The 56,956-nt window shown below is 44.0% G+C and carries 60 protein-coding genes and 3 pseudogenes (1 of these 63 cut by a window edge); 44 read left to right on the forward strand and 19 right to left on the reverse strand.

Translation table 11 applies throughout. The annotated features are described in order from the left end of the window. Positions 1-889: Rpn family recombination-promoting nuclease/putative transposase (locus OCV62_RS02190; RefSeq protein WP_262584902.1), on the forward strand; the 889-nt coding region annotated here is incomplete at its 5' end. A gap of 30 nt (positions 890-919) precedes the next feature. Next, positions 920-1,858 carry an Rpn family recombination-promoting nuclease/putative transposase gene (locus OCV62_RS02195; RefSeq protein ID WP_262584903.1) on the forward strand — a complete coding sequence of 313 codons (939 nt, stop codon included), beginning with the start codon at positions 920-922 and terminating at the stop codon, positions 1,856-1,858. Between the two features lie 153 nt (positions 1,859-2,011). Here OCV62_RS02195 and OCV62_RS02200 read toward each other — a convergent pair whose 3' ends face one another. Beyond that, positions 2,012-2,338 carry a helix-turn-helix domain-containing protein gene (locus OCV62_RS02200; protein ID WP_021913980.1) on the reverse strand — a complete coding sequence of 109 codons (327 nt, stop codon included), beginning with the start codon at positions 2,336-2,338 and terminating at the stop codon, positions 2,012-2,014. 371 nt (positions 2,339-2,709) lie between these two features. On the opposite strand from OCV62_RS02200, the gene OCV62_RS02205 reads away from it, so the two are divergent. From OCV62_RS02205 to OCV62_RS02265, 13 genes are all read left to right on the forward strand, one after another. Next, on the forward strand, positions 2,710-3,093 hold the full coding sequence (locus tag OCV62_RS02205) for a hypothetical protein (RefSeq protein WP_117961504.1): 384 nt from the start codon (positions 2,710-2,712) through the stop codon (positions 3,091-3,093). Continuing rightward, complete coding sequence (locus OCV62_RS02210) at positions 3,090-3,662, forward strand: hypothetical protein (RefSeq protein ID WP_262584904.1); 573 nt, start codon at positions 3,090-3,092, stop codon at positions 3,660-3,662. Before OCV62_RS02205 ends, OCV62_RS02210 begins: the two co-directional genes overlap by 4 nt. A gap of 14 nt (positions 3,663-3,676) precedes the next feature. Further along, complete coding sequence (locus OCV62_RS02215) at positions 3,677-5,161, forward strand: tetratricopeptide repeat protein (RefSeq protein WP_262584905.1); 1,485 nt, start codon at positions 3,677-3,679, stop codon at positions 5,159-5,161. A gap of 6 nt (positions 5,162-5,167) precedes the next feature. Further along, a complete protein-coding gene (locus OCV62_RS02220; protein WP_262584906.1) occupies positions 5,168-6,172 on the forward strand; it encodes a transglutaminase domain-containing protein in 1,005 nt (334 codons plus the stop codon). A 41-nt stretch (positions 6,173-6,213) separates the two neighbouring features. Next, positions 6,214-7,473 carry a hypothetical protein gene (locus OCV62_RS02225; protein WP_262584907.1) on the forward strand — a complete coding sequence of 420 codons (1,260 nt, stop codon included), beginning with the start codon at positions 6,214-6,216 and terminating at the stop codon, positions 7,471-7,473. A gap of 11 nt (positions 7,474-7,484) precedes the next feature. Beyond that, positions 7,485-8,777, forward strand: a complete 1,293-nt coding sequence (locus OCV62_RS02230) for a serine/threonine protein kinase (RefSeq protein ID WP_262584908.1) — start codon at positions 7,485-7,487, stop codon at positions 8,775-8,777. Between the two features lie 13 nt (positions 8,778-8,790). Then, on the forward strand, positions 8,791-9,555 hold the full coding sequence (locus OCV62_RS02235) for a vWA domain-containing protein (protein ID WP_262584909.1): 765 nt from the start codon (positions 8,791-8,793) through the stop codon (positions 9,553-9,555). A gap of 20 nt (positions 9,556-9,575) precedes the next feature. Further along, entirely contained in the window at positions 9,576-10,496 is a 921-nt protein-coding gene (locus OCV62_RS02240) for a PP2C family serine/threonine-protein phosphatase (RefSeq protein WP_262584910.1), read from the forward strand. Continuing rightward, entirely contained in the window at positions 10,486-10,869 is a 384-nt protein-coding gene (locus OCV62_RS02245) for a hypothetical protein (protein WP_262584911.1), read from the forward strand. The genes OCV62_RS02240 and OCV62_RS02245 overlap by 11 nt, the downstream gene beginning before the upstream one ends. Continuing rightward, positions 10,853-11,656 (forward strand): hypothetical protein, encoded by an 804-nt coding sequence (locus tag OCV62_RS02250; protein ID WP_262584912.1) that lies wholly within the window; start codon positions 10,853-10,855, stop codon positions 11,654-11,656. Before OCV62_RS02245 ends, OCV62_RS02250 begins: the two co-directional genes overlap by 17 nt. Before the next feature lie 18 nt (positions 11,657-11,674). After that, complete coding sequence (locus tag OCV62_RS02255; protein ID WP_262584913.1) at positions 11,675-12,991, forward strand: type IV secretory system conjugative DNA transfer family protein; 1,317 nt, start codon at positions 11,675-11,677, stop codon at positions 12,989-12,991. A 5-nt stretch (positions 12,992-12,996) separates the two neighbouring features. Beyond that, on the forward strand, positions 12,997-15,009 hold the full coding sequence (locus OCV62_RS02260; RefSeq protein ID WP_262584915.1) for a tetratricopeptide repeat protein: 2,013 nt from the start codon (positions 12,997-12,999) through the stop codon (positions 15,007-15,009). 224 nt (positions 15,010-15,233) lie between these two features. Beyond that, the gene (locus OCV62_RS02265) at positions 15,234-16,142 is read left to right on the forward strand and encodes a tetratricopeptide repeat protein (protein ID WP_262584916.1); all 909 of its coding nucleotides are present in this window, start codon (positions 15,234-15,236) and stop codon (positions 16,140-16,142) included. A 341-nt stretch (positions 16,143-16,483) separates the two neighbouring features. Here the strand turns inward: OCV62_RS02265 and OCV62_RS02275 are convergent, their stop codons facing one another. Further along, positions 16,484-17,428 (reverse strand): Gfo/Idh/MocA family protein, encoded by a 945-nt coding sequence (locus tag OCV62_RS02275; protein WP_262584917.1) that lies wholly within the window; start codon positions 17,426-17,428, stop codon positions 16,484-16,486. Then, positions 17,422-18,270 carry a sugar phosphate isomerase/epimerase family protein gene (locus tag OCV62_RS02280; protein ID WP_262584918.1) on the reverse strand — a complete coding sequence of 283 codons (849 nt, stop codon included), beginning with the start codon at positions 18,268-18,270 and terminating at the stop codon, positions 17,422-17,424. Before OCV62_RS02280 ends, OCV62_RS02275 begins: the two co-directional genes overlap by 7 nt. A 160-nt stretch (positions 18,271-18,430) precedes the next feature. On the opposite strand from OCV62_RS02280, the gene OCV62_RS02285 reads away from it, so the two are divergent. The 7 genes from OCV62_RS02285 to OCV62_RS02315 all read left to right on the forward strand — a co-directional run bounded on the left by OCV62_RS02285 (position 18,431) and on the right by OCV62_RS02315 (position 26,422). After that, positions 18,431-19,285, forward strand: coding sequence for an AraC family transcriptional regulator (locus OCV62_RS02285; protein WP_262584919.1), 855 nt, complete (start codon positions 18,431-18,433; stop codon positions 19,283-19,285). Positions 19,286-19,360: 75 nt separating this feature from the next. Further along, positions 19,361-20,935 (forward strand): alanine/glycine:cation symporter family protein, encoded by a 1,575-nt coding sequence (locus OCV62_RS02290; RefSeq protein WP_262584920.1) that lies wholly within the window; start codon positions 19,361-19,363, stop codon positions 20,933-20,935. Positions 20,936-21,008: 73 nt separating this feature from the next. Further along, positions 21,009-22,718, forward strand: a complete 1,710-nt coding sequence (ade, locus tag OCV62_RS02295) for an adenine deaminase (RefSeq protein WP_117962956.1) — start codon at positions 21,009-21,011, stop codon at positions 22,716-22,718. A gap of 47 nt (positions 22,719-22,765) precedes the next feature. Further along, complete coding sequence (locus OCV62_RS02300) at positions 22,766-24,124, forward strand: M20 family metallopeptidase (RefSeq protein ID WP_262585074.1); 1,359 nt, start codon at positions 22,766-22,768, stop codon at positions 24,122-24,124. Between the two features lie 169 nt (positions 24,125-24,293). Continuing rightward, positions 24,294-25,679 carry an argininosuccinate lyase gene (gene argH, locus OCV62_RS02305; RefSeq protein WP_262584921.1) on the forward strand — a complete coding sequence of 462 codons (1,386 nt, stop codon included), beginning with the start codon at positions 24,294-24,296 and terminating at the stop codon, positions 25,677-25,679. Positions 25,680-25,847: 168 nt separating this feature from the next. Next, on the forward strand, positions 25,848-26,066 hold the full coding sequence (locus tag OCV62_RS02310) for an aspartate dehydrogenase (protein ID WP_262584922.1): 219 nt from the start codon (positions 25,848-25,850) through the stop codon (positions 26,064-26,066). A 23-nt stretch (positions 26,067-26,089) separates the two neighbouring features. Beyond that, a complete protein-coding gene (locus tag OCV62_RS02315; protein WP_262584924.1) occupies positions 26,090-26,422 on the forward strand; it encodes an 8-oxo-dGTP diphosphatase in 333 nt (110 codons plus the stop codon). 377 nt (positions 26,423-26,799) lie between these two features. Here the strand turns inward: OCV62_RS02315 and OCV62_RS02320 are convergent, their stop codons facing one another. Continuing rightward, on the reverse strand, positions 26,800-27,183 hold the full coding sequence (locus OCV62_RS02320; RefSeq protein ID WP_262584925.1) for a LysR family transcriptional regulator substrate-binding protein: 384 nt from the start codon (positions 27,181-27,183) through the stop codon (positions 26,800-26,802). A 169-nt stretch (positions 27,184-27,352) separates the two neighbouring features. On the opposite strand from OCV62_RS02320, the gene tnpA reads away from it, so the two are divergent. From tnpA to OCV62_RS02345, 5 genes are all read left to right on the forward strand, one after another. Then, entirely contained in the window at positions 27,353-27,763 is a 411-nt protein-coding gene (gene tnpA / locus OCV62_RS02325) for an IS200/IS605 family transposase (RefSeq protein ID WP_262584926.1), read from the forward strand. Positions 27,764-27,781: 18 nt separating this feature from the next. Then, entirely contained in the window at positions 27,782-29,038 is a 1,257-nt protein-coding gene (locus OCV62_RS02330; protein ID WP_262584927.1) for an RNA-guided endonuclease InsQ/TnpB family protein, read from the forward strand. 105 nt (positions 29,039-29,143) lie between these two features. Next, positions 29,144-29,275: a hypothetical protein gene (locus tag OCV62_RS02335; RefSeq protein WP_262584929.1), complete on the forward strand. Its 132-nt coding sequence runs from the start codon at positions 29,144-29,146 to the stop codon at positions 29,273-29,275. Next, positions 29,272-29,634 carry a flavoprotein gene (locus OCV62_RS02340; RefSeq protein ID WP_262584930.1) on the forward strand — a complete coding sequence of 121 codons (363 nt, stop codon included), beginning with the start codon at positions 29,272-29,274 and terminating at the stop codon, positions 29,632-29,634. Before OCV62_RS02335 ends, OCV62_RS02340 begins: the two co-directional genes overlap by 4 nt. A 54-nt stretch (positions 29,635-29,688) precedes the next feature. Then, positions 29,689-30,444 (forward strand): alpha/beta hydrolase, encoded by a 756-nt coding sequence (locus tag OCV62_RS02345; protein ID WP_262584931.1) that lies wholly within the window; start codon positions 29,689-29,691, stop codon positions 30,442-30,444. A 138-nt stretch (positions 30,445-30,582) separates the two neighbouring features. On the opposite strand, the gene OCV62_RS02350 is transcribed toward OCV62_RS02345, so the two are convergent. The 4 genes from OCV62_RS02350 to OCV62_RS02365 all read right to left on the reverse strand — a co-directional run bounded on the left by OCV62_RS02350 (position 30,583) and on the right by OCV62_RS02365 (position 31,977). After that, positions 30,583-30,729: a hypothetical protein gene (locus OCV62_RS02350; protein WP_262584933.1), complete on the reverse strand. Its 147-nt coding sequence runs from the start codon at positions 30,727-30,729 to the stop codon at positions 30,583-30,585. A 228-nt stretch (positions 30,730-30,957) separates the two neighbouring features. Continuing rightward, positions 30,958-31,425 carry a hypothetical protein gene (locus OCV62_RS02355; protein WP_262584934.1) on the reverse strand — a complete coding sequence of 156 codons (468 nt, stop codon included), beginning with the start codon at positions 31,423-31,425 and terminating at the stop codon, positions 30,958-30,960. 113 nt (positions 31,426-31,538) lie between these two features. Next, positions 31,539-31,766, reverse strand: a complete 228-nt coding sequence (locus OCV62_RS02360) for a DUF3847 domain-containing protein (protein ID WP_262584935.1) — start codon at positions 31,764-31,766, stop codon at positions 31,539-31,541. Between the two features lie 16 nt (positions 31,767-31,782). Continuing rightward, complete coding sequence (locus OCV62_RS02365) at positions 31,783-31,977, reverse strand: transposon-encoded TnpW family protein (protein ID WP_262584936.1); 195 nt, start codon at positions 31,975-31,977, stop codon at positions 31,783-31,785. Between the two features lie 240 nt (positions 31,978-32,217). On the opposite strand from OCV62_RS02365, the gene OCV62_RS02370 reads away from it, so the two are divergent. From OCV62_RS02370 to OCV62_RS02385, 5 genes are all read left to right on the forward strand, one after another. Further along, the gene (locus OCV62_RS02370) at positions 32,218-32,490 is read left to right on the forward strand and encodes a hypothetical protein (RefSeq protein WP_262584937.1); all 273 of its coding nucleotides are present in this window, start codon (positions 32,218-32,220) and stop codon (positions 32,488-32,490) included. A gap of 261 nt (positions 32,491-32,751) precedes the next feature. Further along, entirely contained in the window at positions 32,752-32,964 is a 213-nt protein-coding gene (locus tag OCV62_RS18780) for a hypothetical protein (RefSeq protein WP_330667193.1), read from the forward strand. Next, positions 32,952-33,656: a hypothetical protein gene (locus tag OCV62_RS02375; protein WP_330667194.1), complete on the forward strand. Its 705-nt coding sequence runs from the start codon at positions 32,952-32,954 to the stop codon at positions 33,654-33,656. Before OCV62_RS18780 ends, OCV62_RS02375 begins: the two co-directional genes overlap by 13 nt. Beyond that, on the forward strand, positions 33,653-34,582 hold the full coding sequence (rhuM, locus tag OCV62_RS02380) for a RhuM family protein (protein ID WP_262584938.1): 930 nt from the start codon (positions 33,653-33,655) through the stop codon (positions 34,580-34,582). The genes OCV62_RS02375 and rhuM overlap by 4 nt, the downstream gene beginning before the upstream one ends. A 140-nt stretch (positions 34,583-34,722) precedes the next feature. Then, positions 34,723-35,565 carry a carbon-nitrogen hydrolase family protein gene (locus tag OCV62_RS02385; protein ID WP_262584939.1) on the forward strand — a complete coding sequence of 281 codons (843 nt, stop codon included), beginning with the start codon at positions 34,723-34,725 and terminating at the stop codon, positions 35,563-35,565. 177 nt (positions 35,566-35,742) lie between these two features. Here the strand turns inward: OCV62_RS02385 and OCV62_RS02390 are convergent, their stop codons facing one another. From OCV62_RS02390 to OCV62_RS02400, 3 genes are all read right to left on the reverse strand, one after another. Further along, positions 35,743-35,952, reverse strand: a complete 210-nt coding sequence (locus tag OCV62_RS02390; protein ID WP_112779153.1) for a helix-turn-helix transcriptional regulator — start codon at positions 35,950-35,952, stop codon at positions 35,743-35,745. A 1-nt stretch (position 35,953) separates the two neighbouring features. Beyond that, positions 35,954-36,370 (reverse strand): hypothetical protein, encoded by a 417-nt coding sequence (locus OCV62_RS02395; protein ID WP_262584940.1) that lies wholly within the window; start codon positions 36,368-36,370, stop codon positions 35,954-35,956. Between the two features lie 151 nt (positions 36,371-36,521). Further along, positions 36,522-36,899, reverse strand: coding sequence for a TnpV protein (locus OCV62_RS02400; protein ID WP_262584941.1), 378 nt, complete (start codon positions 36,897-36,899; stop codon positions 36,522-36,524). Positions 36,900-37,085: 186 nt separating this feature from the next. Here OCV62_RS02400 and OCV62_RS02405 point away from each other — a divergent pair, with 186 nt between their 5' ends. Then, positions 37,086-38,492, forward strand: coding sequence for a hypothetical protein (locus OCV62_RS02405; protein WP_262584942.1), 1,407 nt, complete (start codon positions 37,086-37,088; stop codon positions 38,490-38,492). Beyond that, positions 38,420-39,349: pseudogene (locus OCV62_RS02410) on the forward strand (IS5 family transposase). The gene OCV62_RS02405 and the pseudogene OCV62_RS02410 overlap by 73 nt, the downstream one beginning before the upstream one ends. A 482-nt stretch (positions 39,350-39,831) precedes the next feature. Here OCV62_RS02410 and OCV62_RS02415 read toward each other — a convergent pair. Further along, the gene (locus OCV62_RS02415; RefSeq protein ID WP_262584944.1) at positions 39,832-41,739 is read right to left on the reverse strand and encodes an alpha/beta hydrolase family protein; all 1,908 of its coding nucleotides are present in this window, start codon (positions 41,737-41,739) and stop codon (positions 39,832-39,834) included. A gap of 414 nt (positions 41,740-42,153) precedes the next feature. Here OCV62_RS02415 and OCV62_RS02420 point away from each other — a divergent pair, with 414 nt between their 5' ends. Continuing rightward, positions 42,154-42,417 (forward strand): transposase, encoded by a 264-nt coding sequence (locus OCV62_RS02420; RefSeq protein ID WP_262584946.1) that lies wholly within the window; start codon positions 42,154-42,156, stop codon positions 42,415-42,417. Positions 42,418-42,434: 17 nt separating this feature from the next. On the opposite strand, the gene OCV62_RS02425 is transcribed toward OCV62_RS02420, so the two are convergent. Next, positions 42,435-42,752: a hypothetical protein gene (locus OCV62_RS02425; protein WP_262584947.1), complete on the reverse strand. Its 318-nt coding sequence runs from the start codon at positions 42,750-42,752 to the stop codon at positions 42,435-42,437. 105 nt (positions 42,753-42,857) lie between these two features. On the opposite strand from OCV62_RS02425, the gene OCV62_RS02430 reads away from it, so the two are divergent. Together OCV62_RS02430 and OCV62_RS02435 are read left to right on the forward strand one after the other, a co-directional pair. Continuing rightward, positions 42,858-43,841, forward strand: coding sequence for a LacI family DNA-binding transcriptional regulator (locus OCV62_RS02430; protein ID WP_262584948.1), 984 nt, complete (start codon positions 42,858-42,860; stop codon positions 43,839-43,841). A 216-nt stretch (positions 43,842-44,057) separates the two neighbouring features. After that, a pseudogene (locus OCV62_RS02435) lies at positions 44,058-44,297 on the forward strand (recombinase family protein); the annotation flags it as partial. Between the two features lie 88 nt (positions 44,298-44,385). Here OCV62_RS02435 and OCV62_RS02440 read toward each other — a convergent pair. Both OCV62_RS02440 and OCV62_RS02445 read right to left on the reverse strand, forming a co-directional pair. Next, positions 44,386-44,490 (reverse strand): annotated as a pseudogene (locus OCV62_RS02440) (DUF6061 family protein); the annotation flags it as partial. A gap of 11 nt (positions 44,491-44,501) precedes the next feature. Continuing rightward, the gene (locus tag OCV62_RS02445) at positions 44,502-45,902 is read right to left on the reverse strand and encodes an alanine/glycine:cation symporter family protein (protein WP_262584949.1); all 1,401 of its coding nucleotides are present in this window, start codon (positions 45,900-45,902) and stop codon (positions 44,502-44,504) included. A 349-nt stretch (positions 45,903-46,251) separates the two neighbouring features. On the opposite strand from OCV62_RS02445, the gene rsmH reads away from it, so the two are divergent. From rsmH to OCV62_RS02460, 3 genes are all read left to right on the forward strand, one after another. Further along, positions 46,252-47,310 carry a 16S rRNA (cytosine(1402)-N(4))-methyltransferase RsmH gene (gene rsmH, locus OCV62_RS02450; protein WP_118495838.1) on the forward strand — a complete coding sequence of 353 codons (1,059 nt, stop codon included), beginning with the start codon at positions 46,252-46,254 and terminating at the stop codon, positions 47,308-47,310. A gap of 16 nt (positions 47,311-47,326) precedes the next feature. Next, positions 47,327-47,758 (forward strand): SseB family protein, encoded by a 432-nt coding sequence (locus tag OCV62_RS02455; protein WP_330667196.1) that lies wholly within the window; start codon positions 47,327-47,329, stop codon positions 47,756-47,758. A 112-nt stretch (positions 47,759-47,870) separates the two neighbouring features. After that, positions 47,871-48,260, forward strand: coding sequence for a VOC family protein (locus OCV62_RS02460; RefSeq protein WP_262584952.1), 390 nt, complete (start codon positions 47,871-47,873; stop codon positions 48,258-48,260). A 62-nt stretch (positions 48,261-48,322) separates the two neighbouring features. Here OCV62_RS02460 and fliB read toward each other — a convergent pair whose 3' ends face one another. Beyond that, positions 48,323-49,537 carry a flagellin lysine-N-methylase gene (gene fliB, locus OCV62_RS02465; RefSeq protein ID WP_262584953.1) on the reverse strand — a complete coding sequence of 405 codons (1,215 nt, stop codon included), beginning with the start codon at positions 49,535-49,537 and terminating at the stop codon, positions 48,323-48,325. A 142-nt stretch (positions 49,538-49,679) separates the two neighbouring features. On the opposite strand from fliB, the gene OCV62_RS02470 reads away from it, so the two are divergent. Continuing rightward, entirely contained in the window at positions 49,680-51,170 is a 1,491-nt protein-coding gene (locus OCV62_RS02470; RefSeq protein WP_262584954.1) for a class I SAM-dependent methyltransferase, read from the forward strand. A 29-nt stretch (positions 51,171-51,199) separates the two neighbouring features. Next, on the forward strand, positions 51,200-52,234 hold the full coding sequence (locus tag OCV62_RS02475; RefSeq protein ID WP_262584956.1) for a glycosyltransferase family 2 protein: 1,035 nt from the start codon (positions 51,200-51,202) through the stop codon (positions 52,232-52,234). A gap of 174 nt (positions 52,235-52,408) precedes the next feature. Here OCV62_RS02475 and pseG read toward each other — a convergent pair whose 3' ends face one another. From pseG to pseF, 3 genes are read right to left on the reverse strand one after another with little or no spacing between them, the layout of a single operon-like run. Beyond that, positions 52,409-53,458: a UDP-2,4-diacetamido-2,4,6-trideoxy-beta-L-altropyranose hydrolase gene (pseG, locus tag OCV62_RS02480; protein WP_262584957.1), complete on the reverse strand. Its 1,050-nt coding sequence runs from the start codon at positions 53,456-53,458 to the stop codon at positions 52,409-52,411. Further along, positions 53,440-54,489, reverse strand: a complete 1,050-nt coding sequence (gene pseI, locus OCV62_RS02485; protein ID WP_262584958.1) for a pseudaminic acid synthase — start codon at positions 54,487-54,489, stop codon at positions 53,440-53,442. Before pseI ends, pseG begins: the two co-directional genes overlap by 19 nt. A 4-nt stretch (positions 54,490-54,493) precedes the next feature. Beyond that, positions 54,494-55,183, reverse strand: a complete 690-nt coding sequence (pseF, locus tag OCV62_RS02490) for a pseudaminic acid cytidylyltransferase (protein ID WP_021916118.1) — start codon at positions 55,181-55,183, stop codon at positions 54,494-54,496. A 444-nt stretch (positions 55,184-55,627) separates the two neighbouring features. Between pseF and OCV62_RS02495 the strand changes: the two genes are divergently transcribed. Next, positions 55,628-56,713, forward strand: coding sequence for a glycosyltransferase family 52 protein (locus tag OCV62_RS02495; protein ID WP_262584959.1), 1,086 nt, complete (start codon positions 55,628-55,630; stop codon positions 56,711-56,713). A gap of 45 nt (positions 56,714-56,758) precedes the next feature. After that, a protein-coding gene (locus OCV62_RS02500; RefSeq protein WP_262584960.1) for an ABC transporter ATP-binding protein crosses the window boundary here: on the forward strand, positions 56,759-56,956 show its beginning. The gene runs 1,554 nt beyond the window's last position; only the first 198 of its 1,752 coding nucleotides appear in the window; the start codon lies at positions 56,759-56,761; the stop codon falls past the right edge of the window.

Raw genomic sequence — 56,956 nt, forward strand, 5'->3', positions numbered from 1 at the left:
TGTGCAGGCAGGCAACCTGTGCGAGGTACAGCAGTTTTATCAACAAGGATTGTCAGAGCGCGTGAAAAGACCAACTGCCAGAAGGCGGGAGAGAGATGCGATTCGGGCATTTTGGAACGAAAAAAATTATGTTTTGCTGGCAGCAGAAGCGCAGAATCAGCCGCATTTGACGATGCCATTTCGCTGTATGGAATATGATCTGGCAGAATATGCCAGACAGCTTCGCTATATCCGGCTGAAAAGTGAGGGAAAATTAAAAACCGGTGTAGAGTATTTAAGCAAGATGGGCAGAAAAGATCATCTGACGCCGATCGTAACGATCGTGCTGTATCATGGTATGGAACCGTGGGATGCTCCAAAGAAGCTCAGTGAAATGATGGAGTTGGAAGAAATTGACCCGATTTTAAAACAGATGGTGCAGGAATATCAGATTTATGTGTTTTCGTTGGAAGAGTTGCAGGAGGAATATTTCCAGACAAATCTGCGTGAACTGATTGGATTGATGAAACGGCGCAGCAGCAAGACAAAAATTCAGGAATACTGCAGAAAACATGCAGATCGGATCAGCAGAATGGACGTGGCGACTTACGATATGATCTGCGTGATGTTAAATCTGAAAGAACTGCAGGATAAGAAAGAAAAATATCTGGAAAACGGAAAGGAGAGTATAGATATGTGTAAAGCGATGGAAGAATGGGCAGAGGAACTGAGAGAAGAGGGGAAAAGTGCTGGAATAAAAGAGGGCGAACTGCGTGGAATGCAAAAGGCGAAAGAAAGTACGCTGAAGCTGGTTGCCAAAATGTCAGAGAATGGGGACACAGAGTATATTGCAAGGTTGATGGAGCCGGAAGTCTATCGGAGGATGATGGATAAATACGGAATGGAGTAATTGAGAAAGTACATTATAAGGAAATAACGCTTGCAAAAGAAAATAAAATTGTCGGAAAAGCTGATGGAGAAGCATGGAAAAATCAGATATCGTTTTATGAATGCGTATCTGTTTGCAACTGTGTTTCAGAAAAATCAGGAAGCATTGAAAGATTTGATAGCGGCACTGCTTCGGATTGAGCTGAAAGAGATCGTGTCGCTGGAAATCCTGAATCCAATCCTGCCGGGGCAGGATATTGACCACAAAAGCTGTATTATGGATATTCTGGTTCTTTTGAACGGAAATATCCGTGTAAATCTGGAGATGCAGGTTTTGGATGAGGGAAATTGGAATGAGCGTGGAGTGTATTATCTGGCAGAGAATCTGCTGGATCTGAAAAAGGGAGAAGATTATAAAAACCTGAAAACAACGGTACAGATTGGAATTCTTGATTTCGATTTGTGGAAATTCGGAAAGAATCCGTTTTATCAGGTATACGAGCTGTGGGACACGGAGCATGACCGCGTTTTTACAAATAAAATGAAGCTTTGTGTACTGTCTTTACGGCAGGCAGAAAAAGCGGAAGAAAGAGAGCGACAGTCGGGCTTGTACGACTGGGCAAAAACGCTGACTGCAGAAACCTGGGAAGAACTACAGGAATTGTCAGAGAAAAATGAAAAAATAAAGGAGGCAGTGGAGACGATGATTACATTGACAGAGGACGAAAGAGTCAGAATTGAGTGTATGAGGCAGGAGAAGGCAGAGAGGGACTGGATCAACGCGATGAATTATGCTACGGAACAGGGAGAAGAGCGTGGTGAAGCTCGTGGAATGAAAATGGGAATTCAAAAAGGAATGAAACAGGAACGGGAAAATACGCTGAAGCTGGTTGCCAAAATGTCGCAGAATGGGGACACAGAGTATATCGCAAGGTTGATGGAGCCGGAAGTATTTGAGCAAATGGCGGCAAAGTACGGGATGAAAGCGTAAGAATATAAGGTGCAAAAGGAAACCTGAAAAGAAAAGCTGGCGGAAGAATGATGCAGCTTACGATTCTCTGAAAGAAAGCAATAAAAAATAAGAAGTGGAGTTGAATGAGGCAGTGATCCCATGAAAAGTGGGTATCACTGCTTTTGTTGTAAATTATGGTTTGGTAAGCGCTTTTACTTCTTTTAAGACGATATTCTGTACTTCAGGACTGAGTTGTTCAAAGTAGGAAAGCAAAAGAATGGATTGATTGTTATGGGCAGAGGTGGGAAGAGACGGAATATCGGAATTTCCAAGCAGATAGTCTGTTGTTACATGAAAGATAGAAGCAATTTCCAAAAGGGATTTGAAGTCTGGTTCTCTGTAGCTGTTGACATATCCACTGACAGTTGACTTGGAAATGTTCAGGGCAGCAGCCAGATCACGCTGGGAAATAGACTGATCTTCCATGAGTTGTTTCAGGCGTTCTCCAAATGATGTCATGCATGATCCTCGATATGGTGTTGTAAAGTTAATATATAGTCGGGTTTCAAAATGATTGTAACAAAACGGCTATAAATAGAAACAAATGGACGCGAAATGAGTTGACAAGACGCGAAAAGAGAACTAAAATCAATATAAAGATAAATGATTTAAAGAAAATGTAATTAAGATAAGTTGGAGCGTTTACACCCGAAAGGAAATCTGTAAACAAAATTTGACGGAAAGGTAGAAGAGTTTTGGGAAAATGCGGATATTGTTGATGTAGACTATTACAGGAAATAGGAGTTTGGACATGACACACGATACGTGTGTGATGATATTATTACAATAATGTTGAGGGTACATGACTTGTACCAGAACAGGAGGAAAAAATGTTTAGGAAACTTTTCGGCGAGACAGAACAGGATCAGATTCAGTTCTTACACCCAAGAGCGATTGCCACGCTTGTGATTCTGGCTTTGATGGTTGTTGCATTGATACTCCATGCAGTTGGTTTGAGTGGTGGGGCAGATGCTATTGCTGGTATAGCTGAAATGGGGGTTGCTATTGTATTACTGTTCGTTTGGGGATGGCCAGTTGTTAAGGGACTGTTTGGAATAACGGCAATAGGCGCTATTTTTTCGGGAAATGTGGTTATTGGAGTTGTGCTGTTTGTAGTATATTTGACGCTTGCATATTTTCTTGGCATTATTTTTGCTTTCATAGGAACTATAAGATACATTTATCTGCGGATTAAGTATGGGAAAAATCAATGAGCGCATTTGAAAATCCATGGGGAGATATAGATAAAACAAAAGAGGGTGCACCATATGTAGTCAGTGATGATGGCTGGGGCTGGCTTGGGTTGGCGATTTTAGCACTTGTTCCAGTTGTTTTTATGGGGTTTGCACTTCAAGGTATGGCAAATTTTATATCTTCCCATCCGATTTGGATAATAGTTGGATATATTTTATTGACGTTGGGAATAGGCGCAATTTCGTATAAAAAGAAAACGGGATTGTGGAATGTGCTGGGAATGGTTGCTACATCTATTTCTTTTTTACCCATATTACTGACAGAAATGCTTGTTGAAATTCCGAGTATAGTGCGGGCTGGCGATTCAGTAGGCGGTATGATTGAACTGCTTATTGAATGGATTTTTATCACATTGATGGTTGTGGGAATTGCGGTTTTTGTTCATGCAGTTAATATGCTTACTATTTCGCCAGTACGTCATTTGATAATGGGGTTGGTTTATTGTGTTGTTACGGGTTTAATATTGGCAAAACAATTAAATGTTGAGAGAATTATAGAGCTGAAAACGGTGTATGGAATTATATTTTGATTGAGAGGACTATTATGGAGTTGATATGTGCTGAATGCAAGAACAAGTGGATGCCTTCAAACAGGATCAACGAAGTAATATGTCCGTACTGTGGAAATATTATAGGTGAATTATCAAGAGATTTCTCCTCGTTCGAAGATGGCATTGCTTACATTAGAAATATGTTCGGTGATGATATATTTGAACAAAGGAGATTTTTCTTTATATGCACGGAATATTGTCTTGACTATTATGAAAAGGAAATATCAGCTTTTAAGATTCTGTATGATTCTGGATTGAGTAAGAGAATACTTAATTTACGTGGAAGTGATGAGAAAATAATTGTTCGCTCAAAGAAACAATTTGTGTACCAGCTACGTATGAAAAATGGTATGAACACATCGTGGGCTGAGTATGTGATAGATTTATTTTGTTTTGCAACCGGAATTAGCACAGAGAATGAGTTCAGTAGCAATATTCTGTCAAAAGTGAGAAAGGCAGAGAACGGCGATCCTGAAGCTCAATACCAGGTGGGTATTTGTTATAAAGACGGAAAAGGGGTTGAACGTTCGCTGGATGATGCCATAAAGTGGTTAAGCCTATCTGCTGGCCAAAAATATACTGAAGCAATGGTAGCGTTATATCATATTTATGCTAAGGAGAATAATAAAAACATAGCGAAGAAGTATTTAGAAGAAGCTGTAAATTATGGAAATGTTAATGCCATAAATACTTTAGCATATTGCTTGTATCATGGTGACGATGGATATAAGCAGAACATCGAAAAAGCCGTTGCACTATTAGATAGTGGGGTGTCTCAGAAGAGCATTATTTCAATGAGAAGGCGTGCTGATATCTATCTTAAGGACGGAGATGTTGAACGAGCTACAGAATTACTTAAAGATGCTGGAAACATGGGTGATATTGACTCTATGGTAAAATATGCTTGGATAGGTTTTCGGGATGTAAAAGATTTTGGCAAAGGTGTTGAACTTAAAAACTTATTGGAAAAAGGTGCTGCAAACGGAAACATAGAGGCAGTTTATTATTTGGCATGTATTTACGAGGGTGGTTACACAATCCCGAGAAATATTGATTTATCAGTAAGACTATACAAGAAAGCAGCAGAGAATGGTGATGTTAAATCAAAAAAAAGATTGGGTGAATTGTTTCTTCATGGGTGCGATGACTTTGAAATCGACATAGAGCAAGCAAGAGTTTGGTATATGAGTGCTGCGGCTAGTGGAGATGAAGAATCGTTAAGTATTATTTCTCTGAAAAATCCAAATTCTCCTTTTAAAGAGCATGTTGATATAGAATTTGATGATGGTGAAATGGGAAAACTTAATATTATTGGAATGCGTATGTATGACGGAAATTATTATTTAAAGGTACCGATAGATAATAATGATTATGTTTACATAAAATATATAGAACACGCTGATGGAAGTATGGAATTCGAATCCATTGATGAAAAAATGCATTCTGTGATAGATAAGCAAGGTGAAGCCATATATTGAGAAAAAATGATGGATTATTATTATGAACAATTGAATTTTACGGAAAGACGTATTTATAAGTCAATATATGTCAGTATTGTAAATAAAGAATCTTATGTTTATATTGCACATATAAAAAAAGAGAACCTTGAAAAGATTTATATTGGGATTTCCTATGATCATCCGGAGATTTATTATATAGATTTTTCAACAGTAAACTATGAAATAGACAGTTGTAGGATCAGACTTATTTTTGAGTATCTTTTTAGCAGAGGTATTCTTGCCACAATAGAGAATAAAACAAATCAAGAAATTGAACGGATTGTTTCTGTGATGAGTTCTAATAGTGGAAAAGGGATCATCCAGATTGAGAAATCAATCCATGATTATATGGTTAATTCAATATCATATGATTATGAAGCACTCAGAAACAAGAGTATGAATAGGTGTTCCTTTAACATATATGGCGTTATTAATAACCGGTTAGCAGTATGTGAAGGGATAGCAAAATTTGTAAAATTGACACTAAATAAGCTTGGAATTGAATGCTTCATATGTGGAGGAAAATGCATTCTTGAAAATGAAAAAATAGAGGATCATGCATGGAATGTTATAAAAATAGAAGAGGATTATTATCACATTGATGTAACATGGGACATAAGAAGAGATGATGCGCAGAATAAAAGAATAGTGCCATATGATTATTTTAATCTGGATGATGCAAATATAAGTCGTGATCATTTTGACTTTAATATGAGTTTTGAGTGTACAAGTATGCTTTATAATTATCATGCTATCATGGGGCGGTTTATTTCTGGAAAGAAACAGTTGATACAATTGCTTTCGGATGGATTAGCACTAGGAAAGGATTTCTCTTTCAGAATTAAGAGGACCATAAATACTCCAGATAACATAGATGATATTGTTGTAGAGACGTTTAACGAATCAGTTAAATATAATGGGACTAATGGGAAACAGTATTATCTTTCTGCAAATAAAAGTCAACTAACCTATTATGTTACTGTGGGATAGTGTTTTCTGAATTAGAAAGATTGGAGGGATACTATCAAATAATGGGATTTTTGAATGGTGTTAAAGAAGTTTTTTCAATAGGTTCTACATTGGACAGGATGAATCAAGGTATAGATGGGGTTGTTAATTATAAGTCGTGTTCTGTTGAAAATTTTTTTGAAAGCCAATATGGAACGATTAATACGATAGTATCTGGTGGGTCGGATGACATTCGGTTTAAGGTCTTAAGAGCTCATATTGCCATTGCCATAAATGATGGATTTCCGGTGATTGTACTTCATCAAGGAAATCCATATATTGGCAGTCGCCTAAGAAATGAATTTGGAGGGGTAGTAGAGACAAATATAGTGGATATTGGCAGTGCTTGTTATGATCCGTTTTACGATCTTGACGGTGGCGCTATTAGTGAATTGGTGATGGGGGCTGCACCCAAGAGCTTTGATATTAAGCATAATGCCAAGTATTACATTGAAGGCGTTGTTGAACTGTTGAAGAAGAGTAAAAAGAAACCATATTTTAATCTCTTAGCAACATGTCCACATACAACGTTGTTTGATAAGATTGATGATCTTGTTGGGAAAAATCAGATAAGCGATTCAGATGGACAAGAAATAAAATCCAAACTAATGATCGGTCAATCTGAGAGTGTAAAAATCGAAAGTTATTTCTATACGTTACAGACTCAGATACAACCTTTCTTGTATCGGACAAAATCAAGGGAAAAGCCTGTTAATGTGAGAAAGAATATAAGCAACAAAGAATTGCTGGTAATAAACATAGGAAATATTGCTAATGAATTGTATGTCAATGTACTAATTGAAGAATTGAAAAGAGCTATAGCATATGGGAGTAGTGCCGCCGTGGTATTGGATTCCATATCAATTGTAGGAAATGATAAATTAAAAGAACTAATTATGGGCTTATCTGGACAGGTCAGATTTACAGTTATCGGAGATGATGTGGTAGCTCTTTCGGGAAGTGATGAACAGCTATTTACAACACTGGTCGGTAGAGCAAAAAAGATTGTGGTTTTATCGCATAACGCTGGTACATCGGCAGTGAAATGGTCACAGGTATTTGGTGAACATGACAAACAAGAACAATCTTACTCGGTTTCAAAAGGAGGATCCTATAACTCTCCAATACCGTTTATGGCTTCACCTAACTATAATAAACAGGTTAACTATAATTGGAAAAGGGAATATATAGTAAAGCCAGAAAAAATAATGAATTTAGGATATGGAGAGGCATTTGTTTATAGTGGCGATATAAATGAACTGGCACATGTTACTTTCAGATAAGGAGAACAAAAATGAGCGAATTGAAAATGGGTGATCGTGTAAGAATACTAAATGGAGGTGAATGTAAGGTTCTTGCCAAGTTAGGGGAAGGTGGGCAAGGCATAGTTTACAAGGTTTCTTATGAAGGAAAGGAAATGGCTTTAAAATGGTACTTTATTGAGAAAATGAAAAATCCAAAGCAATTCTACAGCAATTTGCAAAGAAATATTGAACAAGGAGCTCCAACAGATTCTTTTCTTTGGCCACAAGAACTGAGCGAATATAGTCAAGGGGAATCTTTTGGATATCTTATGGAATTGCGTCCACAGCAATATGAGGATTTTTCAAGGTTTCTGCTTGCAAGGGTTCGTTTTTCAAGCGTTGCCGCTCTTATCAATGCTGGACTTAATATGGTGGAGGGCTTTAGGGCTCTTCATAACAGGGGGTATAGTTACCAGGATCTTAATGATGGTAACTTTTTTATCAATCCACAAAGCGGTGATGTTCTGATATGTGATAATGACAACGTTGCTCCTTATGGAGAAAATTTAGGAATAGCTGGTAAAAGCGGTTTTATGGCTCCAGAAATTGTTTTAAAGAAAAAGAATCCGGATGTAAATACTGATAAATTTTCTCTGGCTGTTATGTTGTATCTTTTGCTCTTTATGAACAGACCGCTTGAAGGAAAAAGAACTATGGTTCCATGTATGACTGAAGAACTGGAACATAAGTTTTATGGTTCAGAGCCAGTTTTTATGTATGATCCTACAGATGATTCAAATCGTCCTGTAAAGGGGGTACATACAAATGCAATACGTAGGTGGCCAATATATCCTGAATATATACGGGAAGCGTTCGTAAAAGCATTTTCAAAAAACTCTATGAATGGGACTGCTCCTAGAATTATTGAAAAAGAATGGCAGGAACTTCTTACTAGAATGAGAGATGACTTGGCAATTTGTGAGCATTGTGGTAACGAAACGTTTGTTCATTATGATCGAGAAATGATATGTATTAACTGCGGCAAGCCTGTAAAAGTGTCTTATTCATTAAAGACATCACGCTATAATGTACCGTTGCTGAAAGGTAAGTATTTGTATAAATGTCACACAGATGCTTCGAGTGAAGATTTTAAGACAATCACGGTTGAAATCAAGACTAAGAAGACAGATCCTTCTGTTATTGGTCTGAAGAATGTTTCCGGATTAAACTGGATTGTAAATAATGCTGATGGAACCATTCTCAATGTTAAAAATGGGGATATGCTTACTGTTCAGAAAGGTATGGAGATAATGATGGGTTCAACCAAAACAGTTGTTCAATAACAGTAGAAATAACATGGAGGATATTAAAATGGCTAATTTTTTGGACGAACAGATCGAAGTACCGAGAAGGACAATGGTTGTGTTTTTCATTGTGGATACGTCAGGGAGTATGCAGGGAGCTAAAATTGGTGCAGTGAATAGTGCCATAGAAGAAGTTTTGCCGGAGATAGCAAAGATTTCGGATGAAAATGCTGATGCTGAGATAAAGATTGCTGTGCTTGATTTTTCAACGGATGCGAAGTGGTTAACCCCTAAACCTATTGATGCCTCCAATTACGCATTTAATTATCTTGAGGCAGGTGGATTGACTGCTTTGGGAGATGCATGCATAAAGCTGAATGAGAAGCTTTCACGAAAGCAGTTTATGGCTGAAGCAGTTGGGTCGTTTGCTCCGGCTCTGTTTTTGCTGAGCGATGGAGAACCAACCGATAATTGGGAAAGAGGATTGGCAAAGTTAAAAGAGAATAAATGGTATCAAAAAGCAATAAAGGCGGCTGTTGCAATTGGAAATGATGCAGATATAAACGTTTTGGAAGCTTTCACAGGAAACATAGAGTCTGTGCTTACTGTACATACTCCTGCAGCTTTGGCGAAGATGATTACGTTTATTACCGTGACAGCATCTGAGATAGGGAGTAAGAGTAGTAGCGTTGGTTTGGGTGTCGGAAATTCTAGCACTGATGCTATTCAGACTAAACAGGATGATTTTAACGATGCATTGGCAGCAATGGCTCCTGCAATAGTAAGTAATGACAGTGATGATGATGAATGGGATTAAGCCTTCAATGGAGTATGTGTATGAATCATATTGTATTTCAATCTAAGTGCCAAGGGTATTCCCATATAAAATCCGATTTAGAATGCCAGGATAGTACCTTGGTAAAGAAAACAGAGAAATATGCAATAGCTGTTGTCGCTGATGGGCATGGAAGCGCAAGTTATTTCCGGAGTAGTCGAGGTTCATTATTTGCGACGGAAGCCGCGATAACAGCAATCGAAGAGTTGTTGGAAACCATTTTGTCTGACAAAAGCAACATGGATGATTTTTGCGCATCTATAGATAAACACCTTATTCAACTTGAAAGAAGTGTCATTGCTAGATGGCACGAGCGAGTTGAAGATGATTATAGTAAAAATCCTTTTCTGGATTCCGAAATATTAAAGGTAGATGAAAAGCACAAAGAAAAATACTTAAAAGGTGAACGTATAGAGGCTGCTTATGGATCAACATTAATTGCTGTTGCATGTACGGATGCGTTTTGGTTTGGCATACATATAGGTGATGGTAAATGTATAACGTGTGATTATAGCGGGAATTTTGCGGAGCCTATTCCATGGGATGAAAAATGCTTTCTGAATGTGACTACTTCGATTAGCGATTCTAACGCTATAGATAATTTTCGTCATATATATTCCGAAAGTGTGCCGGGAGCATTATTTGTAGCTAGTGATGGTATCGATGACTGTTTTTCAAATACCGATGATAATGCGCAATTGTTTAACTTTTATAGGAAAATAACTGAAATGTATTGCACGCATGAGGTGGTAGATGCTTCAAATCAGTTAGGAGAATATCTTCCTATGTTAAGTGAGAAGGGAAGCAAGGATGATATGTCGATTGCATTGATTCTTGATATTGATGGGATGAAGGGGGTGTTTAATCCCATAAAAGTCAGGATTTCGGAAACAAAGGGAGACATTGATTTGAATGTATCATGATGTTAATCAGGTAAAAGTACTATTTGAGGATGTGCGTGATATGTACGATGAGGATACATATCAAGCAATATCAGTTTTAATAGATAAGTATTTGACGACTGGGTATCTGTCAAAAGATGAGCAAAAGGAATTATTTCAGTACTTGAGAAGGACTAATCAAGTTAATAAATCAGAGTCAAAAATAGAAAATGATTCTCATGAAGTGGAGAAGGGGATTGAAGACTGGGAAGATGATCTTGAAGACCAGACTAATAATGTCCCAAATCGTAAATCCACGTTGATTCTTCCTCAATCAGTACTCATATTGATAATGTTGATGAGAAAACTGATTAAAAATAATGAGAAGAGTAATCAAAATGGCATTACGCGGTAAAATAATGAAAAATGAGTTTAAGAAGCTGAGTAATCGTCAAAAAATTGCATACTATAAATCTGTTGGGAATGATTCTCTTGCAGATAACAGGAGAGCTATTGATAAAAACAATGAGGGACAGGGCTTAACATGGAGACAGGTGAAAATAAATTCTAAAAATCTTCAAAAGCTGATGAAAAAACGCGGATTGAGCCAGTTTGATACCACGCAGTTGAAAAAGTCGTTTGCAAAATGGGATGGTCAGAATAATCACAAGGGCGGTAATGTTACGGCAAGACATGCAAAAGCAAACGAAAAATATGTAATCACTCAAACAAAAGGAGAATCTGCCAGCGGAGTATTTGTATCAAAAAAATCTCTTGGAAATAGTCCGCAGGAGCGTATAGATAAGGGGGCATTGCCTCCGTCAAATAAAGCAAATCAGGAAAAAAGGGTTGCATTAGGTAAGGATCAAAATGTTATTAGCGGAAAAATAGCTCAGCAGCCTTCTTTTAAGGAACAGGATCCTGCTCATGGCGAAAGAAGAGGCGGAGGGAAACAAGTGGTTACGGCAGGTGGTTTTTCAACAGGTGCCGTGAAGAATATCAACAAAAATGGAGGTAAAAAAATGGCTAGTTCAGAAAAAGACAGGGGTAATGCGTTTAAGCAGTCACTAAAAGTGAACGTTCCACAGGGACAAGCAAAATCTTCAGGTAAGAAAAATGCGTTCAATAATTCACCCTCAAAAGGACAACGAGAAAGGACAAGATCTCAAAGCCAAACAAAAAGCAAGGGTATGAGTAGATAAGATGGAGAGGACTTTATTATGGGTGTTTCATCTACCATATTGTATGGGAATTGTATAGAGAAGAATCAGCCCGTATCTGGAACCGGACACCATAAGGTTGTTTTGAAGGGCAAATATAAAGGGCAAAAATCATCATTTACTTTGGATGAGGATATCTTAAGTAAGCATATGATGTTAGTGGGGGGTACAGGGTGTGGTAAATCTACGTTGTTTTATCATTTGTTTAAGCAGATTAGACAAAACCTTTCCTCTGAGGACGTGCTTATTGTATTCGATACAAAGGGAGACTTTTATAAGAGGTTTCGTAAACCTGAGGATTATGTTATAGGAAATTCTAAGCAATATAGAGATGAATCGAAATGTTGGAATATATTTAGAGAAATTTTGGCAGATGGATGGGATGAAAAAGATTATACTATAAATACGCAAGAAATATGCAAGGAATTGTTTGAAGAGCGTACAAAGGGTAATAGTAGCAATCCTTTTTTTCCCAATGCTGCGCGAGATTTGCTTGCCGCCCTTATTATTTCGATAATAAAGACTGGTGAGAATGATAAAGAGTATCGAAATGATAATTTCTACAATGATTCATTAAAGAGTTCCTTGGATTCATCATCTGTTGATGATTTCATAGCTGCGTTGGAGCGATTTGACGAATTAAGATCTGTTCTTAGCTACATAGAGGGAGATGGCGAACAGTCTCAAGGTGTGTTGTCAGAAATGTATTCAGTCATAAGAGATATTTTGATAGGGGTATTTGCGGAACGCGGAGGATTCTCTATTAGGAATTTTGTTAGAGCAAAAGGAGGCAAGGTTCTATTTATCGAATATGATCTGGCAATTGGAAGTGTGTTAACACCAATATACAGGCTCTTTTTCGATTTAGCAATCAAGGAGGCTTTAGGGAGAACATCTAGTCAAGGAAATGTTTATTTGTTTTGTGATGAATTCAAGCTTTTGCCAAACTTGCAACATATAGATGATGGAGTAAATTTTGGAAGAAGTTTGGGCTTGAAGGTTTTTGCTGGTTTACAAAGCATTGAACAGTTATTTGAAACTTATGGGGAAATAAAGGGTAGAAATCTGGTTGCTGGATTTTCTTCGATTTTTGCTTTTAAGGCAAATGATGTGTCAACTAGAGATTATATAAGGTCTTTATATGGGAGTAACATTATTTTAGAACAATATCAGGGAATGAATAAAACGTTGATTGAGGATAAGCGTGAAGGAAATACCGTCGAGGATTGGGATCTTAATTCGTTAAAAGTTGGAGAAGCTGTTGTCGGGCTTCCTTTTGAAAAACCGTTTAAATTTTATTTTGATAATTTCGGGTGATTTATATGATATGTCCTAAATGCAATAATTCTATTGGCGATTCAGAATGTATTTGTGGCAACTGCGGATATAATGTACGGGATGATGTGGATGTTGCCCTTATGCAGTGTATTTCTATTTCTGGAAAAGATATTTATAATAATTCGAATAAGTTTAATGCACTAATTGCCGATTTATTGCCTAAGAATGAAAAGGAAAGAAACGCTCTTTCAAATGCACTTAAGGCAAATGTTTCTATTTATATTTTTAATCATAACAATGCCAGTGTTGATGAAATCATTTCAAATACTTTGGGTGAGGTGTGTGAACTTACATTTACAGAGCCTGCTTGGGCTAGATATGCAATTATTAAGCTTTCCAAGGCGATGGGGATATTTATTCCGGAGGAATATGACTCGACTTTAGATCCTTTTTCTATCCAAGATGAGGGATCAAAATCGTTACAATGGGATTATAAAAAAGAAGAGTATTCAGAATTTGAAAAGTACTCCACATCAGAACTGGAATCTATGCTAGATAAGCAAGAGAATGCTTATATTGAATATGAACTTGGTGGGAGATACAAATCGGGAATTGGATGTAAGGAAAATGCGGCGAAAGCTTTTACATATTTTGAGTCTTCTGCTGTAAAAGGATTTGCTTTATCGCAGTTTGTGTTAGGTACGTATTTTGATGTTGGATATGGGTGTGAGCCAGATAAAGATATGGCTATATGGTGGTATGAACAGGCTGCGGAACAGGACTTGCCTGAGGCTCTGTGCGCATTGGCAGGCGAATATTTTGAGGGAGAAAATGTTGGAAGAGATGAAAATAAGGCTATAGACTTATATGAGAGGGCGGCTGACTTAGGGAATGAGGATGCAAAATTATGTTTAAGTTCTATTTACCTGGAGAAATGTAATAATGAAGATGACATAAAAAGAGCCATAGAATATCTTAAAGAAGCTGCAGAGTCTGGCAATGGAGAGGCCTGCAATAATTTGGGTATTGTATTTGAGATGGGAAAGGGAGTTCCTAAGGATGACAGGGAGGCAATAAAGTGGTATGAAAAAGCCGCAGAATCTGGCGTAGAAATTGCCTATGTTAATTTAGCGGCACATTATCAAATGGGAATAGGCGTTCTTAAGGATGAGAGTAAGGCGGTTTCAATTTATCTGAAAGGAGCTAACAGCGGATTTCCCGTGGCTCAGAACGCATTAGGAATGTGCTATAAAAACGGTACAGGAGTTGAGATTGATTTAAAAACCGCATTGTACTGGTTTGAACAAGCAGGAAATCAAGGATTAGGACCTGCTCAGTTCAATGCTGGCTTATGTTATGAGATGGGAGAAGGCACAGCACAGAACTTTAGAATGGCACGAAGTTGGTATTTAAAAGCAATAGAACAAGAGTATTATAAGGCTTATTTTAATTTGGCTTATTATTATGAAAACGACATTGGCGGTGGCGGGCGGAATGTGAAGCTTGCAAAAGAGTATTATCTTATTTCTGCTGAGAAGGGATATGAATATGCACAATATGTTGTAGGAAATTATTATTTGCATGGAGTTTTAGGATTTGAACAAAACGGTGAAAAAGCGATAGAGTGGCTACAGAGAGCCGCAGACAATGGTCATCCTATGGCAAAGAATGATTTGGCTGTTGCATTATTTCAAGGAGAAGAGTGCAAGAAAGATATTGCTTTAGCCCTAAAATTGTTTGAAGAAGCCGCACAAGAAAAGGTTCCGAATTCATTATTTAGTTTGGGTTATATTTACTATAATGGACAAGAAGTACAGAAAGATAAAATAAAAGCAGCGCATTATTTCTTGGAATCAGCGAATTTGGGGTATGCACCGGCTATGATGAATTATGGATATATGTGTGCCTCGGGAGATGGGATAAGAAAGAATCTTGATGATGGTCTGTTTTGGCTTTTATCAGCTATTGAAAATGGAGAAGATGGAGCCATGGAGTATTTAACTAAGTACTATAAGCAAAATCGCAGAGGGGAATGGGTAAAAAAATTGTTTTCATAGTATTTTAAGGGATACACTATGTTTACTCAAAATAATAAAGGGAGGACTCTGTAGTATAGGAAATCTCGTATGACATGGAAGGGTGGGTTACCGTAAGGAGTAGGGGAAAGAAAGGCCGATCATAGCAGAATAAGACGACGTCTTGTTTTGTATACTCTAAACATCCGTATATCCATGATTTATGACCAAGGGGAATGACATAGACTAAGAAAATATCTCTATGAATGAAAAATGAAAACGTAAGAAAAAGAAAGTTAACAAGAGAAAAACAAAGATTATTATTATGGGAGAAAAACATGGGATTCTTAAGTAGATTATTTGGGGGAAATCAATCAAATGCAGTAGAACAGGTTAGAAGTCAGCCAGAAGGGTTCTACATAGTTAAATACGAATATGGAGAGGGACAAGCTCGCTCTCTTTTTCAGAAGGCGGAAGCCGGTGATGTTAACGCTCAACTAACGATAGCTAAATGCTTTATGGATGTAGCCGAACAACCATATGCGCTTCCGTGGTATGAAAGGGCTGCACAGGCAGGAAGTTCACAGGCTCTTCATGAACTTACATATTTTTATGAGGGAAGGTACGTTGGAGTCGAAGCAGATCCTGAGAAAGCGGAACAAGTTCGCAGAGAGGCTCTTGAAATGAATAACCCTGAGGCCATATTAAAACTTGCATCGCAGTATTATTCAGGGGATGGTGTTGAGAAAGATAAAGAAATGGCTTTCAAGTATTACATGAAAGCCGCTGAGCTTGGAAATGATGAAGCAATGGCAGAGGTAGGAATGTGCTATCTAAATGGCGAGGGTGTCAATCAAAGTGATTCGCAAGCATTTGCATGGCTTTCTAAGTCAAATGATACCTGTTATGGTTATTATAATTTGGCACAGTGCTATATAAAAGGCATTGGAACATCAAAAAATTTAGAAAGAGGCGTATCATATTTGGAAAGAGCGGTAGAAGGAAAATGTTTGCATTTATCTGAGGCAAGAAGGCAACTTGTTGATTTATATTCTAAGGGTTATGGTGGACCTGATGCAAAAAGAAAAATGGGCGAAATTCAAGAAGAAATTAATCAGAGCGACAAATTAATGGATGAGTTAGCAGCTTTGATATTGTCTGACAGTAATAATTAAAATACAATCATTGTAAAGTAAACGCAGGTGCACTTACATCTAAAGACTCCCGGCATCGTGCCATTTGGCGCGATGCCGGGATTTCGTATTCAGTTCCATTCCTCAGCCAAGAGGAAGTCGCGGATATTCCGGTGTTTGATCCCGTTTCGGCTCATATCGAACTCATCGAGGAAAACAACGTACTTCGGAAAGTTATCGCAGATTTTCATGCGAGCATGGAATCTGCCACAAGAACCCACGAGTGAACTGTAATGATAAAACACAAAATTCAACAAACAATTTCAGATAAGATTTAAATACTTAAGCGAAAACCTCGGGCGGAACAATCACTGCCTTTTTCCTCAAAATTCATTCAACAGCCCTACAACTGTCCGTAACTCTTCCGCCTTCACCTTATCCGGGAACTGGCCGGAGAGAACGCAGTTTTTGAAGTACTTAATCTCTTCTGCGTAGGCGTCGCTCTTGGGCAGGTTGATGGAGCCGGTATCGCCGGTGGCCTGCTCAGTCGGGGAATAGATGCTGCCGTTGTTTTCATAGATTTTGCACTCGCCATTTTCGTAGGTAACGAGAGCGCCCTCGAACTGGAAGCGGTAGGAAGCGCCGAAGGGGTAAGCGGATGCATACCAGGAAGCTTCGGTGGTAACGAAGAAGCCGGGAAATTCATATACAGCGGTCAGATAGTCCTGATTAGGCTGCTTTGCGCGGTGCTTCAGGGAAGCTTCCGGTTTGCCGAAGGCGTATACGAGGAAGTCAAGATCATGGATGTGCAGGTCGTAAGGAACAAGTCCGCTTCTCTTTTCATCCATCATCCAGTTGTCCCAGCTCCAGGCGGGATAGCTGCCGAGGCGTCCCATGTAGCCGGACAGGAGCTTTCCGTATTTGCCGGAATCGTAAAGCTCCTTGATCAGCTCATATTCGGGCCAGAAGCGCAGAACCTGTGCGATCATGAAGCAGACATTGTTTTCCTTTGCGGTGGAATATGCCAGCTCGATGTCCTCTTCTTTTAAGGAAATGGGTTTTTCACTGAGGACGTGGATGCCTTTTTTCATTGCCTTGACTGCAGTGGGAACGTGCAGATAGGTGGGCAGGCAGATGTCCAGGATGTCCAGCTCTTCTTTTTCAAGCATTTCATCGATGGAGGTGTAGTGATGCGGCTCCGGATAAGGCTCCATCCGCTCCGGACGGATATCGCAGATTGCTGTGAGTGTGGTGTCCTCCATAGCGTTCCATGCAGGAATGTGTGCGCCGCTGATGCCGCCGACGCCGACTAAACCGATTTTTAACATGATGCTTCCTCCCCGTAAATTTTATCAATAATGTTTTGCAGATAAGTTCTGGATTCCAGAATGTCGGTCAGCTGCTGTGGACCGTCGATTTCCCGTTCGATGGTGACATAGGAGTTGTAGCCAAGTTCATGCAGCTTTGTAAAAACTGCACGGAAGTCTACTTTTCCCTGTCCAATGGGTGTTTCGGCACCGAGCTCATGTCCGTTTGTCGGATAGCAGCCGTCCTTTGCATGCAGGTTGCGGACGTATTTGCCGAAAACGTCAAGTGCGTCTGCCGGGTTTGCTTTTCCGTAAAGAATCAGATTTGCAGTGTCCAGATTCACATAAAGATTATCCGTGCCGACGGCTTCAAAGCAGCGCAGCATGGTAACGGGGGTTTCCTGGCCGGTTTCAAACAGCAGGCACTGCCCGTTTTTCTTCAGATGCTCTGCAACAGTGCGCACAGCGATGCAGAAGCTGCTGAAATTGGGATCATAAGGATTTTCCGGAATAAATCCCATATGGGTTACGACATCAGTGATGCCGAGCTTGTGGGCAAAATCTGCACCGTCGCAAAGGTTTTCGATCCGCATCTGTCGGTATTCCACAGGGACAAGTCCAAGGGTGAGTGGTCCGTCGTAAAAGTTCCATGCCGCAGGTCCGGTCCAGCCGCACCAGAATGCGGAAACGGTGATCTGGTATTGTTCCAGAAGTGTTTTTAAGGTGTTTGCATTTTCGCCCGTCCAGGCGGCAGGATTCCAGGAAACCAGCTGACAGGAATCGAAGTTATGTTCCCGAAGCTGGGCGAATTTTTTTTCCATACCGTCGATCTCGGAGAAATTGACGCAGGTTCCGATTTTCATAGAGAGCTCCTTTTTAGGCAAAGAAAAATGGATTTCATTGCCCTGAAATGATGATTTTTTGTTGTCTGGGAACTGTTTTTACAGTATCATGAAAAGCAGGAGAAGCCCATTATTTTTTTGACTCATTTTAGGATAATTTTTACCTTTTGCGGAGGACAGTATGATCGACGCATACAAGGAGCTGACGCCGGTAATCTATGGAGAAAATGCGATAAAATATCTGTATACCGAGCAGAAAAAGGCAGAGGGGGAAATCTGTTTTCTGCTGCACTGGCACGACCGGATGGAGCTGACCTATGTGACGGAGGGGACGCTGCGGTTTGTGACGGAAGGAGAGGAGTTTTTGGTTTCTGCAGGAGAGCTTGCCGTAGCGGGACCGGGGCAGATGCATGGCGGTTTTGCAGTGTCGGAAAAGGTCTGCTATCATACGGTCATGTTTGATGTGGAGCGGTTTTATAATGGAACGGCAGCGTCTGAAAAATATTTACGTTCCCTGGGAAATGGAGAACTGACTTTTGTGGAAAAAATTGCAGAGAAAGAGGTTTCCGGGCTGCTGGAGCGTCTGGTGGGGCTGCTGGCCGGAAGGGACAGCGGAAAAGACAGCAAAAGCTCGCTGGCAGCCATCGGAACGCTGTATGAAATTCTCGGATGTCTGATAGAATACGGCAGGTCAAAAAGCAGTGCAAAGGTCAGTCCGGACAGCGGGTTTGGTCAGATTTTAATCTATGTGAATCATCATTATACGGAAAAACTCAGCCCGGCAGCGCTGAGTGCGCAGTTTGGATATCATGAGGCGTATTTCTGCAGACGCTTTCGGGAGCTGACAGGCATTACCTTTTCGGAATATGTCCGTGCGCTCCGGATGGAGTATGCACAGAAGCTTTTGAAGGAATCAGAGGATGAGGTGGGGACGGTGGCCTGGAAATGCGGCTACCCGGACGGAAGCTATTTTACACGGGAGTTTCGGAAGATGTACGGGTTTACACCATCGCAGTTCCGGCGGATGACGCGGTGAACTGTAGCGTTTCGGCAGATGTGAGGAAACACAGCAGTGAAAAAAAGCTGTACAACAAAAACACCGCAGTCTATAATGGAAAAAACGGATCGGGAGGGAGAAAATGTTATGCAGGCATTATTTGATGCCGTAAACGCGATTTGCGGCAAAATTCAGGTTGTATCAGATCTGTTCTGGGAGTTTCCGACCAACTTCGGATGGTATGCGGCGATCCCGATTCTTGGAAATTTCAGTCTGGCGATCATTTTGCTGGTCGGTACTGGAATTTTTCTGACATTTCGGTTCCGGTTTGTACAGGTGCGGAAATTTAAGTACGGCCTAAAAGTGCTCCTTCACAGCAAAGCAGCGACGAAGACCGGTATTTCAGCGCTGGCGGCATTTTTGCTGTCTACGGCGATGCGGGTAGGACCGGGAAATATTCTCGGCGTGACGGGTGCGATTTCGATCGGTGGTCCGGGCGCGCTGTTCTGGATGTGGCTGTCGGCGTTTTTCGGGATGTCCACAGCCTTTGCAGAATCCACGCTGTCCCAGATTTTTAAAGAAAAAAGAGATGGGCAGTATGTCGGCGGACTTCCTTTTTATGGAAGAAGACTGTTAAACAATGCGGCGTGGGCCGGTGTTGCGCTGAGCGTGCTCTACATTGTCTATGCCTTTTTGTGCTTCCCGGCGCAGGGCTTTAATACCATCTCCGCAGTCGGTGCCATTGCAAATGAGATCACCGGGACGACGATTGCGACCAATTCGACGCTGTATTGGATTTCCTTCGTGGTACTGATCCTGATTGCTGCACTGATCAGCTTCGGGGGAATCAAAAAAGTGACAAAGGTAACAGATCTGCTGGTTCCTGTGATGGCGGTGATCTATGTGCTGACCGTAGTTGTGCTGGTTGTCTGCAACTTTACGCGGATTCCGTGGTTTTTTCAGGCGGTATTTGGACAGGCATTTTCGCCGGATGCTGTATTTGGCGGAGCCTTCGGCACAGTCCTTAGCCAGGGCATTAAACGCGGTCTGATGTCCAACGAGGCAGGTCAGGGTACCATCACGATGCCGGCGGCGGCTGCGGATGCAAATCATCCCTGTGATCAGGGCTGCGTTCAGGCCATTGGCGTTTTTCTGGATACGATTGTGATCTGTACGCTGACCGGATTTGTGGTGATTATGGGAAGGATGTGGACGACAGACCGTGCGGCAGAGTGGTTTGAGATGGGCAAGCTGGACAAATTCCTGGCATCCTGCGGAGAGCTGACCGGACAGAGCGGCGCTTATCAGATCGTAACGTTTTTAGTGAGCATCTGCTTTGGCCTGTTTGCATTTACCTGTCTGATCGGCTTTATGTCCTTTACGGAAATGTGCGCGGTGCGGATTTCTTCGCGCAAGGGTTTTATTGTTCTGATCCGGCTGCTGTGCCTGTTCGTCATTTCCTTTGGCGTCATTACCAATATCGCGGGAATGGATCTGGGCGCGCTCTGGGATTTAAGCGATTTTGCCAATATTCTGATGGTTTACTGCAACCTGCCGCTGCAGTATCTTGGTCTGAAGTATGTAACCCGGGCGTGGAAGCACTTCGAAAAACAGGACGGCACGCCCTTTACGTCTGAAATAGCAGGAATCGATGTGCCGGTCTGGGAGGAAAAAGCCGGAAAAGCATAACGGGTATTTTCACAGAAAGAAAGGCTGACGCGGTCAGAAAAACAGCCGCCGGGGCGGCAGAATGGGAGGGTATATGGATTACGCACTGTATCAGAAAATTTCAAAGGTCACGCTTGGAAAGCAGCCGGCGGACCTGGTTTTAAAAAATCTGAAGCTGGTGGATGTATTTACAGGGGAGATCGTGGAGTCAAACGTTGCAGTCAAGGACGGTCTGATCGCGGGGGTGTCGAGACGTTACCGCGGAAAAAAGGAGATCGACCTCGGTGGAAAATATCTTGCGCCGGGCTTTATCGACGCACATCTGCATCTGGAATCCACCATGGTTACGCCCAACGAGCTGGTCAGCACGGCGGCACGTTTCGGGACGACGACATTTATCGTAGATCCCCATGAGGCGGCGAATGTCAGCGGTGCGGCCGGGATTGACTATATTCTTGATCAGACGGAAAAATCTCCGGCGAACGTCTATGTCATGATGCCGTCCTGTGTACCGGCGACGCATGTGGACGATAACGGCGGTATTTTTTCCGCAAACGATATGTATCCGTACGTCCGCAATCCGCGGGTTCTGGGACTGGGGGAAGTGATGGATGATCCGGGGGTTATCAACGGCGACGAGAGCATGTTTTCCAAACTGCTGCTGTTTGAAAACCGGACGATTGACGGACATGCCCCCTATCTGCCGAACCGGGAGCTGAGCGCTTACAAGATGGCGGGGGTGGATACCGACCATGAAGCGACCAGCTTTGAATACGCGCTGGAAGAGGTGCGCCGCGGCATTCATGTCCATATCCGCGAGGGCAGCGCAGCCCACAACCTGAAGGATATCGTAGAGGGCATTGTCCGCACCGGAATCGATACGGAATATTTTTCCTTCTGTACGGACGACAAGCATATCGAGGATATTTTACGGGACGGCCATATCAGCTACAACGTAAAGCTTGCGGTTTCCCTCGGCATGAATCCGGTTCAGGCGATCAAAATGGCGACGATCAACACTGCAAAATGCTACGGATTAAAGCATCTGGGTGCGATTTCTCCGGGCTTCCAGGCGGACTTTGTTGTGCTGGATAATCTGCAGGATCTGAATGTGACAGATGTATTCTATAAAGGAAAGCTTGTAGACCGGAATGCGCCGATCCGTGTAAAAACGTGCGGCAGAGCGTTGAAACATACGGTACACCTCGACAAGGTGAAGGCAGAGCAGTTTGTGCTTCCGATTGGAAAAAAGAAAACCCATGTAATCGGCATCAATCCGTCCCAGATTACCACAGAGGATCTGGCGGTTTCTCTGCAGCCTGCGGCAAATTATGTTCCGACGGACGGCTATTCCAAGGTTGCGGCTGTGGAGCGGCATCATAATACCGGAAAAATCGGCGTTGCAGTGGCAAAGGGCTACGGCATCCGAAACGGCGCAGTGGCATCTTCTGTATCCCACGATTCCCACAACATCATCGTCATCGGGGACAATGACCGCGACATGGCATTGGCAGTGGACGAAATCATCCGAACGCAGGGCGGTTATACCGTTGTGGAAAACGGCGAGGTATTCGAAACGCTGCCGCTTCCGATCATGGGACTGATGAGCGACGCCGGGTTTGAGTCCGTCAATGAGACTTTAGGCCGGATGATTAAAAAAGCGCATGAAATGGGCGTTCCGGCGGATATCGAGCCGTTCATCACATTATCGTTCTTGGCACTTCCCGTCATTCCGACGCTGCGCATTACGCCGCGCGGTCTGTGCCTGCTGACCGCGAAGGGACCGGAAATTCTGCAGGAGTAAAGCCAGGCTGGAAAGCGCCTGCAAAAAAAGTTTTTATGGAGGAACTTATGGATATAAAAGAAAAAATTCATGAACTGTCAGAGGAAATGATTCAGAATCTGGGACGTCTGGTTGCGGTGGATTCCCAGCTCGGCACGCCCGAAAAAGGCAAGCCCTTTGGCGAAGGCCCGGCAAAAGCCCTTGAGGTTGGCTTAAAAATCGCTGACGAGCTCGGCTTTCAGACGGTCAATCTGGACAACTACTGCGGCTATGCAGAGATGGGCGAAGGAAAAGAGATTATCGGTATCGCCGGACATCTTGATATCGTGCCGGTGGGTGGCGACTGGACCCACGATCCCTTCGTGCTGACCCGTGAGGGCGATTATGTATACGGCCGTGGAACGACCGACGACAAGGGACCTGTTCTGGAAGCACTTTATGCGATGAAGCTGCTGCGGGATTCCGGCGTGAAGTTAAATAAAAGAGTCCGCCTGATCATGGGCTGTAATGAGGAAACCGGTTCGAAGTGCATGGCGTATTATAATGAAGTGGAAGAGGAACTGTCCTGCGGCTTTACGCCGGACGCGAACTTCCCCTGCATCCACGGCGAAAAGGGACACATGTCAATGATGGCATATTCCAAACATACGAAGATCCTTTCCATGAACGGCGGTTTTGTTACAAATGCGGTTTGCGATTCCTGCACGACAGTGATTCCTGCGGCAGCAGGTCTGAAGGAAAAGCTGGAAAAAGAGCTGGCTGAGACGAAGCTTCAGGAGTACCGCGTGACAGAAGAAAACGGAGAGATCACGATTTATGCAAAGGGAGTGCCTGCACATGCCAGCACGCCGACGCTGGGGGTCAATGCTGCAGGTGTAACCTTTGAGTGTCTGGAAAAGGCAGGCTTTGAAGATGATTTTGTCACCTTTTATAATACCCATCTCGGAACTGCCTGCGACGGCTCCGGTATCGGCTTAAAGGTTTCCGATGCTTATGGCGACCTGACGTTCTGCAATGGTATCGTTAAAACTCAGGACGGCGTGATTTCCTGCACGATTGATATCCGTGTTCCGGTTACCTTAGAGCCCGACGAGGTCCGCAGGCTGTGCGAGAATAAGCTGGAGGATGAGAACGGACGGATCGAGATTCTGGACATCGGCGATGGATTATTTTTCCCGAGAGAGTCCCCTCTCGTAGAAGCCCTGTACAAGGCGTATGTGGATGTGACTGGCGACACCGCAAACGAGCCGATGGTCATCGGCGGCGGAACCTATGCGAAGTCCCTGAAAAATATCATCGCCTTCGGTCCTGAAAAGCTCGGAATCGATTATCGCATTCATGGTGCGGACGAGTATATCCTTGTATCCGGCATGGAGGAAGCTGTGCTGGTATACATGGAAGCCATTAAGAACCTGCTGGCGATTTAAGTATTCCTGTATGGATTAGGATTTTTACCTGCACATTTCTTGACTAATATACATTGAAAATGTATAATTATTCATCGTGGTAGGAAGCTATATGCTCAGAGGGGCTGCAGCTGCCATAAAAAAGATTCATGGTCATTAAAGTTTCAGCAAAATAAAGGAGTAATTACAAATGGCAAGTTTATGGGGCGGAAGATTTGAAAAAGACATGGATGATATTGTAAAAAAATACAATGCATCTATTTTCTTTGACCAGAGAATGTATAACGAGGACATCGACGGCAGCATCGCGCATGTGACCATGCTTGGAAAGCAGGGCATCGTATCCAATGAGGAAAAAGATCAGATCATCGCAGGTCTGGAAGAAATCCGTAAAGAAATTGCGGAAGGAAAGATCCTGTTTACCGTAGAAGACGAAGATATCCATATGGGCATCGAGAGCCGTCTGATCGACAAAATCGGAGACGTGGGAAAAAAGCTCCATACTTCCAGAAGTCGTAACGATCAGTGTCAGGTAGATATCCGCCTGTATCTGAGAAAAGAAATTTATGAGATTTTGAACAGCCTGTGCTATCTGGAAAGCGTAATTCTGGAAAAGGCGGAAAAATATGAAGATAAGATTACAGTAGGCTTTACCCATCTTCAGCACGCACAGCCGATCACGATCGGATTTGTTTTTATGGCATATTTCCAGATGTTTAAAAGAGATATGGAACGTCTGACGGATACGCTGGAGCGTCTGAATTATAATCCGCTGGGGGCGTGTGCACTGGCAGGAACAACGATGCCCATCGACCGTCATTTGACGAGCGAGCTGCTTTCTTTTACTGCACCGACGGAAAATGCCATGGATACAGTCAGCGACCGGGACTACAGCCTGGAATTTTTGAGCGATGCTTCCATTTCCATGATGCACTTGTCCCGCTGGGCGGAGGAATTTGCATGGTGGAACTCTTCCGAGTTTTCCTATATCGCAATTGACGACAGCTTTTGCACCGGCAGCAGCATTATGCCCCAGAAGAAAAACCCGGATATGGCAGAGCTGATCCGTGGCAAGGTTGGCCGTGTATACGGCGATCTGATGCAGCTGTTGACCGTTATGAAGGGAACTCCGCTTGCTTATAACAAGGACTTCCAGGAGGATAAGGAGAGCCTTTTCGATGCGATCGACACCTGGAAAGCGACGATTGATATTTTTGCAAAGATGCTGGACAAGACCGAATTCCGGATGGATCAGATCGAAAAACAGCTTGGAAAAGGATTCTTAAATGCGACGGATATTGCAGAGCATTTTGCAAAGCAGGGCATTCCGTTCCGGGAAGCACATGCTATCGTAGGACATATGGTAAAAGCATGTGAGAAGAAGGGCTGTGACCTTGAAGATCTGACAGACGAAGAGCTGCAGGCGATCGACAAGCGCGTGACCAAAGAGCTGCTGGGGGACATCAGCATCAAGTCCTGTGTCAATGCCCGCGTATCCTTCGGAGGAACGGCACCTTCTGAGGTACATCGTCAGATCGAGGTTGGCCGTCAGTGGTTAAACAGCCTGGAACGGTAAGGAAGCAAGCTTTGAAACTTTTGGCAGCAAACAATAGAATGCACGCTCTGCGAGCATTCTATTGTCATGAATTGAAAAAGGTGATGCAGAATCCTGAAAACTGGGGATTTTGCATCACCTTTTTTACGGAGTTTATAGTACAATGATGACGAAAGGCAGGAAACAGCTATGTCACTATTTAAGAAAAAGTCATCTGCAAAATCCTATGATAAAGACACACAAAAACCTGTGATGAAAGCCAGTATCTGCAATGGGGAACAAGTTGCCGGCTTCAAGGATCTCCATACCGGGAAATTCGAAGAAGTGATGCTGATCTGCAGCGCAGCCGATCTTGACGCTTTCAGGGCCATGTACGGGATAACAGAAGAAATCACCAAAGAATACTGATTTACGAAAAGAGGGAACGACCATTGGGCGAAACATCAGAAAAACGGCTCGAAAAAGTCCGTTTCATGAACATGTGCATGATTCAGGACGGCAGAGGAAATGTGCTGGCGCTGGATAAAGTAAACGACAGCTACACCGGAACGACCTTTCCAGGCGGTCATGTGGAACCAGGAGAATTATTTTTTCAGTCTATGATCCGGGAGGTTTGGGAAGAAACGGGACTTACGATCGAAAATCCGGAATTTCGCGGGCTGTACCACTGGCATAAAGACGGCGTACATCATGTGATAACGCTCTACCGGGCGTACACTTTTTACGGCGAACTGGAAAGCTCCGATGAAGGACGGGTATACTGAATTTCGCTGGAAGAATTGAAGGCAAAAAAACTTGCATCAGGGATGGAGTACGTTCTGGAGATGATGGAGTCAGAAACGATAAAAGAATGCTATGTACGCCGGGAAGCAGACCGGTATGTGGGGACTGTGCATTGATTTATTGGAGAAATTGCAGCCGCGGGTCAGGGACAGCGCTTTAAAAATTTACATCAAGCATAAATTTGTGCTGCGAGGTGTGTTTATGGGACACCTCAGATGCTATGATGGAACCAGATAAGAACATTTCTTACTGGTTCTTTTTTAATGCATGACAATAGAATGCTCGCAGAGCGTGCATTCTATTGTATGAGGCACCGGGCGAGCTTGGCGGAGACTGATAAAAGAAAAGACCTCGTCCGTTAAACGGATTTTATATACTCCTTCATATATTCCAGCATTGCGATCGCTGTCGCATTGAGTATCGTATTTTTTAAATAACACAGATACGTCTGACTGTATAGGGCAGGGGCCAGCGGGATGAGTTTTAAATGCTGCCCAGCGGCGCTTGTCCGAACGGAGGCATCGAAGTGCCGGTCTGTCAGCAGGGAAATCCCCATATGCTGTGAGACGAGGTCAAAAATGGAATCCATGTGCTTGCATTCCAGGACGATGTTCGGCTGGAAACCACAGGAAGCGCAGAGAGAAAGAAAGAGCTGATGCAGCAACGTGCCCTGATTTAAGATCACAAAATCTTCGCTGGATAACTCTTTTAGGATAATAAGCGGGAATCCTCGGCAATTCAATTACCGAGATGAAAGCGCAAACTGTGCATATCTGCACTCATAATAAATAAAAATAACAAAACGGTTTTCATTCAATTTCTCCCTATAAAAAGCTGTATCCAGCATCATAAAAAGAATATATGTTCGATGTTTTATTGCGAAATTTTTGATATCATAGTATACTATATGCATGAAAGAAAATCTTATACATTATCGCACTTGTGTGTGCAATATTAATTACCATATGGTATGGTCGGTAAAATACCGGCGGAATATATTAAGTGCGGAGGTCGAGGCATATCTGCAGGAACTGGTGCAGGAGATCGCAGAAGATAAGGGCTTTACGGTCCATCTGTTTGAATGTGGAGAAGGAGACCATGTACACTGTTTTGTGTCAGCCCCTCCGAAATTATCCATAACTGCGATCATGAAATACCTGAAGGGGATCTCTGGCAGGAAACTTTTCGAATGTTTTCCGGAAATAAGAAACCAGCTTTGGAAAGGGGAGCTGTGGAACCATTCCTATTATGTGGAAACGGTCGGATCTGTATCGGAAGAAAATATCCGCAGGTACATCGAACATCAGAGCAAAGCGTACTGATACTATGGAGGAGAGGAAATGCTGCTGTCAAAGAAAACATTCATAAAGGTCAGCCGGGAATATGCGAACCTCATCGGGCATATGTGTTATGCAGCATCCAAGCTCTGGAATGTCTGTAATTACGAGCGTCAGCATTACAAAGAAACTGGGATAGAGCAGTATCCGGACTGGTATTATCAGAAAAAAGCCCATAAAGAGGATCTGTGGTATAAACAGCTCCCGTCCCAGACTGCCCAGGAAGTCTGCAAGCTGCTGGACAAGGCATGGAAGTCTTTTTATGCCCTGAAAAGAACCGGGGGGATTGAGACTCCCAGACCGCCGCGGTTTAAGCAGGAAAGTATCCCCATTACCTATATGCAGATGGGAATCGTGCATGAGCGGGATACGGGCAGGGTCCGCCTGTCCCTTCCAAAGGCATTAAAAAAATATATGGAAGAAACGTATCAGATCCATGAAAACTTTCTTTACCTTGAAAATAAGATTTTCAGGGGCATGGATCAGATCAAACAGCTGCGGATCTATCCGCCGGAGAAGGGAAATTGTAAAATTATTGTTGTTTATGAGGTACCTGACCAGGAAGAACTTCCACAGAACGGACATGAACTGTCCATTGATCTGGGACTCCATAATCTTATGACGTGTTATGATTCCGGGAACGGTAAGACGTTTATTCTGGGCAGGAAGTACCTTGCACTGGAAAGATATTTCTATAAAGAGATCGCAAGGGTGCAGGCCCAGTGGCATGGGCAGCAGTCCGGAAAGGGAGTAAAGTATCTGGCTACATCAAAACATATCAGGAAGTTATATAAGAGAAAACATGACTCAGTAACGGATTACCTGCACAAAGTCACAAGATATCTTGCAGAATACTGCCGGGAACAGGGGATCACCTGTGTTGTTGCAGGGGATATCCGGAATATCCGGAGAGAAAAAGACCTGGGGCACAGGACAAACCAGAAGTTCCACAGCCTGCCGTATAACAGGATCTACATCATGCTGGAATATAAGCTGAAAAGATATGGGATCCGTTTTATAAAACAGGAAGAAAGTTATACAAGCCAGTGCAGTCCGCTGTCAGCGAAAGTGGAGAAAAGATATGCAGAGCCGTCCAAACGGAAAGAGAGAGGGTTGTACAGAGATGGAAACAGAACCTATAACGCAGATGCCGTAGGCGCATATAATATCCTGAGAAAATATCACTCCGTATCCGGAGTAAAAAGAGAACTGTCCGTAACCGGACTGAAAACACCGGAAATAATAAAAGTAGCTGTATAGCTCTAAAGAGCAAACAGTAGTGGTGTCATGGATGCACCCTGAAAAAAAGGCGGTATCCCGCCTTAATTCAGATGCTCTGGTAACTCAGTTGCCGAGTAATTCACAATGTGCAAGATCAAGCAGTTTCCGGTAGCGGATATGATTCCGGCTATGGTTTTGATTTTCCCGATCGCAATTTTCTGGAATGACTGCGTAACTCCGGCTGTCAATATGCTTGCAGGAATGGTGCATGGATGAAAAAAAGACTGATTGTGGGAATCAGTGGCGGCAGCGGAATTCCACTGGCGACAGAGCTGCTTTCCCGGCTTCAAAAAATCGAAGAGATCGAAACGCATCTTGTATACACGAGAGGTGCAGAGATTACCGCAGCGCAGGAATCGGAACTGTCGATGGGAGAAATCTGCGCGCTGGCAGACGTTGTTTATGACAATAAGGATATCGGTGCGGCGAAGTTGCAGAAAGAATATATGACACAATCCGGAAGTCTCCGGATGGAGAAAGCTGTCCGGAGGACTTTTTGTGTCCTGCCGTGGCGGAGAATTTTGCACGGCAGGACGTTTTTTGCCTGCACTGCCGCAGAGTGTGGTATACTATAAAAAATGGACAGGAAAATGGGCTGCAAAAGTCATCCTGGAAAGGAGGAATATAGTATGAAAGAGTTTCATATCACAGACGACGGTATTCAGCTGCATGCAAAGCTGGACATGCCGGAGGAAAAAGAAAAGTGCCCGCTGGTTATCGTGTTTCATGGTTTAACCGGCAATATGGAGGAACGGCACATCACTGCTGTTTCCAGCGCAATGAATGAAATCGGATTTGCGACACTGCGCGTCGAACTGTACGGACATGGAAAAAGCGGTGGTGCCTTTGAACAGCATAATCTGATGAAGTGGATTAACAATGCCATGACTGTGACGGATTATGCAAAGACGCTGGATTTTGTGACAGACCTTTATATCTGCGGACATTCCCAAGGCGGACTGCTTACAATGCTGGCAGCAGGAATGCGGGCGGATGATTTTAAGGCAGCGATTCCGCTGTCTCCTGCAATTGTAATCCCGGATGGTGCGAGAAAAGGAAATCTGCTTGGTCAGCCCTTTGATCCGGAGCATGTTCCTGATATGCTGGAATGGGGAGACCGGCATCTGAGCGGCAATTATATCCGCACAGCACAGCTTCTGGATGTAGACGAGGCGATCCGCAAATATGAAAAGCCGGTGCTTTTGGTTCATGGAGATGCAGATGAGGCAGTTCCTATAGAATATTCCATTGATGCAGCGAAAAAATATAAAAATGCGGAGCTGGTACAGATTCCCGGAGACACACACTGCTACGATGAACATCTTGATCAAGTGACTGCAGCGGTGAAGAAATTTCTCGGCGAGATGGAGAACAGGGAAGGGTGACATAACAATAGAATGCTCGCAGAGCGTGCATTCTATTGTTTGTCGGTGCAGTTGTTTTACTACAGTTATCGAGTAATTAAATATTATTCAAAATATTGTCTCAGCCCTTTGTTTACAAGGGGCTGAGCTTTTTGCATCTCATGCCCCTCGTTTCTCGTGGGCTTGTTTTGAGCTCATAATACCGTTTGGACTTACGACTTTGAACTTTGTAGCATTTGGCCCCGTGTTATTTAACATGGCTGCCGGGGTGGCGGTTTCGTCCAAACGGTGCTGATTCTGCATCATATATACTACTTCCTGATGCTTGTTCGGATACAGATGAGAGTAGATGCAGAGGCCAGTCTTGAATTGTGGTAAACGGAGTATTAAAGATAGTTTGAAATGTGCTGAACATAAGTGAAATCCAGTAACAGATTCTCGAAAAAAATGTGCTTAACGATGAGTTTAGCATTGTTAAGCACATCTTTGTTAATCTGTTGTTCTATCAATACGATTTCTTTTTAATTACATTTATTAAGCTTCCTTCGTTTTATACTTTAAAAATCCAACTACTGTACAAATAATTCCTGTAAGCAGACTTATACACAGGACAATTCCCCCTGCACCATACACATCATCAAGACATCCATGCATCACAAGAAAAAGAGGTGTCGCATAAATAAATATTGCGCTCATTCCCATTAAGAACATCCTAAGAATCACAGGCATTCCCCAACAAACTGCCGATACAATCACAGTTGCAAAAGAAGTATTATAATTAGCTGATATGACCAATGTAATTGCACACAAAAGGAAAAGTCCTTGCAGTCCAAATAATAATAGTCTAACTAAGTATTGAGGGAAATTCACTTGATATACAGCCCGCAACATCTTCTCTCCAAGTACTATCCCCGTCATGTTGGTAAAGCCATCCATTCCGTAAACCAAGTTGCACAAAATAAAATCCAGCAGAACAATTCCAATAAAGACAGTAGCAGTCAATAAAAATGCTGCAAAAACCTTTGCATAAACATCTTTCCGCCGCCCCTCCTCTAAGGAAATTGCAAAAGCATTTCTGCCTCTGCAACTCCCAACATATAAAAGAAGATACTGTGTTAATCATTCTCAGTACCTTCCATTTCACTGCCCGTATCCGGGCACTTTTCCATTGCTCTGGTAAAATATTTTCCATTTCGTTCCTGCTGATTTAGAAAATTCAAAAGACGCATCACATCTTCCTCCACTAGCGGACGATCCAGTACCTTTTCCACGGTTCCTCCAATCTGGCACAGCAGATGAGTGCGTTTCTTGCGTTCCTCAATACTTCTCTGTGTTCTAACCATAAGATTGTTCCTCCTTTTAAACTGCTTCTGCTTCATCAGTAGCTGATGAAATTTCATCTGTAAGTGCCACTGTACCCATCAGGTGCAGCAGCTTATCTGCTACGGTATCCGTTGTGTCTTCTGCAAAATGCACATTGACATGATAGGTGGTTTTTCCAATCCTTTTTGTAAAAGTGCTGGTATACTTTTCCCCATTCTGTTTCTTTTCCATAAAAAATCCTCCATACTTCAATAAGTAATTGATAATCGAACGTTTGTTTGCTATAATAAATGCATAGCAGTTGGGGCACGAATGGAAATGTAAATCGTTCCTTTTTTCATTTTCCGTTTTCTTCTTTCTTGAATTTGAGTAATCTGTTTTAACTAGAGCAATTACCCCTTCATCTAAAGGAGAAAATTCCGATGCAAAACGGAACTGTTTTGAAAAGATTTTTTGAAAAAGGATTTTTATATGGAGAGCAGAGAAGATTTTTATTTTGATGATTCGGATAATCCGGGATCAGATGATACGATAGAAAAAGAAGAACATTATAAATGGACGATTGCACTGGAAGAGGAAATTAAAGAAGATGCTGTCATCCCGGAAGAGGATTTACTGGAACAGGCAGAACCTGAGGTTGCCGAACGGCTGATATTAAAAAGAGACCTGCGAAAAGCTGCCATTGCAAGAATGGAAGCTGCTGCCAGAACACAGGGGGATTTTGAAGATGTCATTGACGCATAGATAAAGAGAACAAAAACTGTGAAAGACGTGAGCGTTATCACGAGGTCTGCAATTTTAAGGAAGATTCATAAAAAACTGATTCCGATTTTGCAGTATAAATGTGATAACGGACTGTCAACAACTATGAAAGAACGCAACTTTTTAGAAAGACATTGCAGTACGGATGGATAGATGACATGATTGCCTTGTAATCGAATTTTACTTATAGCAATTACTCACAATAAAAATAGACATTTATGACGAAACAGAGGCATCAGAAATATGGATAACATTTTTAAACGCACCAGTGCTCACTGGGTACGTTATGATAAATATGAATGGAAAGAATCGACTGACGGCGTTTTGTACCTTACTCCGGCAAAAGAAGCCGTAATGTCACTTTACAATCCCATCAAGGAGTATGAGGAACTGGTACTGACCGCTCTTGGAATTGGTCTTGATGTTATGCAGAAAAAGCTTCTATGGAAGAACTAAAACAGAGGATTCAAAATTTTGCAGAACACTTTGGACTTCTGGGACTGATGACCGCACTTCCAACCACACCGGAATTTATCACCTATGATGCGGTGTATCTTCCAAAGAATCATTTCATCAGGCAGGAAACACTTTCTACGGAAGATTACCTCGCCTACTTCTTTCCTTTTGACAAGATCTCTTTTGTAAAAAAAGGTCGGGAATCTATGTGGAATACAGATAGCCAGGAAATGTTTGCGGTAATTATGACTTTACAAGATAAGCCACAAGCAGTGCTTATGAGCTTTCAAAAGGAATATGCTGAAAGCTATGAATGGATTACCACGGTATTCTCTGACTGGGCTTTTACCTTTGTTACCAGCTTTCTGTATTATCAAGATTATGATGCGTTGGAGGAAGCAGAACGTAATGTGTACCGAAAAGGAATGGAATGTTTCGGCGGCATTGCACCGACCTACCATATAGAACTACTGGATAAGCCCACTATTGTATGGGATTTCCATTCTCTTTTACTTGCCATTCAGATGATGTTTTCCTTTATGATAACGGATGAAAACTCTACGCTGAAACTGTGCAAGCACTGTGGAAAGATATTTGTAGCCAGCCGCTCCAATGTGCAGTTCTGTTCTCCGCAATGTAAAAATCAGTATAATGTATATAAGTGTCGGGCGAAAAAGGAGGATTTCGAATGATCAGTGAAAAAGATGAGATAGTTTTATTTGAAAATGGAGAATTGGCATTGGAAGTAAATGTATCTCCACAACTGGAAACCGTATGGTTGTCTTCAAACCAAATGGCACTTCTTTATGGCAGAGACGAAAAAACCATTCGAAAGCATGTCAACAAGATTTTTGCCGATGGAGAACTGGATCGAGAGAGCAACACGCAAAAAATGCGTGTTGCTGGTGTCACTCAGCCAGTTGCTTTCTACAACCTCGATGTCATCATATCCGTCGGTTATCGTGTCAATTCAAAGCAGGGCATCGCTTTTCGTAAATGGGCAAACTCTATCCTGAAGGAATACATAATTCAGGGATATGCTGTAAATACTAGCCGTATGAACCAACTCGGTGAGGTAATACGGATTATGAAGCGGACAGAAAACAGTCTGGATGCTAAACAGGTACTTTCCGTAATTGAAAAATACAGTCTTGCTTTGGACTTACTGGATGATTATGATCACCAGACAATGAAACGCCCAGATGGAAACAAAACAGTCTATATATTATCCTATGAAGAATGCAGACAAGTTATTGACAGTATGAAATTTTCGGCTGATTCCGATTTGTTTGGCAATGAAAAGGATGATTCCTTTAAGGGTAGCATCGGTAATATCTACCAGAGCTTTGCGGGGCAGGATATCTACCCGACACTGGAAGAAAAAGCAGCAAACCTTTTGTATTTCATAACAAAGAATCACAGCTTTTCCGATGGCAACAAACGAATCGCAGCAACAATGTTTCTGTATTTCCTTGATAAAAATGGCATCCTGTTTGCTGATGGAAACAAGCTGATTGACGATCATACACTTGTGGCACTGACGATTATGATTGCAGAATCAAAACCAGATGAAAAAGAAATGATGATAAGCCTAATTATGAACTGTATTTGCGGATAGGCTGGAGCCTTGGTAGCTGATGCATTCATGGCATAATGATATGGACAGGGCATTGATTGAGCCCTGTCCTTCTTATATGTTGTATCACTTTTTAAACAGTGCTACAATAAAGAAAATTAGAATTTGATGGAGGAAATAGAATGACTTTCAAAGTAGCAATTTTGCAAGCTCGGTCAGAGAATGCTAATATCAGTAAAAACGTAGATATAATACATCATGCTATGAAAAAAGCATCAATAAATAACGCAGATATTCTTTTGCTTCCAGAGTGTTTTATTACTGGTTATGATTTGCCGATGACTTACGAAAAAAGCATATCCGACGATAACGAAGTAATTCAAAATATATGCGCTTTGGCGAAAGAGTATCATATGGGCGTGGTTTTGACTTCTTTTACGAAAGGAGAACGGAAACCTCAAAATACTGCATTTGTTATTAGTAAGCAAGGAAATATATTGATGAAATATTCAAAAGTGCATACTTGTGATTTTGCAGATGAAAAAGAAGTCGAAGAAGGAAAAGAATTTAAGGTATGTAATTTTGATGGGGTCAAAATCGGAATTATGATTTGCTATGACCGAGAGTATCCCGAAAGTGCGAGAATTCTTATGATGAAAGGTGCGGAAATTATCCTCGTTCCCAACGATTGCGGTTCTATGAAACCAAGATTGCAGGCGTTATCCACAAGAGCATATGAGAATATGGTGGGCATCGCAATGGCGAATCCCAATGGGGTCAATGCGGGATGTTCGTGTGCGTACAGTCCTATATGTTGGGATGAAAATGGTGAATGTGTTGATAATACCATTTTGGTGGCTGATGACTGTTCCGAAGGTATCTTTTATGCAGAGTTCGATATGGATAAGATAAGAGAATACCGAGGCAGAGAAATGATGGGTAATACATTTAGAAAAGTGGGAGCCTATGCTGAATTGTTAAATCCTGCGATTCACGAACCATTTATACGAGAAGGTCAGGAATAAAACAGAAACTTTCAGTTTACAGCTTCAGGAACAGGGCAAACAGCAGTCTCACAAAAAGAAATCCTTTGACAGAGACAGGTAACTTCGGCAAAGAAAAACCGCCGCTATGGCTTTACCCATACACGGCGGAGTACATAGTTTTAGGACAGCATTTACTGCTTCTTTATAAAAAACTCTTCACTTTTCGCTATCTACAAATTCAAACAATTCTTCGACAGCCACATTGAATATTTTCGCTATATCCATAGCTAACTTTAAAGAAGGATTATATCTGCCATTTTCAAGGTGAACAATAGTTTCTCTCCTTGCACCAACCATCTCAGCGAGTTCACTTTGCTTATATCCTGCCTTCTCTCGGTATTCTTTGATTTTTGTAATGAGAGCCATATTACACCCCCTTGCTATCCATAACCACAAATATCACTGTTCGAATAATAGATAAAACCAAAATTGACAAAACAATCGTCCACCCAATAAATCCTGTACTGACGGCATTTGCTTGACCGAGAATGGCAGCACCAAAAGCAACTACAACCATTACACCAACAAATAATTTTAAGCAAATTGAGTCACATCGTTTCAAGTTTTGTTCTGCCATTTCGTCAACGCCTTCTTTCTTGTAATTCTTAATTCTCACATACTGAAACAAGAAAAAAGCAATGAGAACACCGCCAAGTGCATACTGTGCTGTTAAATACCAGTCTTCCCAATCGGTTCTTGCCCACATCCAATAGTAGGATGTAAGAATGATGGCATAAACAATTTTAGTTCCGACAATTTCTTTTAAAGATACTTTTTTATTCATATTAGGTTCCTCTCGTGTTATATATTTCGCACTTACGATGTTATAAATATATCACCTCGACTTATGAATGTCAATAGAGTAAGTGAAATATTTATAACTTTCCTGTTTTCCTAAAGGCAAAGCGGCAGAGATTGCTCCCTGCCGCTTTGCCTTATGCGTAAATGATTTCCGTGTTCACAATCTCCACAGCACAAGCTCGAATGTTATTCATTCTTCCAATCCATTCAAAAGCATTTTCAGCTTTTAACTGCTCTGTTACACCCTGCGCCTGTTTCATTTGTTCGATAAGTGTTTCTAAACGTTCCTGTGCTTGTTCGTTAATGTCAACGAGATAGCTGTTCAATTTACCACTTATCAGGAGCGTTGTATAGGTAACATTTTTATATTCTTTTAGATAGCGTTTGTGGCGCTGTCCCCAAATGCCAATAGGTCTTTCTTCTTCGGCTGATAAGGTAAGACAAGGGATATAATAATCTCCTTGCAGTTCATACCATAAACCATTGCTTTCATCTAAAATGTACTTGTCCATTCAATAAATCCTCCAGTATAATATAATAATCTCTCGGAATCTTCAGCCCAGTAAAATCAAGGCTTTCAGATCCTTCTTTTTATAAAATCCCCCACTTTTTTGCCTAAATCGCTTGACAAATATACCGAAAAATGCGGCGCTTCGCGCCCTTGATCAAAAGTACATTTTTCGATTGGAGGCGATTTTTTGTTACCTGTTAATTGTGGCAGTCATGCCGATTATCAAAACTTTGTTATTGAAAACCTTCGTAAATATTATACTGATCCTGATGCCCTTGCACGTTCCACTTGGGATATCATTGAACGCTTCTGGTATCTGGATTTGTCGGATACCGATGTTCTTTTAGCTGATAAATATTCCAGGTTTGGTCCTGCCCCAAGAACTCCTTCCTGTATGCAGCGCTCTTACCTGCTATCCATTGATTTTAAAGTTTCCTCTATCACCGAATGGGCTGCCCAGCTTAAAATAAACCCTCTTTTTGCCATCCTCAGTGGTTTTCAGGTTGGTGACACTCCGGGTGTTGGTACTTTTTATGATTTTATGAAGCGCTTATGGGATTCTGATGATCCCCATATGTCCCCTCATATCCATCCGATGAAAACAAAAGTGAAAAAGCCACATGCCAAAGGTGAAAAAGCCGCTTCGGTTGAAAAAATAACCGTTGCTGCCCTTCTGCCACAGTTGGAAAAAACATCTTTTTCCATCAACGACCAGCCTTACGCTTCTCTCTTTAAAATCTATCGAAAAGAATTTTTGGATGTCTCCGTGGAAAAGGGTCTTATCCATAAGGATAATCTCGCCCTTGCCGATGATGGGACTCCTGTTGTCACTTCGCACAGAGAACGCAAAAAATGCATATGCAAATGTAAGGAAAATGGCATCTCTGACTGTAACTGTGACCGGTACTTTTCTCAGCCTGACTGTGACATCGGCTGGGATTCCTCTCGCGACTGCTTTTATCATGGATATGATTTATATATGCTGATCGATTCACAGAGTGATCTCCCCGTATTTCCCCATTATTCCTGTGCTTCAAAGCATGATTCACATGGATTCCTTCAGGCTTTTTTTCGAATGAAATCATTCCTTCCAAATTACCAAGTATCAAAAGTACTTTTAGACTCCGCACATGATGCCATGCCTTACTATCAATACTTTAGGCGCAAAAACATCACACCATTTATTGATCTTAACAGCAAAGCTGGAAGACCACCTGTCTATAAAAATGATTTTACCATTGATAACGACGGGGTTCCTGTCTGCCCAGCCGGGCACCGAATGCGGCGCGATGGTATCGAAGTTGCGAAAGGACGCATGAAATTCAAATGTCCGAAGATCAGTCATACAGGCGGTTGGATTTCCTGTACCTGTGACAACCCATGCTCAAACGCTAAATATGGTCGCACCGTCCACTTGGTGTTAGATGACAACCCAAGACTCTTTAATCATCCACCACGAAGCAGCAAAGAATGGAAACTGGAATACAATGCAAGAACATCTGCAGAACGTTTGATATTGTCATATGGACAAAGAAAAAAGAGTTTCTTGCCCAGATCGAGCGGATCGTCCCGTGGAAGGAATGGCTTGCGCTGATTTAGCCGTGCTATTATAAAGGAGAGCGCGGCAACAAACCCTATCCGCTGGAGACCATGCTGCGGCTGTATCTGCTGCAAAATCTGTATGACTTGAGCGACGAAGCGACAGCGGCAGAAGCAATCGACAGCCGGGCGTTTTCGGATTTCTGCGGCGTTGATTCAAGCAACCAGGTGCCGAATGGGGATACCATTGGCCGCTTCCGGAACCTGCTGGTGAAAAACGGATTACAGGAGAAGCTGTTCACGCAGGTCGTAGCTGCACTGACGGAACAGGGTCTGATCCTGAAAAAGGGAACGATTGTTGATTCCACCATCATTTCCGCGCCATCCTCCACCAAGAACAAGGAGAAGAAGCGGGATCCGGATGCACATCAGGTCAAGAAGGGCAATACATGGCACTTTGGCTATAAAGCGCATATCGGCGTAGATAAGGACAGCGGACTGGTCCACACATTGGCGGCGACACCCGCCAATGTTCATGACGTGTCGCAGGCTTCATCACTGTTGACTGGTGAGGAAGAGGTCGTTTACGGTGACAGCGGCTATCTCGGCTCCGGAAAGCGTGAGGACGCAATCGTTCGGAATAAGTCTGGCCGCAAAATCAAATACAAAATCAACCGTCGTCCATCCCAGCTAAAGAAACTGAGTAAGAGCGGCCAGTACGCGGCCAAGAAAGCAGAACATGCAAAATCTTCTGGCCGTGCGAAGGTGGAGCACGTATTTGGCATCGTCAAAAAACAACTAGGGTTTCGGAAAACGCGATACCGAGGGCTCGAAAAGCAACGAGCCAAATTCAATATCATATTTGCGTTAGCGAATCTGCTTCTGGCTGACAGGCCCTGCCTGGCGGCTTGAATCTGTATACCTTCTGCGAGAATTCTAAGCGCAAACCGTTCTGCCAAAAGCCACCTGCTGGCAGGACAGTTCTTTTTGCCTTATTATGCGATGTTGCCTTAAATGTGTATTCTTAGCCATGGTTTTCTCCGTTTCTTAGCTGCCGCCATTCGGAGAAAACGAAGGGGCTCTGCCCCTTAAACCCCGAGGTTTATCGCTTTTGTTTCCAGGAAGGCAGCAAAAAAGGCAGCATCCGTTAAGATGCCGCCTTCCCGCAAACCCTATGTGCCGCTCAGGTCGCTCCTCAGCGTTGCCCTATCCTGCACATAGGTAAAGCATTAGTATTGTAAACTACCGTTGGAGTCAAGTCAAGAGCTGCTGTAATGTTTGTAAAAGTTACTTCCGGGTACCTTTTTGCAAGATTAACTTCCGCTCCGCCTGCCCTCCAACCGGATTTTAACTATTCAATTGACGAGATTGTCTACTCAATATACTATTCTTATTTATGGCAGTAACGATGTGGTCATGCTTGCTTTCATTACGCCCATAGCAGCAAAGATAAGTGAAACTACGATTGCACCAAGCCAGATGTTTCCGGTCTTTTTAAAAGCCTTTCTGACAAAGAACGGAGCAAGAAACAACATCCAGAAATTAATCGCCAAGACAAGTAAATCGCTCCAGTTCCACCCAAAAACACGAGGGGTTAGTCCTGTTATCAACAAGGTTGAATATTGAATTATTAAAAGAATCATACAGCCAAGGCTGTTACTTAGGCCGCAGATTACAAGGTTTTTTGTCTCGCTCATGCCTTCAACACGAAATGCACCATTGATAAGAAGACTGTACTGGACATAGAACAAGAAGAAAAACGGCCAGTAGTTCAGTAAGGCAGGAAGTTTTTCGGGCTTGAATGGTTTTAATGCGCTCATCCACATTCGGAAATCCGTATTGAAACTCCATTTACAAAACGTAACAATTCCATAAACAATTACAAAAATAGCCAAACCCACACAGAATGTTTTAAACAATTCGACCTTTCCAATTTTAAGTCCAATCATCTCATCGGAACGAAGTCCGGTCTTTTTGTCACGTTTGAAATTGAGCCAGAACCAAAACGCTACCCAGATAGTATTCAAAAAAGTCCATGTCACAATGAGGTTCATCGGCGCAATATTGAACCAAGCTGTCGGTGTTCCGCAGGAAGCGTCAGGAAATATTTTTAAGTATAGAGGCATAGTGATAAATGCCGTAACAACAGAAACACAGCCTCCCGCTATCACACCTATCCAGAACTTCTTGCTTTCCTTCTTGTCAGTCAAAGCTGGTACTTTAGGGGGCTCCTTCTCAGCACGTAACTTTTGAAATACTGGCATAGCAAGAACCAAATCCATTAAAGGAAGTAACGCAGCGAGTAGGGCCAAAAGAGCTATAGCATTGAAAAGGAGTTTCGCAGGATAAATGAGACTTGTAGGAGAGACAGGTGTATTGACCTCGAAGCAATATGTAAAGAAACTTATAATGTCTCTAACTGCCTCGGGAACAATGGGGATTGCTCCATGGATTGAAAGCGGTTGATATATAATGCGGAGTGTGTTGTCCTCTCTGTTTCCGTAATAAGTTCCTTCCTCCACATAATCAACTTTTTCCCCATCAGATAAACTGGAATTGATAAATTCAATTCCTTCGATTGCATCACCTACAATACGACTTGTTTTTGTTGATACAAGGTCACCACATTCCTCAATAGACCCCATCAAACAGCCGACATTTACATGAAGCGCAGATGGATCATATCCATTGTTTGCGGTGGGAGGTGAGCCGCACGGCAGGGCTGCTGTAACCTTTAGCAAGGATTGAGCTGCTAAAAGCTCATCTTCGGTGATGGATTCACCCCCGTCTGAATCGGGGCTTTGCGCTTGCTCAATAGCGGCATTATACATATGCCCATAATGTTGTACTGTTGTCCATGTGCATATTCCACCCATTGACAGTCCGGTAACCCCCACTTTATCTGTATCTATAAAGTCCAGTATACCACTGGTCAAATAATCTGTTAGGGCAACCATCCCCATTCCATCCGAGTACATATTCGTATATAGAGCCATTTCACCCTTTTGATAAAACATACCCGATGTACCATGACTATATGGCTCCATATTAGCAACGGCTATTCCTCTTCTTGAAAGTTCTGTAGCAACATAACTCCAAGACTCTCCTGCATCCTCCCACCCGGAGGAAGTGATAACCAGCGGAACTTTATTTTCAGCAGAGGCATTTTGGGGGATATACAAGGTTGCGTTTAACTGCTGTTGATGATCAGTTACTATAGAGATGTTCATTGTGCGAACTTTCCCGAAGTTCGTTTGCACTAACATTGCACCTATGCTGGCAACCAAAATAATTATCAGCAAAATACACAGAGTGCGATACCATGATTGTTTTTTTCGTGTTTTCCTCCTTGAAAAATATTGGGTTTACACAGTAGTTAATCGTTTATATAAACGATTAACTACTGTGTAAATAGTATATCTTACCATTGCAATTGCTTCAATTGACAAATGGTCTAAAAAGGTTTCTTTTTTTTTGTTCAATTCTACAAGATGCCCTTGCATGTAAAAGCGAATTTATCTGATTTTTGTTTTTAGCTTGACTTGACTCCAAGCTGACTATATACTTTAAAAAATAAGGCAAAGGTGAAGGTTGAAACAATGCAATTTAAGCACTATACCGAAAAAGAACACACAAAACCAAGCCACCTAAAAGCAGGCGAAAATCGAAGTTATGCTTAAAAGTTAAGTAGTAGATGGAGCAGTTACAAGATATCCTTGCCGCTGGCGGATAAAGGCTATGACAGCGATAAATTTGTACGCTGGTTGGAAGAACGGGGCGGAATCGTGGTGATTCCCAGCCGTATCACTGCCAAACACCCCAGGAAAACAGACTGGCACACATACAAAGAGCGTCATCTGGTGGAAAACCTTTTCCTCAAGCTGAAAAACAACCGCCGTTTTGCCACCCGGTATGAGAAGAAAGCACTCTATTTTCACGCTGTTGTCTGTCTTGCCTGTATCCTTGTTTGGTTTCTTTGATGGTTTTAAAACGGACTCTAGGAGCAAAGATGCTTTGAGGTGGGGAGCACGGATATGTCCACGCCAATTTCAGAGATAACACCTATAGCAGAAAAGGCTTGGATACCCTGAGCCGTTGCAATGATGTTGAGCTGTGGGAGATATTTCTCAGAGGTAGCCAGAATCAGCGATTGTAGGTTCAGTTTGCACAATTCCAAGACATCCATGTGGGAGCGGATGATGCGGGACTTTTCAGCCTGTTCAACACACATTTTCCCGTCCACGGCGGCAAGGATTTCTACGTCAGTTGCTTTCATGTGCTTAATGCGGAAACCGGAAACGTCTGTGATTTTCACCGCAGGTTTTTCCAAAATCCCAACAAATTTTTTTGCTGCGTTAGAGCCACTTCGTTTCGTGCCCTTTTGTGCTTTGTAGCGCAGCGGAAAGGCATGGTCATAAAAATGAAAAAGAGCAGTATGGCGGATGTTGCAAGACTTGCCGGAGTCTCTATTGCCACCGTAAGTCATGTGATTTCTGGGAAAAGATACGTATCAGATGAGATGACACAAAGGGTGAAAAAAGCTATTGAGGAACTGGCATATACTCCAAACTTGGCAGCTAGAAATTTAAAAACAGGAAAAAGCAATGCAATTCTTTTTATTGTTCCTAATATTGGAAATAATTTTTTTTCTACAGCTGTAGAAGAGTTAGAAACTTACTTTTCTGAGGTTGGCTACAGATTACTAATTGCAAGTACTAAAGAAAATGTCACTCGTGAGGCGGAGCAGCTTCATGAAATTAACAGTAGCATGGTAGATGGAGTTATTTTAGCTAGCACTGCAGAAAGTTATGATCAGCTAATGCAATATCTTCCACACACGTTACCAATTGTTCTTTTTGACCGTAGTTTTGATGCGATTAATTTGAGTAGTGTTGTGTGCAGCAGTGCCCCTCAGTTGTCAGAAGCAGTTACTGCACTGTATAAAAAGGGCCATCGTCGCATTGGATTTATTGTCAGCCGCCGACGGATATCAAGTGCACAAGAGCGGTTAGGCGCATATCTTCATGTAATGGAGCAATTTGGTATTTCAGATATCAATACTTTCATCAAAGAAAGCGAAGATGATTATGCAAAGGTTGAGATAGGCTGTGCACAGTTATTACAGGAGGGGACAACAGCGATTATTGCCTCCGATGGCGCAATATCCTTTTATACAAGACACGCTTGCATTCAAATGGGGAAGATCCTTGGGAAAAATATTGAAATTGTTGGGTACGTTGATGCACCAAATACCGACTTGATGATTGACTATTTTGCAACCATAAAACTGCCAATTCGAGAGGCAGCACACAAAGCGGGGGAAGAGATTATTTCTTGTATTCAGAATCCGAATATTATTCATAAAATTGAACTCTCTGCTACACTTATTTTTCGTCAGTCTTAATTTAAAATTCAAATATTTATATGTAAACGGTTTGAAACGCACCCGCACACAAAGGCTATTTATGTGCGGGCACATTTTTTTGACATTAATGTTGGAGGTTATGATGAAGAGAGGCAGAATTTTGAAGTCAAGAAATTTTCAATGTTTTTTATTTATAAAAAGTGAAAGATAACAATTTATTAGTTTTGAATACTTCGCAGAAATTACCCTTGACAAATACAGTTTCAGAAGAAAATGCTTGAAAAGTATGCCAAAGAACAGGGTTTTACGAATCTTGCACACTATACCGATGATGGGTATAGCGGCACAAACTTTGACAGACCGGATTGGAAGCGATTGACTGCTGACATTGAAGAAGGGAAAATCGGATGTGTTATCGTCAAGGATATGAGTCGAATCGGCAGAAATTATCTGGAAGTAGGATTTTATACGGAGGTTCTATTTAGTACAATGGGATTCCCGGAAAATTGGAAAGAGTTACTTCAACATAAATAGTGATTGAAATCCCGCACCACTGATGCGAGATTTCAATAATAAACATATATCAGAAGATATCCAAACTATCCTCTGCATCCACCCATGCTTGCATCTCACCATCGAGAGCAAGCCTTGCATATTCCAGCGGATTATCAATCGCCAGACGTGATATTAACAGTTGTGTTACAACGTGCCGCTCTTTTCCGCCTGATCGACATCGATCGCAAGCTTCTTGACCTGCCCGGAGAGAATAAGCAGGGCGATCAGGTTGGGAATCGCCATCAGACCGTTGAAGGTATCTGCAATATCCCAAAGCAGACCAAGGTTGATTGTTGCACCGATGATCGATACAAAGGAATAGGCTACAAGGAAGGGACGGACGAGCTTTTCTCCGCCTAAAAATTCGATACAGCGGGAACCGTATAAGCCCCAGCCGATGATTGTGCTGAATGCGAAGCAGCACATGGCAACTGCGGTGAAGATAGAAACCCAGCCCCCATAGGTTGCAGTAAAGCCGGAAATTGTCAGCTCTGCGCCGGCTGCCTGACCATAGACGATGTTGGGCGCACCGAGCAGAATGACAAGACCGGTAAGTGTACAGATCACGATCGTATCCATGAATACCTCAAAAATACCGAACATGCCCTGATGGACAGCATTGTTCGTATCTGCACAGGCGTGGGCGATGGAACCGGTACCAAGGCCGGCTTCATTGGAAAAAATACCGCGGGAGACGCCTTTTTTCATGCTTAAAAACATGCTTCCGATGATGCCGCCGGTGGCTGCCTGAGGGGTAAATGCACTTTTAAAAATCATGGCAAACACTGCAGGAACGCGGTTGATATGTAAAATAACAACGCCGATTGCAAGGATTACATATAAAGCTGCCATAAACGGAACGAGCTTTTCCGAAACCTGACCGATCCGCTGGATTCCGCCAAGCAACACCATGGCAACGAAAGCGGCAATGAAAATACCGAAGATCAGATTGGCACGTTCATCTACAGTGCCGTCGATGATATGTAGGTTGTGCAGTGCAGAATGAATAGAAGAAACAATGGTATTAACCTGGGTGGCGTTTCCTGTGCCGAACACAGTCAGGACGCCGAACAGGGCATAAAGAACCGCTAAAAAATGCCATTTTTTGGACAGACCATTTTTAATATAGTACATTGGACCGCCAACATATTCGCCATTTGCGTTCTTTTCCCGGAAATGGATTGCGAGCGTAACCTCGGAAAATTTGGTGCACATGCCGAGAAAAGCAGAGCACCACATCCAGAAAATTGCGCCAGGACCGCCGAGGGCAATTGCGCCCGCAACGCCTGCGATGTTGCCGGTACCGACCGTGCCTGCAAGCGCGGTACAGACCGCTTGGAACGGGCTCATGGAGCCGTCCTTTGCCTGTGTTTTGTCAAAAATTTTACCGATCGTGTTTTTCAGGGCAGCGCCGAATTTGCGCACCTGAATGAAACGGGTACGGACAGAAAGCAGAAGTCCTACGCCGATGATGCAGATCATTGCGGGGACGCCCCAGATAAATCCGTTGACCGTCTGATTGATTTTGATGATACTTTCTAACATAAAACCCTCATTTCTTCCCATTGATCCGGAATGGGCAGGAAGCTTCACTTGAATGCGTTACCGGACTGAAACGGGAAAGTCTTTTGCACCATTATGACATAAAATACAGGATTTGTACAAGTTTTTTATGGAATGGATAGGATTGGCGTGTGCAGACTGCAGCTCTTAAGTGTGACGGGGATGGGCTGTCATTTTCTATGGGTGATCGACAGGAAAAGCGCTTGTTTTTTGGGAAAAAAACGGCTAAAATTTGAAATGTCCTGACAGGCAGAGGTTTTTTTTGTGCTGCTTGGGGAGCTTGAGATAGAAGGGGCAATGGATGAACTTAGCAGGGAATAGGAGGATGCATTTGGAACAGGAAAATCAGGCGCAGCAGCATAAGCGCCGCGTTCGATATAAAGGAAAATACCCGAAGAAATTCGAGGAAAAATATAAGGAGCTGCAGCCGGAAAAATATCAGGATACAGTGCAGCATGTGATCCGTAAGGGAAATACGCCTGCCGGGATGCACATTTCGATTATGGTGAAGGAAATTCTGGATTTTTTGCAGATTCAGCCCGGGGAAACCGGCTTTGACGCGACGCTGGGCTACGGCGGGCACACAAAAGCGATGCTGGAATGTTTGCATGGTGAGGGGCACATGTATGCGACAGACGTAGACCCGGAGGAATCCGCCAAGACGAAAAAGCGTCTGGAGGAGCTGGGCTATGGGGAGGATATTCTTTCCATCCGGCTGCAGAATTTCTGCACGATCGACGAGATCGCGAAGGAGGTCGGCGGATTTGATTTCATTCTGGCGGATCTGGGAGTGTCTTCGATGCAGATCGATAATCCGAAGCGCGGCTTTTCCTTCAAAGTGGATGGTCCTCTGGATCTGCGATTGAATCAGGAAAAGGGCATCAGCGCGGCAGAACGGCTGGATACGATATCGCGAGAAGAGCTTGCCGGTATGCTGTATGAAAATTCGGACGAGCCATATTGCGAGGAACTTGCAAAGGCAATCACAGAAGAAATCCGCCGCGGCAACCGGATTGATACGACGACAAAGCTGCGCGGGGTGATCGAAAGGGCGTTGGACTTTTTGCCGGAAAAGGATAAGCAGGAGACGGTCAAAAAGACCTGTCAGCGGACGTTTCAGGCGCTGCGCATTGATGTCAACCACGAGTTTGAAGTGCTTTACGAGTTCATGGAAAAGCTGCCGGGCGCATTGAAACCGGGCGGGCGCGTTGCAATCCTGACGTTCCATTCCGGCGAGGACAGGCTCGTGAAGCAGGCACTGAAAGAGGGCTATCGGGAGGGCATCTATTCTGATTATGCCAAAGATGTCATCCGTCCTTCTGCGCAGGAATGTGCACAGAACGGACGCGCGCGTTCGACGAAAATGCGCTGGGCGGTGCGTGCAGAGTGAGGGGATGGAGATGATTATGGAAGAAAAAGACACCGAACTGCGGGACGAGGGGCTGCGGGGAAATGAAAAAATAGAGGAAGCCATCGCCGGGCTGCAGCAGGAGCCGACGCAGGAAATGCTGGCACATGCGCTGACGGTGGTGCGCCGCCGAATGAAAGAAAACGGACAGCTTATCGTTGCAGTGGAGCCTCCGGCTGGCGGCGGACAGCTTTTATTGCAGACCGTCAAAACGTCGGACAGCAAACTGTGGTGGGCTGCGTTTACCGGATTTGAGGAAGAGCTGCGCGGCAGCGACCGCGTGAAATCGACGTTTTTGGCGGATATGGGACAGCTGTTTGCAACCGCGCTGCAGGCAGACGGCGTGGAAGGGATCATTTTGAATCCCTGGAACCGGACGCTGATGCTGGAAAAAGAGCTGATCCGGATTATTTTGGGGCAGCAGGGGTAAAGCACTTGCGCGAAGCGGCAGACATTGGAAGAAAATGCTGGACTGGTGGATGCCGCAGCAGGAATTACAAAGGATAAGTCGCTGGATATGCGGCAGAAAGAGAGGAAACGAAATGATTACAGGTGTTCATCATGTATGTGTGAAATGCAGACCGGAGGATCTGGAAAAGGTTCAGAAGTTCTATGGGGAGCTTTTGGGGCTTCCGCTTGTCAGAAGCTGGGGTGAGCCGAACGTTGAGGGACTGATGTACGGTGCGGGAACGAGCCTGATTGAGATTTTCCCGAATGCGGAGGAAGATCTGCCGCACGGCGCAATCCGCCATTTCGCGCTGGCGACGGACGATGTGGACAGCATCGTGGAGACTGTGCGCAAGGCTGGCTATGCCGTGACGATGGAGCCGGTCGATATCGAAATTATGTCGAAGCCATCCCTTCCGGCACGGATCGCATTCATCATCGGACCGGTGGGAGAAGAAATCGAACTGTTCTGTGAAAAACAATAGAATGCACGCTCTGCGTGCATTCTATTGTACCGGCGGTGCTGCCGTCTGCCATCCGGCAGGTTCTAAAACCCCGCGAGCAGCGCAAAATAGCCCCAGTCCCAGAGCAGGGATTCGAAGCTGTTTTCCAGATATTCATAAATATCTTCTTCGTCATAGCCGGTCATACGGTTGATAATGACCAGCGCTTCCCGCACTTTTTCATAGAAAAATGTTTCCGGGCTGTCCTGCCAGATGAGGAACAGGCTCTGGCGCAGCGCGGCATACTGCAGCATCAGCCACTGCAGGCGCACGAGCATATGCCTTGTGGTGTCCTCAAAGGAAAGCAGCTCGGAATAGACCTCGTTTGCAAGGTAGCTGCGCATCAGAGGCTCGTATTGCGCGAAGGCAGTACGGAATGCCTGCCATTGCGCCGGGAGCTCTTCTTCTGTCTGTAAATGTGCCAAAAGGTTGGAAAGTGCGATGCCGGCGCGGCTGGCGATCTCCTCGTATGGTTTGGAGGGATCGGAGGTTTCGTCTTCCGGTTCCGTGAGCAATTCCGACAATGTTTCCGCCTGCTGTGTGAGTGGGGTAAGCCATTCCTGATAGAGCTGCTCTTTCTGATAGTTGACAGAAAGATCTAATAAAAGTTCGTTGCACTCCAAAATAGAGTCGATGCAGTCCGGCGAGAGGTCGTCCATGGCATCATAAAGCTGACAAAAGCTTTTTTCAGAAAAACAATCTGAAACAAAGTCTTTTGTCGGCTTTTTTTTTCGGTGGATTTCCTGTATCATATAAAAACAGGCGGAAAGAATCTGCTCCGGCAGCCGGTCGGTCTGCTGCAAAATGGCGTCGATGACTGCAGAACGGATGAAAAATGGTATGCTGTCAATATTCGGATGCGGAAAAGTAAGCGGCGTAGCATCCTGCGCTGCCCAGAGGTCAATCACAGCGGGACAGCAGGGCATGAGCGAAGCCTCTTCATGGTCGGCAAAGGAATGGGTTTCGCGGGGGAAAACCTGACACGTTTCGGAAATCGCATCCTCTCCGTGCTCGAGGACAAGACGGCAGAGCTTGTTTTTTTCGAGAAACGGACAGACATGGCGGCTGTTTAAAGCGATCACGTGTTGACCGTCCTGAACGTAGGTAAAGAGTTTCGAATCCACAGGCGGATTTAAGGATGCCCAGCGCTTCAGCGTATTGTCGTCGACAGAAATTTTCCATTCCTGGCAGCAGGTGATGGGGCATTTGTCCGCTGTACAGCGAAACTGCGCATAATAATCGGGGTATAATGTTTGCATAGGCGTATCTCCAAGTGTTAGTGGTGAAAATATTATACATGCACCTGTTGAAATTGAAAAGTCCCGGGAATATAATGAAGATCAAAGTTAGATAAGGCTAAGTATGCAGACGGCAGCGATATCTGTGCGCTGCAATGGGCCTATGGGAGATGAAAAGGCAATGAAAATCTATTCTTTTGGTGAGGAAACAAAGCCGGCAATTTTACTGCTGCCGGGGACATGCTGTCACTGGAAACGGAACTTCGGACATGTGATCCCTCTGCTGCAGGAGCACTTTTATGTGCTCTGCGCGTCCTATGACGGGTCCGACGAGACGGAGGATTCGACCTTCCCGAACATGTTGATTGAGACGGCAAAGCTGGAAAGCTATATCCAGAAAAATCTCGGCGGTCAGCTCTTTGCGGCATACGGCTGTTCTTTGGGCGGCTCCTTTGTGGGACTTATGGTGCAGCGCAAAAAAATCCATATCCGGCACGGAATCCTCGGAAGCTCCGATCTGGATCAGGGCAGCAGCTTTGGAACCTGGGCGATGGCAAAAGCGATGACGCCTCTTCTTGGAAAAATGCTTCGCAGCGGAAAGCTTCTAGTCTGGGCAAAAAAGAAAATGGAAGAAAAAGCCGGTGCCGAGTATGCGCAGGCAATGCTGCAGCTGTTCGGGTGCAGTGCCGCCACGCAGGAGCTGCCTTCCATGGCATTTGTGTCCAATACAAGCATTTTCAACCAGTTCTTTTCCGATATGGTGACGCCGCTGGAAGATGATATTTATGTGCCCGGAACGAAAATTCACTGTTTTTATGCCGTGAAGATGGGGGAGGAATACGAAAACCGCTACAGAAGACATTTTGTGGATCCGGATATCCGGTACCATGCGATGCAGCATGAAGAGCTTTTGGCATGCTACCCGGAACAGTGGGTAGAGGAAGTGTTGGCAAGCTGTCGTCTGGACGGCCGCGGAATGGAAGAAAATGATTTCGAAGAAAGACATTTCACAGAAGCAGAGCGCGCTCAGGCGGAAATTACCGAGTCCGGAAATCCGAGAAAGCCGGAGGGCGAGGATGGCAAAAAAATGCTGGAGCGCATGAATGAGAGCCATCACAATGTGACCGGCTGGGCGCTTTCCCTTTGGGAGATTCAGGGAAACGACAACATTCTGGATATCGGCTGCGGCGGCGGAGCTGCGCTGTCTAGGATGGCGGAGCATGTGACGGATGGACATTTGACGGGAATCGACTATTCACCGGTATCGGTGGAAACGTCCCGTGCAACAAATGCAGAATCGGTTGCGGCAGGCAAGATGGAAATTCTGGAAGGATCGGTGGAAAAGCTTCCCTTCGAGGCAGAGACCTTTGACAAAATCGTGACCGTGGAAAGCTTTTATTTCTGGCCGAACCCCCAGGAAAACTTAAAAGAGGTGCGCAGGGTATTAAAGACCGGCGGAACCTTTTTACTGGTTGCAGACATTTATGAAAAGCCCGGACTGCCCAGAGAGGTAAAAGATAATATCCGCAAATTCCACCTGTTCAACCCGACCATGGAGCAGTTTAAGAACCTGTTTCGGGAAGCCGGATTTGCAGAGACAAGGATTCACACAAAGGACGGCGAGGACTGGATTTGCGTAGAGGGAACCAAATAATAGAGTGCGCACAGAACGGAGAAAGCGATATGAAGCTGAGTATCATTGTGCCGGTTTATAACATGGCATCGGACGGAAAACTGAATTACTGCCTGGATTCGCTGGCGGCGCAGACGATTTCGGATTACGAGGTCATCACGGTGGATGATGCTTCTACGGACGAATCCTTTTCGATTCTGCTGGAGTATGAAAAAAAGTACCCAGGTAAATTCAAAGCTGTGCATTCGGAAGTCAACAAGCGACAGGGCGGCGCGAAAAATATCGGGCTGTCCCTTGCAAAAGGCGAGTGGATCGGATTTATTGACAGCGACGACTGGATTTTGCCCACGATGTACGAAAAGCTGATCGGACGTGCAGAGGAAACCGGTGCGGATATGGTGGGCTGTGATTACTGCCTGACGGATGAACACAGCATGAGAATCGGCAAACGTGTGGAAAACGGCAAAGCAGAGCAGAGCGGCGTGCTTGGCAATAAACAGTGTCGGTCATTGATTTTAGACAGCGGAAGCCTTGTTGTAAAGGTCTATCGCCGGGAAATTTTCATGGACAGCGGCATCCGCTTTCCGGAGCACATTTTTTACGAGGATAATGCGATCAGCGACGCGGTGCTTTTACAGGCACATCATTATGAATATATCCCGGAGGTCATGTATTTTTATTACCAGCATGAAGCGTCCACGGTGCATACCATCAGCAGGGAGCGCTGTGAAGACCGGATGGCGGCTGGACGGGGCATTCTGGAAAATGCGAAGAAATTCGGTTATCTTGAAACCTACCGACCGGAAATCTGCTTTGAATACACGATGCTGTTTTATGTCAATACGTTGTTTTCCTATATGGTCGGAAAGGGTCATAAATCGCTTTCTTTTATCCGGAAGATGGGAAACGAATTAAAAGAAGCGTTCCCGGATTTTGCGGACAATCCGTATTATCAGGAACGCGTCAATGCAGAGCAGAAAAAAATGATTGCCATGCAGCAGCGCTCCACAGCAGCGTTTGTATTGTACTATAAAGCACTCTGGACATGGCGTAATTTTCGAAAAAAGCATTTCGGGAAAAAATGATATGGAGCTGTGTGGCGGAATATAGGAAAAACGAACTTTCTAAATTTCCTTTCGGAAATTCAGAAGTAGCGCAAAAAAAGAGAGCCTCCCGGCTCTCTTTTTTGTTTCATAGGAAAATGCGTCCTATAAAATAAAAACGCTCCGCTTAGGATGCGCGATCGACCCGTCGCACACTCATTTTGCCAGAATTGCGTCCGCGATGCGGCGTGCGCCGGCGCCGTCGATCGCCATACGCATTCGGTCGGATTGTTTCTTTCGGGCGTCCGGATTTTTCAGAAGTGCAGTCAGCTTTTCCACTGCATCATCGTAGAAGATTTCGTTGTCACGGATGTCACCTGCCCATGGAATCAGGTTTGCGTCGTCAAAGGCTTTGACACCGGGAAGCTGATTATCCGCCATACTGAAGCTTACAGACGGGACGCCGACGGCACAGAGTTCATAAAGCGTCGTGCCGCCTGCGGAAAATGCGAGATCGCAGGTGGACATGAGTGCAGCCATATCGGAAACCTGTTCATGCAGGACAATGCGGCTGTCTTTTCCTGCCATGACGGCAAGCTCTGCGCGGTGGACATGCATGGGACCTGTCAGGACGTGGAAGGAAACATCCTTCCAGTCGTCCGATGCGCAGAGACGTTTTAACATACCGCCTGCGATATAGAAGGGATCGGTGCCGCCGGTGGAAAGAAAGAGGTCTTTTACCTGCTCCCAGAGATGGTAGGGCTGATCTGCAAACTGCTCCCGGAGGGGAGTGTAGGCGCATCCGGTCAGAACACAGTCCGCTTTGGTGTAAAAACTTTCATCAACACAGAAATCATAGTTGATCACGAGGGAAGCCGGGCAGTCGAATGCCTGCAGATCGTCCAGATAGGCAACTTTGCAGATCTGGCGCAGGATATCGAGATATTCCAGTGTTGCAAAATAAGAATCCACCAGCAGGCAGGCAACGTTGTGGGAAGAAAGGATTCCCTGCATGGTCTGGATTTCCCGATCGAGGCTTCTGTAATCGGTGCGCAGCTCCAGGATCGGAAAGCTGTGGTCAGCGATTTCGTCAGGAGAATACATTTTTTGCAAAATGGAAGCCGAGGTATCATCGGAGACGAGAAAAGCCACCGCTGCACCCCGTTTCTTCAGGGCACGGGCGATGGATAGACAGCGCATCAGATGTCCGGTCGCAATTGTTTCATTTCCGTCTGTGCGGATATAGACTAACGGATGAGATTCCATGACAGCGGCGTCCCCTTTCCGATCGGACAGGAAGCCTTCCTGCCGAGAATTTCCTCATAATACATTGTGTGCAGTCCGATGCCGGGGCGGATGCAGCGGATATTCTGCTCTGTGAAAACTTCGCCCTCTGCCATGTCCTGCGCGACGAAGATGGAACGGGAGCCTGCCCGTTCTTTTTCCTGCTTGGGAGTAAGGCGGTATTCGGAAGAGCCGAGTGCCTTTTCCAGAATACGGATCTGCGAAACCATTTCCTTAAATTCCTGGGGCTCCATGGAAAATGCGCCATCCGGACCGCCGTCGCTGCGTTTTAAGGTCAGGTGCTTTTCCACCATCCGCGCGCCGAGGGAAACGGCGCCTGCAGCGACAGCCCCGCCCATCGTGTGGTCGGAGAGGCCGGTCAGGCAGCCAAAGGTCTGAGACAGCGTCGGAATCATGCGCAGATTGACGTCCTCGTAGGGCGTCGGGTAAGCGGAAACGCATTTTAACAAAATTACGTCCTCATTGCCTTCTTCACGGCAGACGTTCATGGCGCGCTCGATGTCCTCGAGATGTGCGATGCCGGTGGCAAAGATGACGGGCTTGTGGAGCTTCGCCACCCGACGGATTAACGGAATATCATTTATCTCATAAGATGCAATTTTATAAGCGGGAGCGTCGAGCTCTTCGAGAAAATCGACGGCGGTTGCGTCAAAGGGGGAGGAAAAGCAGAGCAGTCCGCATTTTTTTGCCTCCTCCATCAGACCAGCATGCCATTCCCACGGCGTATAAGCCTGCTTGTAAAGGTCGTATTCTTTGATGCCGTCCCAGAGGCCGCCTTTATTGATAAAGCAGTCCGCGTCGCTGTCAACGGTCATGGTGTCTGCAGTGTAGGTCTGCAGCTTGATCGCGTCCGCGCCGGCTTCCTTTGCGGCGTGGATAATTTCAATCGCACGGTCGTAGTCCTGCAAATGGTTCGCAGACATTTCCGCAACGATAAAGACAGGGGCGTCTGCGGCGATTCTGCGCCCGCCCAGATAAATTTCCTGATTCATATTGTTATTCTTTCTCCATCATTTTCTGATATTTGACTTCTGCAATCGCCCAGTCCTCTTCGGTATCGATATCCTGAACCTCCAATTCGGGTAAAAGCAGGGGGACCATACCGGGAGTATCTGTTGTTCCTTCCCGGAAAAAAGCTTCCGTCCGGCAGGCATAGAACTGTCCGCAGTCGTGGTAAAGCGTTTCGAGATCCTGGCTGCGCGCGGTCGCATACTGGGGCCATTTGTAGCCGATGTGACCGTTTTCATCTACGGCGAGGCTGCGCAGAACCGGATACGGAAAAGTCGTTACCGGCATGACGGACTCGGCGTCCTTTAAAAGCTCCATCGCAGTGTAGAGTTTTTTGGGGGTAATAAACGGCGCGGTGGGGTAGATACAGCAGAATGTGTCAAACTCCCTGCCGGCAGCTCTGTAGCATTCGAGTACCTCGCGGATGACGTCGTCGGTAGAGGCGTAATCGTTTGCGGTCTGGGCGCTTCGAAGAAACGGGACGGACGCCCCGGCACCTTTTGCAAGTTCGGCGATTTCGGGATCATCTGTAGAAACCATCACCTCGTCAAAAATGCCCGCCTGAAAAGCGGCTTCGATGGAATATAAAAGAATCGGTTTTCCGAGAAACGGACGGATATTTTTACGCGGAATCCGCTTGCTGCCTCCGCGCGCTGTAATAATGGCAAGTGCTGACATGGCAAAACCTCCTGTTTCCTGTCAAAAATCGGATTGTGCAGTGTCTGGGGAAAAAGAAATTGTGTTACTGTTCACACGCGCCATTCGCAAAACCGCGTCTTCGACGCTCTCCGCTGCTTCGCAGCTCATTTTTGCTCATAAAGTGGCGCTCCCTTCGTACCGTTTGGGGCAGATTTTCATGCGAGCATGAAATCTGCCCCCAAACGGTACGAGTGAACTGTATCGCATCTTAAGTAGTATAACAATCCGGGGAATATTATTCAAGCACAGTTCACGCGGGATTCCCAGCACACCGGAGAAGATGCATTCCGCCGCTTTGAAGCGCATTGTCTTGCAATGGCAGACAAAAGTATGGTAGAATATAGCGACTATGCAATGGAGTCAACTGGTTTAACTGGGATGATTTCATCAGGTTTACCAGAAATTGCCGGAGAAAAAACGAAAATGAAAAAGAGAAAGCCAAAAGAGCGGATTTATGTCTGCCATACTTATTATCATGTATATGTTGCCTGTTTAAAGGAGCTGACGCTTCCAAGGGCAATGCGCGGAAAGGCGGATCTGGTGCTGAGCACGATGTCGAACGACTTTGGCAGCCTGAAGGAGCGTGCAGAAAAAAGCGGTCTGTTTGAAGCTGTTTTTATGTTCGAGGAAAAGGAAGAGCATGCGTTCCCGCAGCTGGCACGCTATCATGAGGATCATGGAAATCTGGTGTTTAACCTGTTTTCCAGAATGATTTTTACGAAATTATACGGAAAGCTGCAGCAGCCCTATGTGCCGGTGGATTTTAAAAAGTATCAGGACATCTATGTGTTCTGCGATTCCGATCCGATCGGATATTATCTGAATTATAAGAAAATCCGTTATCATGCGGTGGAGGACGGCCTGGATTGTATCTGCTATTACGATACCGCGCGCTATGACAACCGGGGGCATTTCGGACTGAAAGCCTTTCTTGCGGCGCATAACCTGATTTTTATCCAGAACGGATACAGTAAATATTGCGTGGATATGGAGGTCAACAATACGTCAATCCTGAAATATCCCTGCTCCAAATATATCGAACAGCCGCGGGAAGCGATGGTGCGCAGGCTGACGCAGGACGACAAAAATACGATTCTGCGGATTTTTATGGAGGATCTGGATACGCTGATGACGCAGCTTACGACCGGCGCGCATCATGAGCACAAGGTGCTGGTGCTAACGGAGCCATTATGCGAGCTGCCGGTGCGCGAGCAGATTTTCCGGGATATCGTAGCAAAATACGGAAAGGATGCGCAGGTGATTTTAAAACCGCATCCCAGAGATGTTTTAGACTATCATAAGCTGTTCCCGGACGATATTGTGCTGGATGGAAAGTTCCCGATGGAAATCCTGAATTTCATCGAGGGACTGGAATTCGACCAGGTAGTTTCCGTGTATACCGTGCCGGATTCGATTCATTTTGCAAAGGAAAAGGTTTTTCTGGGGGATGACTTTATGGATCTGTACGAAGATCCTCAAAAACACCGCTTTAATGAGCAGATTTTTTAAGAAGCAGTTTTGGAATAGGGCTGCAGGAACGAAAGGAACGCTTTCATGAAAAAAATTTACCGTAAAATGATGGTTCTGATGAACCGGAAGCAGAAGCTGAAAATGGTTCAGATTCTGTTTATGATGGTGATCGGTGCGGTTCTGGAAACCGTCAGCATCGGTCTTGTGGTACCGGCGATTCAGATGATTATGGACCCGAGCTGCGTGGAGGGCGACAGCGTCCTGGCGCAGATTTACCGATGG

Origin of the sequence: Gallintestinimicrobium propionicum, from assembly GCF_025567525.1 — a bacterium.
Taxonomy (GTDB): Bacteria; Bacillota; Clostridia; order Lachnospirales; family Lachnospiraceae; genus Gallintestinimicrobium; species Gallintestinimicrobium propionicum.

Excerpts from the sequence above, each read along its gene's own strand:
- OCV62_RS02245 (WP_262584911.1), top strand. The coding sequence starts at position 10,486 with ATGTATCATGATGTTAATCAGGTAAAAGTACTATTTGAGGATGTGCGT.
- OCV62_RS02225 (WP_262584907.1), top strand. The coding sequence starts at position 6,214 with ATGGGATTTTTGAATGGTGTTAAAGAAGTTTTTTCAATAGGTTCTACA.
- OCV62_RS02210 (WP_262584904.1), top strand. The coding sequence starts at position 3,090 with ATGAGCGCATTTGAAAATCCATGGGGAGATATAGATAAAACAAAAGAG.
- OCV62_RS02385 (WP_262584939.1), top strand. The coding sequence starts at position 34,723 with ATGACTTTCAAAGTAGCAATTTTGCAAGCTCGGTCAGAGAATGCTAAT.
- OCV62_RS02360 (WP_262584935.1), bottom strand. The coding sequence starts at position 31,766 with ATGGTTAGAACACAGAGAAGTATTGAGGAACGCAAGAAACGCACTCAT.
- OCV62_RS02375 (WP_330667194.1), top strand. The coding sequence starts at position 32,952 with ATGGAAGAACTAAAACAGAGGATTCAAAATTTTGCAGAACACTTTGGA.
- OCV62_RS02345 (WP_262584931.1), top strand. The coding sequence starts at position 29,689 with ATGAAAGAGTTTCATATCACAGACGACGGTATTCAGCTGCATGCAAAG.
- pseF (WP_021916118.1), bottom strand. The coding sequence starts at position 55,183 with ATGTCAGCACTTGCCATTATTACAGCGCGCGGAGGCAGCAAGCGGATT.
- OCV62_RS02365 (WP_262584936.1), bottom strand. The coding sequence starts at position 31,977 with ATGGAAAAGAAACAGAATGGGGAAAAGTATACCAGCACTTTTACAAAA.
- OCV62_RS02400 (WP_262584941.1), bottom strand. The coding sequence starts at position 36,899 with ATGGACAAGTACATTTTAGATGAAAGCAATGGTTTATGGTATGAACTG.
- OCV62_RS02275 (WP_262584917.1), bottom strand. The coding sequence starts at position 17,428 with ATGTTAAAAATCGGTTTAGTCGGCGTCGGCGGCATCAGCGGCGCACAC.
- OCV62_RS02200 (WP_021913980.1), bottom strand. The coding sequence starts at position 2,338 with ATGACATCATTTGGAGAACGCCTGAAACAACTCATGGAAGATCAGTCT.
- OCV62_RS02215 (WP_262584905.1), top strand. The coding sequence starts at position 3,677 with ATGGAGTTGATATGTGCTGAATGCAAGAACAAGTGGATGCCTTCAAAC.
- OCV62_RS02255 (WP_262584913.1), top strand. The coding sequence starts at position 11,675 with ATGGGTGTTTCATCTACCATATTGTATGGGAATTGTATAGAGAAGAAT.
- OCV62_RS02205 (WP_117961504.1), top strand. The coding sequence starts at position 2,710 with ATGTTTAGGAAACTTTTCGGCGAGACAGAACAGGATCAGATTCAGTTC.
- OCV62_RS02445 (WP_262584949.1), bottom strand. The coding sequence starts at position 45,902 with ATGTTAGAAAGTATCATCAAAATCAATCAGACGGTCAACGGATTTATC.
- OCV62_RS02335 (WP_262584929.1), top strand. The coding sequence starts at position 29,144 with ATGTGCAAGATCAAGCAGTTTCCGGTAGCGGATATGATTCCGGCTATG.
- OCV62_RS02455 (WP_330667196.1), top strand. The coding sequence starts at position 47,327 with ATGGAAGAAAAAGACACCGAACTGCGGGACGAGGGGCTGCGGGGAAAT.
- OCV62_RS02280 (WP_262584918.1), bottom strand. The coding sequence starts at position 18,270 with ATGAAAATCGGAACCTGCGTCAATTTCTCCGAGATCGACGGTATGGAA.
- OCV62_RS02220 (WP_262584906.1), top strand. The coding sequence starts at position 5,168 with ATGATGGATTATTATTATGAACAATTGAATTTTACGGAAAGACGTATT.
- tnpA (WP_262584926.1), top strand. The coding sequence starts at position 27,353 with ATGAAAGAAAATCTTATACATTATCGCACTTGTGTGTGCAATATTAAT.
- OCV62_RS02300 (WP_262585074.1), top strand. The coding sequence starts at position 22,766 with ATGGATATAAAAGAAAAAATTCATGAACTGTCAGAGGAAATGATTCAG.
- OCV62_RS02265 (WP_262584916.1), top strand. The coding sequence starts at position 15,234 with ATGAAAAATGAAAACGTAAGAAAAAGAAAGTTAACAAGAGAAAAACAA.
- OCV62_RS02235 (WP_262584909.1), top strand. The coding sequence starts at position 8,791 with ATGGAGGATATTAAAATGGCTAATTTTTTGGACGAACAGATCGAAGTA.
- OCV62_RS02475 (WP_262584956.1), top strand. The coding sequence starts at position 51,200 with ATGAAGCTGAGTATCATTGTGCCGGTTTATAACATGGCATCGGACGGA.
- OCV62_RS02430 (WP_262584948.1), top strand. The coding sequence starts at position 42,858 with ATGAAAAAGAGCAGTATGGCGGATGTTGCAAGACTTGCCGGAGTCTCT.
- OCV62_RS02350 (WP_262584933.1), bottom strand. The coding sequence starts at position 30,729 with ATGATGCAGAATCAGCACCGTTTGGACGAAACCGCCACCCCGGCAGCC.
- OCV62_RS02370 (WP_262584937.1), top strand. The coding sequence starts at position 32,218 with ATGGAGAGCAGAGAAGATTTTTATTTTGATGATTCGGATAATCCGGGA.
- OCV62_RS18780 (WP_330667193.1), top strand. The coding sequence starts at position 32,752 with ATGGATAACATTTTTAAACGCACCAGTGCTCACTGGGTACGTTATGAT.
- OCV62_RS02230 (WP_262584908.1), top strand. The coding sequence starts at position 7,485 with ATGAGCGAATTGAAAATGGGTGATCGTGTAAGAATACTAAATGGAGGT.
- OCV62_RS02330 (WP_262584927.1), top strand. The coding sequence starts at position 27,782 with ATGCTGCTGTCAAAGAAAACATTCATAAAGGTCAGCCGGGAATATGCG.
- argH (WP_262584921.1), top strand. The coding sequence starts at position 24,294 with ATGGCAAGTTTATGGGGCGGAAGATTTGAAAAAGACATGGATGATATT.
- OCV62_RS02340 (WP_262584930.1), top strand. The coding sequence starts at position 29,272 with ATGAAAAAAAGACTGATTGTGGGAATCAGTGGCGGCAGCGGAATTCCA.
- OCV62_RS02240 (WP_262584910.1), top strand. The coding sequence starts at position 9,576 with ATGAATCATATTGTATTTCAATCTAAGTGCCAAGGGTATTCCCATATA.
- pseI (WP_262584958.1), bottom strand. The coding sequence starts at position 54,489 with ATGAATCAGGAAATTTATCTGGGCGGGCGCAGAATCGCCGCAGACGCC.
- OCV62_RS02290 (WP_262584920.1), top strand. The coding sequence starts at position 19,361 with ATGGAAAAAACGGATCGGGAGGGAGAAAATGTTATGCAGGCATTATTT.
- rhuM (WP_262584938.1), top strand. The coding sequence starts at position 33,653 with ATGATCAGTGAAAAAGATGAGATAGTTTTATTTGAAAATGGAGAATTG.
- OCV62_RS02470 (WP_262584954.1), top strand. The coding sequence starts at position 49,680 with ATGGGAGATGAAAAGGCAATGAAAATCTATTCTTTTGGTGAGGAAACA.
- OCV62_RS02250 (WP_262584912.1), top strand. The coding sequence starts at position 10,853 with ATGGCATTACGCGGTAAAATAATGAAAAATGAGTTTAAGAAGCTGAGT.
- OCV62_RS02395 (WP_262584940.1), bottom strand. The coding sequence starts at position 36,370 with ATGAATAAAAAAGTATCTTTAAAAGAAATTGTCGGAACTAAAATTGTT.
- OCV62_RS02260 (WP_262584915.1), top strand. The coding sequence starts at position 12,997 with ATGATATGTCCTAAATGCAATAATTCTATTGGCGATTCAGAATGTATT.
- OCV62_RS02460 (WP_262584952.1), top strand. The coding sequence starts at position 47,871 with ATGATTACAGGTGTTCATCATGTATGTGTGAAATGCAGACCGGAGGAT.
- OCV62_RS02310 (WP_262584922.1), top strand. The coding sequence starts at position 25,848 with ATGTCACTATTTAAGAAAAAGTCATCTGCAAAATCCTATGATAAAGAC.
- pseG (WP_262584957.1), bottom strand. The coding sequence starts at position 53,458 with ATGGAATCTCATCCGTTAGTCTATATCCGCACAGACGGAAATGAAACA.
- fliB (WP_262584953.1), bottom strand. The coding sequence starts at position 49,537 with ATGCAAACATTATACCCCGATTATTATGCGCAGTTTCGCTGTACAGCG.
- OCV62_RS02495 (WP_262584959.1), top strand. The coding sequence starts at position 55,628 with ATGAAAAAGAGAAAGCCAAAAGAGCGGATTTATGTCTGCCATACTTAT.
- ade (WP_117962956.1), top strand. The coding sequence starts at position 21,009 with ATGGATTACGCACTGTATCAGAAAATTTCAAAGGTCACGCTTGGAAAG.
- OCV62_RS02285 (WP_262584919.1), top strand. The coding sequence starts at position 18,431 with ATGATCGACGCATACAAGGAGCTGACGCCGGTAATCTATGGAGAAAAT.
- OCV62_RS02390 (WP_112779153.1), bottom strand. The coding sequence starts at position 35,952 with ATGGCTCTCATTACAAAAATCAAAGAATACCGAGAGAAGGCAGGATAT.